General features: G+C 63.5%; 55 protein-coding genes, 1 other RNA gene, 1 pseudogene and 1 riboswitch (1 of these 58 running past the window's edge). Of the genes and pseudogenes, 27 read left to right on the forward strand and 30 right to left on the reverse strand.

Annotated features, from left to right (window positions below):
• Positions 1 to 266: 266 nt before the first annotated feature.
• Positions 267 to 897: pseudogene (locus tag NG698_RS18940) on the forward strand (IS256 family transposase); the annotation flags it as partial.
• 159 nt (positions 898 to 1,056) lie between these two features.
• Here the strand turns inward: NG698_RS18940 and NG698_RS18945 are convergent.
• The 7 genes from NG698_RS18945 to NG698_RS18975 all read right to left on the reverse strand — a co-directional run bounded on the left by NG698_RS18945 (position 1,057) and on the right by NG698_RS18975 (position 9,833).
• Positions 1,057 to 2,721, reverse strand: a complete 1,665-nt coding sequence (locus tag NG698_RS18945) for a DUF2142 domain-containing protein (RefSeq protein ID WP_256471261.1) — start codon at positions 2,719 to 2,721, stop codon at positions 1,057 to 1,059.
• The gene (locus tag NG698_RS18950) at positions 2,718 to 3,788 is read right to left on the reverse strand and encodes a substrate-binding domain-containing protein (protein ID WP_252611642.1); all 1,071 of its coding nucleotides are present in this window, start codon (positions 3,786 to 3,788) and stop codon (positions 2,718 to 2,720) included. Before NG698_RS18950 ends, NG698_RS18945 begins: the two co-directional genes overlap by 4 nt.
• A 68-nt stretch (positions 3,789 to 3,856) precedes the next feature.
• Positions 3,857 to 5,827 carry a DUF6541 family protein gene (locus tag NG698_RS18955; RefSeq protein ID WP_252611644.1) on the reverse strand — a complete coding sequence of 657 codons (1,971 nt, stop codon included), beginning with the start codon at positions 5,825 to 5,827 and terminating at the stop codon, positions 3,857 to 3,859.
• On the reverse strand, positions 5,824 to 6,774 hold the full coding sequence (locus NG698_RS18960) for a hypothetical protein (RefSeq protein WP_252611646.1): 951 nt from the start codon (positions 6,772 to 6,774) through the stop codon (positions 5,824 to 5,826). The genes NG698_RS18955 and NG698_RS18960 overlap by 4 nt, the downstream gene beginning before the upstream one ends.
• 315 nt (positions 6,775 to 7,089) lie before the next feature.
• Entirely contained in the window at positions 7,090 to 8,130 is a 1,041-nt protein-coding gene (locus NG698_RS18965; protein WP_252611648.1) for a hypothetical protein, read from the reverse strand.
• Between the two features lie 39 nt (positions 8,131 to 8,169).
• The gene (locus NG698_RS18970; protein WP_252611650.1) at positions 8,170 to 9,108 is read right to left on the reverse strand and encodes a glycosyltransferase; all 939 of its coding nucleotides are present in this window, start codon (positions 9,106 to 9,108) and stop codon (positions 8,170 to 8,172) included.
• Complete coding sequence (locus tag NG698_RS18975) at positions 9,105 to 9,833, reverse strand: glycosyltransferase (RefSeq protein ID WP_252611651.1); 729 nt, start codon at positions 9,831 to 9,833, stop codon at positions 9,105 to 9,107. The genes NG698_RS18970 and NG698_RS18975 overlap by 4 nt, the downstream gene beginning before the upstream one ends.
• A gap of 200 nt (positions 9,834 to 10,033) precedes the next feature.
• On the opposite strand from NG698_RS18975, the gene NG698_RS18980 reads away from it, so the two are divergent.
• The gene (locus NG698_RS18980) at positions 10,034 to 10,915 is read left to right on the forward strand and encodes a glycosyltransferase family 2 protein (protein ID WP_252611653.1); all 882 of its coding nucleotides are present in this window, start codon (positions 10,034 to 10,036) and stop codon (positions 10,913 to 10,915) included.
• Between the two features lie 74 nt (positions 10,916 to 10,989).
• On the opposite strand, the gene NG698_RS18985 is transcribed toward NG698_RS18980, so the two are convergent.
• Genes NG698_RS18985 through rfbB form a run of 4 tightly spaced genes read right to left on the reverse strand, consistent with a single transcriptional unit; the run spans position 10,990 to position 14,540 of the window.
• Positions 10,990 to 11,379 carry a DUF2304 domain-containing protein gene (locus NG698_RS18985; RefSeq protein ID WP_252611655.1) on the reverse strand — a complete coding sequence of 130 codons (390 nt, stop codon included), beginning with the start codon at positions 11,377 to 11,379 and terminating at the stop codon, positions 10,990 to 10,992.
• Positions 11,380 to 11,388: 9 nt separating this feature from the next.
• Positions 11,389 to 12,120: a glycosyltransferase family 2 protein gene (locus NG698_RS18990; RefSeq protein ID WP_308293055.1), complete on the reverse strand. Its 732-nt coding sequence runs from the start codon at positions 12,118 to 12,120 to the stop codon at positions 11,389 to 11,391.
• A 2-nt stretch (positions 12,121 to 12,122) separates the two neighbouring features.
• A complete protein-coding gene (locus NG698_RS18995; protein WP_252611657.1) occupies positions 12,123 to 13,538 on the reverse strand; it encodes a sugar nucleotide-binding protein in 1,416 nt (471 codons plus the stop codon).
• A gap of 3 nt (positions 13,539 to 13,541) precedes the next feature.
• Entirely contained in the window at positions 13,542 to 14,540 is a 999-nt protein-coding gene (gene rfbB, locus NG698_RS19000) for a dTDP-glucose 4,6-dehydratase (protein WP_252611659.1), read from the reverse strand.
• 56 nt (positions 14,541 to 14,596) lie between these two features.
• Here rfbB and rfbA point away from each other — a divergent pair, with 56 nt between their 5' ends.
• The gene (gene rfbA, locus NG698_RS19005; protein WP_252611661.1) at positions 14,597 to 15,466 is read left to right on the forward strand and encodes a glucose-1-phosphate thymidylyltransferase RfbA; all 870 of its coding nucleotides are present in this window, start codon (positions 14,597 to 14,599) and stop codon (positions 15,464 to 15,466) included.
• A 63-nt stretch (positions 15,467 to 15,529) separates the two neighbouring features.
• Here the strand turns inward: rfbA and NG698_RS19010 are convergent, their stop codons facing one another.
• A complete protein-coding gene (locus tag NG698_RS19010) occupies positions 15,530 to 18,442 on the reverse strand; it encodes a GH25 family lysozyme (RefSeq protein WP_252611663.1) in 2,913 nt (970 codons plus the stop codon).
• Positions 18,443 to 18,713: 271 nt separating this feature from the next.
• Here NG698_RS19010 and NG698_RS19015 point away from each other — a divergent pair, with 271 nt between their 5' ends.
• The 14 genes from NG698_RS19015 (at position 18,714) to NG698_RS19080 (ending at position 30,160) form a co-directional block, all read left to right on the forward strand.
• A complete protein-coding gene (locus NG698_RS19015) occupies positions 18,714 to 19,937 on the forward strand; it encodes a TadA family conjugal transfer-associated ATPase (RefSeq protein WP_056343673.1) in 1,224 nt (407 codons plus the stop codon).
• Positions 19,937 to 20,791, forward strand: a complete 855-nt coding sequence (locus NG698_RS19020; RefSeq protein WP_252611665.1) for a type II secretion system F family protein — start codon at positions 19,937 to 19,939, stop codon at positions 20,789 to 20,791. The genes NG698_RS19015 and NG698_RS19020 overlap by 1 nt, the downstream gene beginning before the upstream one ends.
• Positions 20,788 to 21,729, forward strand: a complete 942-nt coding sequence (locus NG698_RS19025; RefSeq protein ID WP_252611667.1) for a type II secretion system F family protein — start codon at positions 20,788 to 20,790, stop codon at positions 21,727 to 21,729. Before NG698_RS19020 ends, NG698_RS19025 begins: the two co-directional genes overlap by 4 nt.
• 81 nt (positions 21,730 to 21,810) lie before the next feature.
• Complete coding sequence (locus NG698_RS19030) at positions 21,811 to 22,077, forward strand: hypothetical protein (protein ID WP_252611669.1); 267 nt, start codon at positions 21,811 to 21,813, stop codon at positions 22,075 to 22,077.
• A 24-nt stretch (positions 22,078 to 22,101) separates the two neighbouring features.
• Entirely contained in the window at positions 22,102 to 22,524 is a 423-nt protein-coding gene (locus NG698_RS19035; RefSeq protein ID WP_252611720.1) for a TadE family protein, read from the forward strand.
• Positions 22,525 to 22,597: 73 nt separating this feature from the next.
• Positions 22,598 to 22,990: a hypothetical protein gene (locus NG698_RS19040; RefSeq protein WP_252611671.1), complete on the forward strand. Its 393-nt coding sequence runs from the start codon at positions 22,598 to 22,600 to the stop codon at positions 22,988 to 22,990.
• 64 nt (positions 22,991 to 23,054) lie between these two features.
• Positions 23,055 to 23,468, forward strand: coding sequence for a pilus assembly protein TadG-related protein (locus NG698_RS19045; RefSeq protein WP_252600148.1), 414 nt, complete (start codon positions 23,055 to 23,057; stop codon positions 23,466 to 23,468).
• Between the two features lie 63 nt (positions 23,469 to 23,531).
• Positions 23,532 to 24,650, forward strand: coding sequence for a peptide chain release factor 2 (gene prfB, locus NG698_RS19050; protein WP_058931963.1), 1,119 nt, complete (start codon positions 23,532 to 23,534; stop codon positions 24,648 to 24,650).
• 175 nt (positions 24,651 to 24,825) lie between these two features.
• On the forward strand, positions 24,826 to 25,620 hold the full coding sequence (ftsE, locus tag NG698_RS19055; RefSeq protein ID WP_252611673.1) for a cell division ATP-binding protein FtsE: 795 nt from the start codon (positions 24,826 to 24,828) through the stop codon (positions 25,618 to 25,620).
• Positions 25,617 to 26,531 (forward strand): permease-like cell division protein FtsX, encoded by a 915-nt coding sequence (gene ftsX / locus NG698_RS19060; protein WP_252611675.1) that lies wholly within the window; start codon positions 25,617 to 25,619, stop codon positions 26,529 to 26,531. Before ftsE ends, ftsX begins: the two co-directional genes overlap by 4 nt.
• Before the next feature lie 27 nt (positions 26,532 to 26,558).
• Positions 26,559 to 27,965 (forward strand): peptidoglycan DD-metalloendopeptidase family protein, encoded by a 1,407-nt coding sequence (locus tag NG698_RS19065; RefSeq protein ID WP_252611677.1) that lies wholly within the window; start codon positions 26,559 to 26,561, stop codon positions 27,963 to 27,965.
• Between the two features lie 87 nt (positions 27,966 to 28,052).
• Entirely contained in the window at positions 28,053 to 28,523 is a 471-nt protein-coding gene (gene smpB / locus NG698_RS19070; RefSeq protein ID WP_056343258.1) for an SsrA-binding protein SmpB, read from the forward strand.
• An 87-nt stretch (positions 28,524 to 28,610) separates the two neighbouring features.
• Positions 28,611 to 28,979, forward strand: a transfer-messenger RNA (tmRNA) gene (gene ssrA / locus NG698_RS19075).
• 203 nt (positions 28,980 to 29,182) lie between these two features.
• Positions 29,183 to 30,160, forward strand: a complete 978-nt coding sequence (locus NG698_RS19080) for a S1C family serine protease (RefSeq protein WP_252611679.1) — start codon at positions 29,183 to 29,185, stop codon at positions 30,158 to 30,160.
• A gap of 4 nt (positions 30,161 to 30,164) precedes the next feature.
• On the opposite strand, the gene NG698_RS19085 is transcribed toward NG698_RS19080, so the two are convergent.
• The 11 genes from NG698_RS19085 to NG698_RS19135 form a co-directional block, all read right to left on the reverse strand.
• A complete protein-coding gene (locus NG698_RS19085; protein ID WP_185260969.1) occupies positions 30,165 to 30,302 on the reverse strand; it encodes a hypothetical protein in 138 nt (45 codons plus the stop codon).
• Between the two features lie 81 nt (positions 30,303 to 30,383).
• Positions 30,384 to 30,752, reverse strand: coding sequence for a hypothetical protein (locus tag NG698_RS19090; protein WP_056343264.1), 369 nt, complete (start codon positions 30,750 to 30,752; stop codon positions 30,384 to 30,386).
• Between the two features lie 43 nt (positions 30,753 to 30,795).
• The gene (locus NG698_RS19095; protein WP_252600147.1) at positions 30,796 to 31,191 is read right to left on the reverse strand and encodes a fluoride efflux transporter FluC; all 396 of its coding nucleotides are present in this window, start codon (positions 31,189 to 31,191) and stop codon (positions 30,796 to 30,798) included.
• Positions 31,191 to 31,625, reverse strand: coding sequence for a fluoride efflux transporter FluC (locus NG698_RS19100; RefSeq protein WP_252611681.1), 435 nt, complete (start codon positions 31,623 to 31,625; stop codon positions 31,191 to 31,193). The genes NG698_RS19095 and NG698_RS19100 overlap by 1 nt, the downstream gene beginning before the upstream one ends.
• On the reverse strand, positions 31,626 to 32,339 hold the full coding sequence (locus NG698_RS19105) for a metal-dependent transcriptional regulator (RefSeq protein ID WP_252611683.1): 714 nt from the start codon (positions 32,337 to 32,339) through the stop codon (positions 31,626 to 31,628). It abuts the gene before it with no gap.
• Positions 32,340 to 32,370: 31 nt separating this feature from the next.
• Positions 32,371 to 33,129, reverse strand: coding sequence for a class I SAM-dependent methyltransferase (locus NG698_RS19110; protein ID WP_252611685.1), 759 nt, complete (start codon positions 33,127 to 33,129; stop codon positions 32,371 to 32,373).
• 121 nt (positions 33,130 to 33,250) lie between these two features.
• Complete coding sequence (locus tag NG698_RS19115) at positions 33,251 to 34,690, reverse strand: aminotransferase class V-fold PLP-dependent enzyme (RefSeq protein ID WP_252611687.1); 1,440 nt, start codon at positions 34,688 to 34,690, stop codon at positions 33,251 to 33,253.
• A 35-nt stretch (positions 34,691 to 34,725) separates the two neighbouring features.
• A riboswitch (SAM riboswitch) is annotated at positions 34,726 to 34,839 on the reverse strand.
• Between the two features lie 157 nt (positions 34,840 to 34,996).
• Positions 34,997 to 35,809 carry a histidinol-phosphatase gene (gene hisN, locus NG698_RS19120; RefSeq protein WP_104061136.1) on the reverse strand — a complete coding sequence of 271 codons (813 nt, stop codon included), beginning with the start codon at positions 35,807 to 35,809 and terminating at the stop codon, positions 34,997 to 34,999.
• Positions 35,810 to 35,861: 52 nt separating this feature from the next.
• The gene (gene rsgA / locus NG698_RS19125) at positions 35,862 to 36,977 is read right to left on the reverse strand and encodes a ribosome small subunit-dependent GTPase A (RefSeq protein ID WP_058931974.1); all 1,116 of its coding nucleotides are present in this window, start codon (positions 36,975 to 36,977) and stop codon (positions 35,862 to 35,864) included.
• A complete protein-coding gene (aroA, locus tag NG698_RS19130) occupies positions 36,961 to 38,361 on the reverse strand; it encodes a 3-phosphoshikimate 1-carboxyvinyltransferase (RefSeq protein WP_252611689.1) in 1,401 nt (466 codons plus the stop codon). Before aroA ends, rsgA begins: the two co-directional genes overlap by 17 nt.
• 6 nt (positions 38,362 to 38,367) lie before the next feature.
• Complete coding sequence (locus NG698_RS19135) at positions 38,368 to 38,904, reverse strand: DoxX family protein (protein ID WP_252600117.1); 537 nt, start codon at positions 38,902 to 38,904, stop codon at positions 38,368 to 38,370.
• A 316-nt stretch (positions 38,905 to 39,220) separates the two neighbouring features.
• On the opposite strand from NG698_RS19135, the gene NG698_RS19140 reads away from it, so the two are divergent.
• Both NG698_RS19140 and rsrA read left to right on the forward strand, forming a co-directional pair.
• Positions 39,221 to 40,030: a sigma-70 family RNA polymerase sigma factor gene (locus NG698_RS19140; protein ID WP_252611691.1), complete on the forward strand. Its 810-nt coding sequence runs from the start codon at positions 39,221 to 39,223 to the stop codon at positions 40,028 to 40,030.
• On the forward strand, positions 40,027 to 40,287 hold the full coding sequence (gene rsrA, locus NG698_RS19145; protein ID WP_056343299.1) for a mycothiol system anti-sigma-R factor: 261 nt from the start codon (positions 40,027 to 40,029) through the stop codon (positions 40,285 to 40,287). The genes NG698_RS19140 and rsrA overlap by 4 nt, the downstream gene beginning before the upstream one ends.
• Positions 40,288 to 40,483: 196 nt before the next feature.
• On the opposite strand, the gene NG698_RS22000 is transcribed toward rsrA, so the two are convergent.
• From NG698_RS22000 to NG698_RS19165, 5 genes are all read right to left on the reverse strand, one after another.
• The gene (locus tag NG698_RS22000) at positions 40,484 to 40,558 is read right to left on the reverse strand and encodes a 50S ribosomal protein bL37 (RefSeq protein WP_104061284.1); all 75 of its coding nucleotides are present in this window, start codon (positions 40,556 to 40,558) and stop codon (positions 40,484 to 40,486) included.
• 141 nt (positions 40,559 to 40,699) lie between these two features.
• Positions 40,700 to 41,311: a PadR family transcriptional regulator gene (locus NG698_RS19150; RefSeq protein ID WP_104061139.1), complete on the reverse strand. Its 612-nt coding sequence runs from the start codon at positions 41,309 to 41,311 to the stop codon at positions 40,700 to 40,702.
• Entirely contained in the window at positions 41,311 to 42,153 is an 843-nt protein-coding gene (locus tag NG698_RS19155; protein WP_058931978.1) for a DUF4097 family beta strand repeat-containing protein, read from the reverse strand. Before NG698_RS19155 ends, NG698_RS19150 begins: the two co-directional genes overlap by 1 nt.
• A gap of 99 nt (positions 42,154 to 42,252) precedes the next feature.
• A complete protein-coding gene (locus NG698_RS19160; protein WP_099093407.1) occupies positions 42,253 to 42,852 on the reverse strand; it encodes a GDSL-type esterase/lipase family protein in 600 nt (199 codons plus the stop codon).
• 121 nt (positions 42,853 to 42,973) lie between these two features.
• Positions 42,974 to 46,774: a multifunctional oxoglutarate decarboxylase/oxoglutarate dehydrogenase thiamine pyrophosphate-binding subunit/dihydrolipoyllysine-residue succinyltransferase subunit gene (locus NG698_RS19165; protein ID WP_252611693.1), complete on the reverse strand. Its 3,801-nt coding sequence runs from the start codon at positions 46,772 to 46,774 to the stop codon at positions 42,974 to 42,976.
• 500 nt (positions 46,775 to 47,274) lie between these two features.
• Here NG698_RS19165 and NG698_RS19170 point away from each other — a divergent pair, with 500 nt between their 5' ends.
• The 5 genes from NG698_RS19170 (at position 47,275) to NG698_RS19190 (ending at position 52,475) form a co-directional block, all read left to right on the forward strand.
• Positions 47,275 to 48,609 (forward strand): hemolysin family protein, encoded by a 1,335-nt coding sequence (locus tag NG698_RS19170; protein ID WP_252611695.1) that lies wholly within the window; start codon positions 47,275 to 47,277, stop codon positions 48,607 to 48,609.
• Positions 48,606 to 49,676, forward strand: coding sequence for a hemolysin family protein (locus tag NG698_RS19175; RefSeq protein ID WP_252611697.1), 1,071 nt, complete (start codon positions 48,606 to 48,608; stop codon positions 49,674 to 49,676). Before NG698_RS19170 ends, NG698_RS19175 begins: the two co-directional genes overlap by 4 nt.
• Before the next feature lie 113 nt (positions 49,677 to 49,789).
• The gene (locus NG698_RS19180) at positions 49,790 to 50,788 is read left to right on the forward strand and encodes a metal ABC transporter solute-binding protein, Zn/Mn family (RefSeq protein WP_252611699.1); all 999 of its coding nucleotides are present in this window, start codon (positions 49,790 to 49,792) and stop codon (positions 50,786 to 50,788) included.
• Complete coding sequence (locus tag NG698_RS19185) at positions 50,785 to 51,600, forward strand: metal ABC transporter ATP-binding protein (protein ID WP_252600110.1); 816 nt, start codon at positions 50,785 to 50,787, stop codon at positions 51,598 to 51,600. The genes NG698_RS19180 and NG698_RS19185 overlap by 4 nt, the downstream gene beginning before the upstream one ends.
• Positions 51,600 to 52,475 carry a metal ABC transporter permease gene (locus tag NG698_RS19190; protein ID WP_058931985.1) on the forward strand — a complete coding sequence of 292 codons (876 nt, stop codon included), beginning with the start codon at positions 51,600 to 51,602 and terminating at the stop codon, positions 52,473 to 52,475. The genes NG698_RS19185 and NG698_RS19190 overlap by 1 nt, the downstream gene beginning before the upstream one ends.
• Positions 52,476 to 52,519: 44 nt before the next feature.
• Here NG698_RS19190 and NG698_RS19195 read toward each other — a convergent pair whose 3' ends face one another.
• Positions 52,520 to 53,002, reverse strand: coding sequence for a Fur family transcriptional regulator (locus tag NG698_RS19195; RefSeq protein ID WP_252611701.1), 483 nt, complete (start codon positions 53,000 to 53,002; stop codon positions 52,520 to 52,522).
• A gap of 110 nt (positions 53,003 to 53,112) precedes the next feature.
• On the opposite strand from NG698_RS19195, the gene NG698_RS19200 reads away from it, so the two are divergent.
• On the forward strand, positions 53,113 to 53,769 hold the full coding sequence (locus NG698_RS19200; RefSeq protein WP_252611704.1) for an MBL fold metallo-hydrolase: 657 nt from the start codon (positions 53,113 to 53,115) through the stop codon (positions 53,767 to 53,769).
• Positions 53,770 to 53,773: 4 nt separating this feature from the next.
• Here NG698_RS19200 and NG698_RS19205 read toward each other — a convergent pair whose 3' ends face one another.
• A complete protein-coding gene (locus NG698_RS19205; protein ID WP_252611706.1) occupies positions 53,774 to 54,850 on the reverse strand; it encodes a PLP-dependent cysteine synthase family protein in 1,077 nt (358 codons plus the stop codon).
• A gap of 100 nt (positions 54,851 to 54,950) precedes the next feature.
• Here NG698_RS19205 and NG698_RS19210 point away from each other — a divergent pair, with 100 nt between their 5' ends.
• Together NG698_RS19210 and NG698_RS19215 are read left to right on the forward strand one after the other, a co-directional pair.
• Positions 54,951 to 55,838 (forward strand): sulfurtransferase, encoded by an 888-nt coding sequence (locus NG698_RS19210; RefSeq protein WP_252611708.1) that lies wholly within the window; start codon positions 54,951 to 54,953, stop codon positions 55,836 to 55,838.
• Positions 55,835 to 56,540, forward strand: partial view of an NAD(P)-dependent alcohol dehydrogenase gene (locus NG698_RS19215; protein WP_256471263.1) — the 5' portion only. The gene runs 479 nt beyond the window's last position; the window shows 706 of its 1,185 coding nt (coding positions 1-706); its start codon is at positions 55,835 to 55,837; the stop codon falls past the right edge of the window. Before NG698_RS19210 ends, NG698_RS19215 begins: the two co-directional genes overlap by 4 nt.

Raw genomic sequence — 56,540 nt, forward strand, 5'->3', positions numbered from 1 at the left:
TCGAGGGCCAGTGGCTCCCAAGCACACCACCACTGGCTCTCTTCCGCACGATCGGTGGCTCTGAAGCGCAAGATTGGGTGGCTCTCAAGGCATCAAATACTCATCTGGGTGCTCATCACACCCATCTTCCCACCCCCCATCACTCGCGAAATAATCCCACCCGTGTTATCTCACAGCGGGGGCGTAATTAAAAGACTTCAGCGAGCGAAAATCCCCGGAAATTCAATAATTTACCCGCACGACCACCCAGTCATGTCAGGAGCCCTGGTCTCTGGGCCGGGACCGGCGGGGAGGGCGCGAAGTTCTGGATGAGCGTGCTCACCGACATCAAGCACCGCGGCGTGAAGGACACCTTCTGCCTGGTCTGCGACGGGCTCAAAGGCCTGCCCGAAGTCGTCACCAACGTCTGGCCGCTGACAACCGTTCAGACCTGCATTATCCACCTGATCCGGAATACCTTCCGGCTGGCCTCGAAGAAGGACTGGGACGCGCTCAAACGCGACGTGAAGCCCATCTACACCGCCGTGAATGCTGCGGCAGCCAGAGCGGCGTTCGAGGAGCTCACGGAGCGCTGGGGCAAGAAATACGGGGCGATCGTGCGGCTGGGAGAACGCGTGGGAGGAGTTCATCCCGTTCCTGGACTATGACGTGGAAATCCGACGCGTGATCTGCTCGACCAACGCGATCGAATCCCTCAACGCCAGGTACCGGCGCGCCGTCAAGGCCCGGGGTCATTTCCCCACCGAGCAGGCTGCGCTAAAGTGCCTTTATCTGGTCACCCGAGCCCTCGATCCGATGGGTGCCGGCAAGACCCGATGGGCCGTGCGTTGGAAGCCCGCTTTGAACGCCTTCGCCATCACTTTCAGCGACCGATTCCCGGCAGCTGAAAGCTACTAAATGAAAACGCCGGATACACCGTCAATGAGATAGTCCCGGGCCTGGCGGGCCCTGAAGAGTGCATTATGAGCGGTGAAGTCCGCGGAGAAGTGGTTAAGTCAGGTGCTCAACGACCATAAGCCCAAAAATTCAAGAAGGCTGCTTAGTCAGTGTCCGGGTTCAATTATTTGGCAGCCCGCTAGGTAATATTGCACTTACTTCCGAAACGGAGGGCTGCCTATCTGTCTGACGGCCCCTAATGGCGCCTCTTGTGTCCTTCCGGGCACCCTTTGAATTGACCCGTTTGACGAGGCTCTGCCCGGGGTAGAGATACCGGAAGAGGATCTCCATGCCTGCGGCTGACGCGCCTAGGTACAGCACGGTCAGCAACAACCAGCCGAACGGCGGCTGCCAGTCGGGGGACGAGAACAGGGTCTGCCAGTTTGCCAGCTCACTGATTCCTACAACATAGCGCCGAAGGACATACACGAATGCCAGCGTGTGGCATCCACCTACAAGCCAGAAAATGATCCTCGCTGCTTTGACGGCCATGCCTTTGTTTGCGAAACGCAGCCGCCTTAGCCCAAGCCCGACCGTGATGAACAGGACGACCACCAAGGGGAGAGTGTATCGGCCCTGCCAGATGAACCCCATGGAGCGCCACAAGACAGTTTGAAGAAGCGCCGGCACAACATACAGCATGGCAAGGGATACCCAGTATCCCGTCCAGCTCCGCAGGGGCCGGATGCAGAAAGGGGCAACGAGCGCCGCTATCATCAGGGCGCTCCACACGAGCATCACGAGTTCCGGGACGGGCGTATCCAGCCAGCCCATGACCCCGATGTACTGGGGGAAGAAGTCGAACGTCCGGTCCAACATGATCAAGAATCCCCGGTAGAGCGGGGCATCAGGGTGCGGACTGGCGATGCCGTCGGGAGCCACGCCCACATTTGCCGGGCCATTGGAGGCGATCCAGGTCCAGAGGAGGCCCAAAAGCGTTCCCGGTACGGTAAGCCCGACGGCAAAGAGGACACGCTTGTCTGCGAATACCTGGAGGGTGCGACGGAGTTTGAACGAGCAGACTCCAGCCACGAGTGCGCATAGGAGCCACACCAGGGAGATCTGGCGCGCATTGGCTAAAACCACAGTGGACGCGGCAACTGTCGCCAGAGCTGGAATAACGAGCTTGGTATTCCGCCAGTTGTCCAGCACCACTACAAACCCGGAGAAAGAAGCCATGGTGGCGGCAATCTCCATTGAATTCGGGTTGATGCCGCCACCAAGGAACAGGACCATGGGCGTCATGGCGAGCGCAGCCAACAGCACGGCAAACTGGGGCCGTCGCAGCTCTGTCAGGGCCGTGAATCCCGCAGCAAAGAAAACGGCGCAGAACAGGGCGCTGATCAGCCTCATTGCGTAGATTGCTGGCGCGCCGGACATAATCAGGGTGGGAAGCCCCACCAGCCAGTAGTACATGGGGTTGTAGGACGCGGCCGAGGTAACGCCGATGTTCGTGTAGGTGTCGTCTGCGTAGACCAGCGGAGCGCAATCTGCCGCCTGCCCGCGATTGAATTTGTAGCACCCCTGACCGTGGAGGTTGGCGATATAGTCTGGAACCTTGACGTGGACACCGTGGCCGAAGGAAGTTCCTTCCTCAACCAGAACCTGGCCACGCACAACTGCGGCAGCCTTGATAGTGTGCGCCGGCTCATCAGGGAAGCCCATCAGAGGCGTCGCAGCGGACCACAAGCCTAAGAGCACGGCGAACAATCCGGTCAGAACGGCGAACGTCCGCAGTGGTCTTGGAATTGATCGGCCCTTTGTGGGCCGACTGCTGATGCTCATCGCGCGTCTCCGATTGTGCGTACGAGCGCCAGGCCCTCGCTGATGGCCTTCTTGCTCGGTGACATAACAAAGGAATAAGAATTGGCGTCCTTTTGAGCCTTCTCGCCGAGAAGCGCCTCGCCAAAGGACCGGGTGAGGAGGTTGAGGGGTTCCTCGACGTACTGCTGGCAGACATTGACGTAGATCACGGTCGCCAATCCATAGCCTGCGCGGTCGTCCAGGGCTTGGACAACAGAGCGCGGCGTCGTCGTTACCTGGCCTGCGGCGACTGCATTCACCACAGACGCTGCGTCCATCTTCCGTGCCTGGCCGTCAAACACCAGTTGAGTGGCGACGAAGCGGTTACCGATGATGCCTCCATCAAGTACCGCCAGGCCGCCGTCAGTGTCGTCCAGCTTGTTTGCGAGGTCTCGTGGCTGCGAACCGGTGAGTCCCTTCACATCCTTTGGCCAGCGGTCCGGCTGGAGAGGATTCCAAGACACGCCGGGTGAGTTAGCCAGATAGGTGTTGACAGCGCGAGTTGTTTCCGAGGGGCCCTCTTCGGCCATTACTTTGATCTCGACGTCTGGCAGGGGCTGTTCAGCGTTCAATGCAGCGATCTTCGGATCGTTCCAGCGTTCTACGTCTCCCCGCAGAATCGCTGCCAGCGTTGGGGCATCCAGCACAAGGTCGTTGATTCCGTCGACTTTGATGGCGACTCCGACCGGCAGGACACCGGCTGCGATGGAAAGTGCACCCGCCGAGGTGCAAAGTCCGGAAATCGCCGCTTTTTCGGCGTCGGACACAGAGCTTCCGCTCGCCGTAAAATGGGCCTGGCCATCACTGAAGGCCTTCAATCCAGCGCCGGCACCATCGGGGGAGTAGCTGACAGACGCGCCTTTGACCTGGCTGCTCCACGAGACACTCCAGGCGCTGACGGCACCTTGCGCAGATTGGCCACCGATGCCGGTGAGGGCGCCTTGAACCATGCCTTCAGGAGAATGCGAGCACGCTGACAGGGAGAGCATCCCTGTCAAGGTGGCCGCAACGCAGAGCCTGACACTTCGCCTAGAAACAGAAATCACCACTCCAGCCTAGTGGCACAGTGCCGGAACGGCTGACACGTGGCACGCAGCGGTAGCGCGTCCTACTCCAGTTATCCGCACGAGGTAATCCGGTAAAGCTTGGCATCGGGTCCTTCCGAATCCAACAATTCGAAGCCGGCGGCATTGCCAATGTCGGTAACACCGGGGAAATCATTGGATCCCGCCAGATCAAGCATGTAAGCGCTACCGAAGTCCAAAACGAACTCCACCTTCGTGTGACGGAGGGCATCGCACACTTCAGGATCAGCGGGCTCAAACTTCAGCCGTTCGTCGATGAGCTCACGAATTGGGTCGATGCCGGCGAAAAGGTGTGGCGTCAACACTCGACGCCCGGCATAGGCGTAAGCTAGCGAACTCCCGTTCCACGGGTTGTCAGCAATGACGGAGTCAGGCGGAACGTGATCAGCAACACGCGCGAGCAGAGCGCGCTCGTCCTGGGTCAGCATTTCCGATTGCGCGTCGAACCGATAAACCGTCGAGGCCCCGGAAACATAGTGCGATGTAGGGCCCACCAAAGTGGCGAGAACCGTCGCCACCAGGACGACTGATGCCGCTGCCACGAATTGACCTCGTCCACGGACGATGGCAAGGCGTTGTTCAAGTGCGGAAGTGGTCCGGGCCGCCCGGGACCTGCGCCATAGATCCCAAAGGTGAAGCCCGCCCACCACAGCAATTGGGGTGGTGAACAAGGGCAGCAGGGCCGCCAACCGATAAGTGTCTTGGTACCACGTGCCGACGATGGCGTCCCGAATGAAGCCTGTGGGGGCCGCTGCGGCGACTATGTACAGTGCAGCAACGGCACCATAGCAAGCGGCAAGCAAAAGATGTTTGCGGTAGCGGACCACAACATATAGGCCGCTGACGGAAAGAACAGACACGACGACGGCGGGAATCGCCAGCTGCATCGGGCTTACGGTCAGGATTTCCCCTATGGCCGCGCCGGGCTTCACTGTTGGTCCCCAATTGTCGTAGGGTGCCGGCCGAAGTTTCAGCCAGGAAACGGCTGCCAGGCCGAGCACGAAGACCGTGGTCAGCGCGAACAGGCCCTGCCGGAGGTTCGGCGTCCGCCAAGGGGCCAGGCGCCGTGCCCGTTGCCACCACAGGAAGAGCAGTACGGGGGTGGAGATGGCAAGAAGGGTATTGATGGAACTCGTGTGGGCAAATGCAAGTCCTCCTATGGCGAGGGCGAGTGAGGCGGCTCCGGCGCCCCGGCTTCCACTGTGGCTCCGGCCCACACCGCATAGAGCGAACACTGCCGTCATTGCGGCAGGCAACATGCTGACCGCCAACGCGTAAGGAAACAGAGGGCCCCAGACAATCATCAGGTAGGGGAACGCCACCTGGGCGCTGGCGACGATTGACGCCAGGATTAGTGCTGCCGGGCGCCGGGAAATGACAGACGCGACGAGAAACAGGCACGACGCGGGCCAAATGACTGCAGCGGTAACCAGATTCAGGGCATTCTGTGCAGTCGGGATGTCAATGCCTGTTAACTGCACAAGAAGGGCTGCGATGGAATGCCAGGCCGCGGGGTATACAGCATCCAGACCAGAAACTCCCTGGAGCGACGCCAGCGTTAACGACGAAGCGTTCCCGGTATCAAGGATGAAACGGACCGCGTTGAGGTGGAACACGTTGTCGAATACCTGGGCCGGGTTGACCGGGGAACCAACCAACTGCGTGAACCGCCACGTAACACAGGCCACTGCGATGATCACGGCAAGGTACGGCAGCAACCCCCGCCATGAAACCTTTGCCACCGGCCACTCGACTCCGCGTGTCAGGAGGAGGGCTAATCCGGCCAGCACTGCGCAAATGGCGAGGTACGGAACGATGTTCCAAGGCACGCCCAGGACGTCCGCAATCGTTCCGGCGAGGCCGGCGGCTGCCGTCGAGTGCAGCGGCGCCATGCCAATCACAGGACCCAGCCTGAATTTCAGGCACGCGGCTATGGCCGCACCGGGCACATACATCAACAGCACAGCCAGTAGGACAACCGGCAGGAAGCCGAGCCACGTCATGAAGCCGCCTGCTTCGACGCGGTGTTTGTGTCGGGGTCCTTGAGTAGGCGCAGGACGACCAGCATCTGGATAGCGGTGACAACGATTTCACCAAGGGCGAGTCCGAGGGCGCCGCCTGGGCCGCCCATCAAGTCGGCCAGAACGATCATGGCAGGGACGCCCACGACGGCACCGGCAATAGTGCTGGTCAGTACCGTCCGCATGCGTTTTGCAGGGACCAGCCAGTGCGCACCAGTCGAACTGGTTACACAGACCAAGAGAAATGACAGCCCGAACCAGAAGCAGGTCCAGAAATCTGCGACCAGCGCCTCACTGAAAAGCAGCGCCGTTGCCCAAGGACCGGCAAAAGCGAGCAACAGCCAGCCCACCAGTCCAAGTCCGGACAGGGCAACCAGCGAGTATTTCCGGCGGCGGGCATGGTCGCCTGCAAAGTCACTGACCCAGCCCTGCAGGCTGTTTCCGAGCGCTGCCGTAGCCAGCAGCCCGATTCGGTATAGCTTTTCTGCCGAGACAAACGCTGCCAACCCGCCGGATGCAGCCATGAACTGGACGATGATGATAGGCGTTGAAGCATAGGATCCAGCCGCCAGGGTGATGCCTGCGCCGGCACGAAGAGCCCAAATCTCGCGGATAATCCGGCCGAACGAAAGGTCCTGGAAATCGTCTTTGTGTGCATGATGCGCATTGAAGAGCAACGTCCCGGCAAGACCCAACACCAACAAAGCCGCTGGGTAGATGATTGTCTGTCCGGTAGTCAAGAGAATTGGGATTACACCCAAAGTTGCGACCATTCGGGGTATGACGTCGTACTTGGCGATCCTGCCGGGGTGGCCGGTCGCGATGCAGTACCAGGCGGGCGTTAAGCCGGAAGCCGCCTGAGCGCAGGCCATGAGGAAGGCCAGCCAGAAGTTGGCAGGATCCCCGGCGAGGCCCAAGGCAACAAACATGAGGGGGATAGTACCGAGGAACATCAGTGAACGTGTTGCAAAACTCACGGCGTAATGACGGCGCCGGACAGTCTCATCCGCAGAGGATGCGACGGCTGCTGGCCCGGTGAGGGACCAGCCAAGACCGACGACGATCGCGGCGATGGCCCCGATGGCCTGGCCGAGTGCAAGTGCAGTCCATACCGGCGCCCCGCCGACCCTTGCAACTATCGGAAGCAGGATGAAGGATGCCAGCGAAGATAGGAGCGGTAATCCCGCAAACGCGGCAATCCTCTTGATCATGCTGGGAAAACTCCGGGGTGGGCGCGCTGCACACTACATGTAGTCATATGCGTCCTTGCCGAGTCGGTTATCGATGAAAATGTCGGTCACTTCCTTTCGGAAGCGCTCCCGTTCGGCCTTTATCGCAGAACGGTAGGCATCCTGCTTGCGGATCTCCTCCGAGAGGTTGTCCATCAGCCGGGGAAGTGCGGCGGCAGTAGCCGACACTTCGTTGTCGTCCGGCATGATTTTGTGCTCCCACGGAATCGGGACGTCAGCGAAGTATGCTCCCGAGCCGCGTCGCGCGACAACTGCTAAGGCTCCGGACAGTGCGGCTTCGCGGGGCATTCTGTCTTTCCCGGGGTGATGCCCGAGATCCAGGTAGACACCGCATGTTTGCAGGGTGCTGACGACTTCTGAGCGCGTCATGCCCTGAATCGGCAACCATTCAATTCCAGGATCGCAAACCTTCCTGACGGCGTCGATGATGTGGGCACCCTTAGCCGGGTTATAGGTCACCAGCCGCGGGTTGCGTTTTGCTTCATTTGCTGGGCCGAATTCATCCTGGGGAGTGAAATCAGAAAGCAGTGAAGGGACGGTGTTCAGCCGGCTGGCAATAAATGACCACGCATATGAGGACTGCACTAGATGCACGATGTCCCGCCGCTGCCGCATTTGAAAGGGGGTGTCCCCGTGCTTCAGCATGCGCAGGAACGGCACCCATGTTTCGCGGATCTTTGTCGGCAGGCCGCCGGTGGTCCGCTGCCAGAGGCGTTCGCCCATGAAAGTCAGCGCATTGTCTATGCTCAGCCACCAAATCATTTTCTTGGCGTGTTTGTACGCGAACACGTCTTCGATGAACGTCTCGGGCACCACTACGATGTTGCCCGCCATGTCTTCGATCGTGTCGGCTTCCGGCGCGTCATAGATGGAGTACTGGGCGACGCGGGGTGTAGTTGCGGTGGTGTAGTGGGGTACGAGATAGGCGTCCTGCCCCAACTCCCGGAGTGTTGACACCAGCTGATGCAGTGCTTCGGGGCCTCCGGTGCGCAAACCGCGGTGGTAGAGGACAAATATCTTGCGTGCGTTGCTCACGGTATTCTCTCGATCTTCGATAGCTGATCTGGCGCGGTTTTAGCGCAAACGGGCGGCAAGGGCGTCATCGATCTTACCCATGCGGCCCGTCCAGGCATCTTTGGCTCCCGCCATGGCCGCGATGAGATGCTTTCGCCTGTTGGGACCGTATACGAAGCGGACGATATGGCTTTGGACCTCCATGTACAAGCGACGAAGCACCCATGCCGGCTGTTTTCCGGCGAACCTGCGGGCCATGACCAAGGAATTCCGGGTGATGTAGTAAACACGGAACGGAGGGTGGTAATAAACGTTCAGCTTCTTCTGCCCTACGCGGACCCGCCAGCCAAAGATTTTCATGGGCCTGGCATTACCTAGGCTGTGCTCGAGGTCGCAGCCGCGGCCGGAGAGCGAACGGAAGCCGTGGTCGCGAAGCCGGGCGTTGAATTCAGTGTCTACGCAATCGATAAAGAAGTCTTCATCGAAGTAGCCCACGGCATCGAAGACTTCAGAACGGATCACGCTGCCGCTCGTCATGGGGTCGAAGACTTCCGGCTCACGCGTGCCTCCCAGCGTAGGAAGCGGTGCGTGATTGTGGGACTCGGCGCAGACCATGCCCAGAGTGTCAGGGTGATCAGAAGCATAGGCGGTCGCCAAGGCGGCGGTGATGTAATCCCCGGAGAATCGGGAATCCTGGTCCATCGTGACGATCCACTCGGGATTCCAGCGTTTGCGTGCTTCCTGGATCCCGGTGTTGAGGGCCTTCGCGATACCGGAGTTTGTGTTCAGGCGGATGACGACTGCCCCCAGTTGCTCGAAAGCGGACATCGTGTCGGTGACGTCACGAGGGGAGCCGTCGTCGACGATGACAACCCTGCTCACAAAGCGGAATAGCCACTTGATATTCTCGACGTTTTCCGGACCGGGATTGAACGCGGAGACAACAGCGCAGACCTCCGAGTTTTGCCGGACCTTGTCCGACGATTCGCTGCCCGTCATGCTGCCCTTGCTGCCAGGCGTGCGCGCCGGACCGCTTCGACGACATTTCGAACAAAAGCCACACGCGCGCGGACGATTTTCGACGCCGAGCGGATTCCCCGCGGCGTGAGATTCTCACCGTGCAGGCGGTGACGAATAGTGTCTGCTTCGAGGTAGGTGATGGAACGGTTAACGTTGCCGACCATGGCGATCCATTGGTCATGTGACTCCGCCATGTGCTGCGGGAAAGGCAGGATCTGGTTGAGAATCTTGTTGCGGACAGCCATTGCGCACCCCCAGTGCAGGCGGTATCCGACGACGATTCCGATAAGGTTGCGCACGGAATGTTCGGAGTGCTCAGCCCGGAGGCGGATTTCGTGGAATGTTCCAAGTGGGCCGTCGAAGTGCTCGCAGTTGCTCGCGACCATGTCTTTGCCATCCATGGCAGAGATCATGGCCTCAACGCGGCCTGGGATCCATACGTCGTCCTGATCGGAGAGGAACACGAACTCGCCGCGGGCTTCGCCCAACGCCCTTTCGAAAGTGCGGACATACCCCGCATTGACGGCCGCCTGGATGATTCGGATGCGGTCATCCTGGATGCCACGCACGATGTCCGCGGTGTGGTCGGTCGATTTGTCGTCCACCACAATCAGTTCGTCATGGGTATCCAACTCCGAGATGATGGACCTGATCTGTTCTTCGATGTGGGTGGCGCCGTTGTAGGCGGCCAGGCATACGCTCACACGTGGAGTCACGCCGGGGGTGGGGTACATCAGGATTGCTTTCTGTTCAGGCCCCCGTTGTGCGCCGGCGGGGCGGGGCCGGTCCCTCAGCAGTCTAGCAAGGCAGACAAATCGAACTGGACGCCGGGCGGTCAACTATAATCGAGGGGACTCAGCCGCCGAGTGCTTCGGGCGGAAACTACGGAAGGAACCTCAGGTCCATGACCGTTGACGTAATGTTGCCATACTACGGCGATGTCGATCAGATGAAACTCGCCGCGCGCAGCGTGATGAATCAGGAGAACCAGGACTGGCGCCTCGTCGTCATTGATGACGGGTATCCGGACCCGGAACCCGAGCGGTGGTTCTCGACCATCACTGACTCGCGCGTGACGTACTTGAAGAATGAGCAGAACCTCGGCGCCAATGGCAACTACCGCAAGGCGCTGACCATGGTCGAAGCCGATTATGTCGTGATCATGGGCGCCGACGATATTATGCTGCCGAACTATCTCGATATTGTGGTGGGTGCATTCTCGGCTTATCCGAACGCCGATGTCGTACAGCCCGGGGTCCAGGTCATTGACGAGAAGGGTATCGCCTGCAATCCTCTCGTGGACGCAGTCAAGAAGCTGTACGCCCCGAGGACAAGCGAACGTATGGAACTCAAGGGGGAGGCCATGGCCACGAGCCTTGTCCGTGCCGACTGGGCATACTTCCCGTCGCTTGCTTGGCGTTCGGAAACAGTGACCCGCATTGGTTTCACTGAAGGCTTGGATGTTGTACAGGATTTGGCTCTGCTGCTGGACATCGCCGCAGAAGGCGGCTCAATGATCGTTGATCCGACCCTGTCGTTCCTGTACCGTCGCCACTCGGCTTCAGATTCGTCCGTCCGTGCGATGGACGGTCGACGTTTTGATGAGGAACGCAATTTCTTTGAACTCCAAGCCAAGCGCTTCAAGGACTTGGGCTGGAACAAGGCCTCCCTGGCGGCCGCGTTCCATACAACGTCACGGCTGAATGCTGGCTCTCTCGTGCTCAAGGCCATTGCCCGTGGAAGGTTTGATTCCCTGCCGCGACTCGCTAAGCACATCGTCAGCTGACCATCGAATAATGAATGAGGCGGCCGCCCCGATTGGGTATGGCCGCCTCATTCTTTAGTGCACGTTTTGGAACTTCACTTAGTGGCCGCTCCGTTGGTGCCCTCGGAGGTAGTTGAAGCGTCAAGCTGCCGCCGGAGCTCCGTCATGTCCTGTCTTAGGATTGCGACCTCCTCAGCGAGTATACGGACCTCGTCCTCGGCCTGGGACTGCTCCTGGGAGAGGTGCAGACAAACGCCGACCAAAAGAACCAGCGTCATGATGAAGAGAAGATTCGCAGGAACCTGGATCCCCACTAGCCTGCTGGCGAGCTCCAGCAGCCCTGGGAAGGCGGACAGCAAAAGAGTCCCGAGTCCGATGATGATCCACAGAACTGCGTATTTTTCACGCAGCTTTTGCCGCCGAAGCATCTCAAAAACGAAAAAGAGGATCGCCACGACGACGATGGATCCCATGAGTAGCGACATATCAGGTTCCTAGTTGGACGATGGTTCGGATTTTTTGCGTGTCAAGGCGAAGATCAACGCCAGTCCGGAGCGACCGAGGTAGATCGCAGCCTTCAGTGGATCGTGGCTCGGGGCACCCCCCTGCCTTTCACGCATGGAAACGCCAACTTGATGGACAGTGCATCCCGAGCGGATCGCGACGACCAGGGAGTCAATGGTGTCGCCGAGGTATTCGGCCGGGTAGTGGTCAACGTATTGACGGATCGCCTTAGTGTTCCCGGCACGAAATCCCGACGTGACATCGGTCAAACGAGTTCCGGCAATTCGTGAAATAGTCCATGCCAGCACGTTCATGGCCCACTTTCGGGGACCCTTGACAACGTACTCACCTTTGTCAGCGAAACGGGCACCGATTGCGATATCAGCGTGGGCCAAACCATCTAGGACCGCCTGTATGTCTCGGGGATCGTGTTGACCGTCAGCATCAACCTGGATAACACGCTCGTAGCCATGCTTTTTGGCGTACTTGAACCCTGTCCGCATTGCGCCGCCCACCCCCATGTTGAAAGGAAGTTGAATGACGGTGGCCCCGGCTTCGCGGGCCACCATTGCCGTGCTGTCCCGGGAGCCATCGTCAACGACGAGGATGTCGCAGGGCGGCCCGAAGGTGAAAACCTCCTGGACGGTGTTACCAATGGCTTCGGATTCGTTCCAAGCGGGCATGATCACCAGAGTGTCATGTCTGCGGGCTTGCACAACCACTGCTAGATTCCATCCTTCAAGTACGCGGCCAGGCGATCGCGGGACGTGTCAGGCGCGAAACCGGTCGCCTTGATTTTGTCCAGACCCAGGCCGCTGTTACGGGGACGCGGTGAAGCGGACTTGCCGGCGAAGTACACTTCTGTGGACACTCCGGTCACTGAATCCCGCGACGCTCCGGAGAGTTCGTACACGTCAGCTGCTATGTCGGCCCAGGACTGCTCGGGACCGTCATTAGTGAGATTGTAGACGCCGTATGGTGCCCCGGATCCCAACAGATGCTGGATGCCGGCGGCAATGTCCGTGGTGAAGCTCAGCCGGCCGAACTGATCGTCGACCACTGACGGGCTGATCCCGCGGGAAGCCAGCGACGCCATGGTGCGAACAAAGTTGTTGCCATCCCCAATGACCCAGCTCGCGCGCACAATGTAGTGCTTGGGCACGACGCTGACAACAGCGTCTCCTGCGGCCTTGGTCTGGCCGTAAACGCCCAGCGGTGTGGGTGGCTCGTCCTCGCCGTGGGTCTTTTCCGTTCCGTCGAAGACGTAGTCCGACGACACCTGGACGAGGGTAAGGTCGTGGTCGACGGCAATTCGTGCCAGTCGCGTCACTGCTGTCACGTTGACACTCCACGCGGCTGCACGGCCCGCAGGGGTCTCAGCGTTGTCGACTGCAGTGAACGCGGCGGCGTTGATGACCGTCGAATAGTTCTTCCAGTTGACCGTGGCGAGGGAGTCTTCAGCCGTGAGGTCGATTTCTGCGCGACTGGCGAACTCGACTGAGGTATCGCCGTCGTACAGGTCCCGGAGGGCTTTGCCCAGCTGGCCGTTAGCACCCAACACAAGAATCTTCTTGGGCGGCATGGGCGTGACATCGTGCAGGCGCGGGTGGGCCTTGTCCTTGTCGGAAAGCTCTGCCTGCCCCAGGGGGATGGGCCATTGGATGCCTGCCGTTTCGTCGGCAAGGTTCAGGAAGGTGTACCGGCCCTGCGCATCGGCGGACCAGTGGTCGTTGACGAGGTATGTGTACGCGGTGTTGTCCTCGAGCGTCTGAAAGGCATTGCCGACCCCGCGGGGAATGAAAATTGCCTTGCTCGGATCGAGCTCGGCGGTGAAGATGGCACCGAACGATGGGCCTTCGCGCAGATCCACCCAGGCCCCGAAGATCCTGCCCGTCGCGACTGAGATGAACTTGTCCCAAGGCTCGGCGTGGATGCCGCGGGTGGTGCCGGCCTTCTCATTGAATGAGATGTTGTTCTGCACCGGGCGGAAGTCCGGCAGCCCCAGGGCCACCATTTTCTCGCGCTGCCAGTTTTCCTTGAACCAGCCCCGGTTGTCACCGTGTACCGGCAGGTCATAAAGGACGACGCCGGGAATCGGCGTTTCGAGGGCGTTTAGTTTTTTGGCGAACTCGATCGACATCGACTACTGGCCCTGTTCCTTGTATTTGGCTTCGGTCTGGGCCTTCTGCGGCCGCCACCAGTCCTCGTTGTCCCGGTACCAGGCGATCGTGTTCTCGATGCCGGCGTCGAAGTTGGAGAACTGCGGTTCCCAGCCGAGTTCGCCGCGGAGCTTGCTCGAATCGATGGCGTAGCGCAAGTCATGGCCCGCGCGGTCCACGACGTGGTCGTAGGCGTCCGGGGCCTGGCCCATGTGCTTGAGGATGAGTTCCACAACGTCTTTGTTGTTCTTTTCCCCATCGGCGCCGATCAGGTATGTTTCGCCGATCCGGCCCTTGGCGATGATGGCCAGCACCGCCGAGGAGTGGTCGTTCGCGTGGATCCAGTCACGGACGTTCTCGCCCTTGCCGTAGAGCTTGGGGCGGATCCCGTCTATCGCGTTAGTGATCTGGCGCGGGATGAACTTCTCCACGTGCTGGTACGGGCCGTAGTTATTCGAGCAGTTACTGATGGTGGCCTGCAGCCCGAAGGACCGCACCCAAGCCCGGACCAGCATGTCCGAACCAGCCTTCGTGGAGGAATACGGGCTGGACGGGTTGTACGGGGTCTGTTCGGTAAACCGCTCCGGGTCATCGAGCTCCAGGTCGCCGTAGACCTCGTCGGTGGAGATGTGGTGGAAACGCTTGTTGTGCTTCCGGGCCGCCTCGATCAGCGTGTACGTGCCAATGATGTTGGTGTCCAGGAACGGCCGCGGGTCATGCAGCGAATTGTCGTTGTGCGACTCGGCAGCGTAGTGGACCAGCACATCGCAGGCCGCAACGAGACCGTCCACCACGGCGGCGTCAACAATGTCACCCTCAACGAATGTGAAGCGGTCCTCCGGGAGTCCCTTCAGAGACTCGATGTTCCCTGCATACGTCAGTTTGTCCAGCACTGTGACGTGATCGTCAGTGTTTTCAAGAACGTAGTGGACAAAATTCGAACCAATGAACCCGGCACCACCGGTAACAAGAAGTCGCTGCATAGTTCCCAAGACTACCGGATTTGCCGCGGCCATTAGCGAAGGGAAAGATGGGGGGCATGCGCGGAATAATACTTGCCGGCGGTACCGGCTCTCGGCTTCACCCCATCACCCTGGGCGTCAGCAAGCAACTCGTTCCTGTCTACGACAAGCCCATGATCTACTACCCACTTTCGACGTTGATCCTTGCAGGCATTAGGGACATCCTCATCATCACCACTCCTCACGACGCCGAGCAGTTCGAGCGTCTTCTGGGCGATGGCTCCCGTTTTGGCGTCTCCATCAGCTACAAGCAGCAGCCTGCACCGGATGGCCTTGCCCAGGCTTTCGTCCTGGGCAAGGAGCACATCGGCGATGACACCGTGGCCCTGGTGCTGGGTGACAACATCTTCTACGGGCACGGCATGGGCACGCAGCTGCGCCGCTTTGAGAACATCGACGGCGGGGCCGTGTTCGGATACTGGGTCGCGGACCCGAAGGCTTACGGTGTGGTCGAGTTCGACGGCAACGGTAAAGCAATTTCACTCGAGGAAAAGCCGGCAGAGCCCAAAAGCCACTACGCAGTGCCGGGCCTCTACTTCTATGACAACGATGTTGTAGAGATCGCAGAGAACTTGAAGCCTTCTCCCCGGGGCGAGCTTGAGATCACCGACGTGAACCGAACTTATCTTGAGCGCGGCAAGTTGCAGGTCGAAATTCTGCCCCGTGGCACCGCCTGGCTGGATACAGGGACCTTCAATGACCTCAACGACGCGTCGAATTTCGTCCGGACAACGGAGAACCGTCAGGGCCTGAAGATCGGCGCTCCTGAAGAAATCGCCTGGCGTCTCGGGTTCCTGGACGACGACGACCTCCGTCAGCGCGCCGAGCCGTTGGTCAAGAGCGGGTACGGGCAGTATCTCCTGAACCTCCTCGAACACGGCCGTTAGGCCGGACTCGTTAAAGCCGGAAGGCGGGACCCGTAACGGGTCCCGCCTTCCGGCCTTTTGCGTCTATGGCCGGATCTTGGCCCCGCCAAGGGCGGTCCATTCGATCCTGCCACTTTGGAAAGTTTGGGCGCAGCTTTGCCCATCGGTGGTGCACGTCTGCGGCGCCGTGGGGTAGCCGAGGGTGCCGTTCTCGAATCCTTGCCCTGCCCAGGCTTGTTGGATTGGACCCGGAACCATCGGATGGGCGCCGCTGGCAGCGGACCACATGATGGTTCCTTTTTCGAAGTTCTGGAAGCAGCCGCCGTTGCGGAGCCCGCAGACAGATCCGCTGGTCGGGTAGCCCAATGAACCCGATTCAAAACCTGCCTGGGCCCAGCGCGTCTGGATCGCCGCCGATGTAACTGGTTGCGCACCGGTCTGCGGCGACCACATCACAGTGCCCTTTTCGAAGTTCTGGAAGCAGCCGCCGTCGCGCAGTCCGCAAATCTGGGCGCTGGCCGGATAGCCCAGCGAGCCGTTTTCGAAACCTGACTTGACCCAGGCATCCCTGATGGGGCCAAAGTGCAAGGCGTGCGCGTCGGTAGCCTGAGACCACATGACGCTACCGCCGAGATAGTTCTGGAAGCAGCCGCTGTTCCGCAGCCCGCACAGGACGGTCGACGCCGGGTAGCCAAGGCGGCCATTCTCGAAGCCCTCCCGTTGCCAAAGGTCCCGGATCGGCCCGTTGAGGCTGGGATGTGCACCGGTCGACGGGGAATACATCAGGGCGCCTTTGGCGAACATCTGGAAACATCCGTCGTTTGCTAGCCCGCAGTATTTGGGGGAGGTGGGGTAGCCAAGGGAGCCGGTAACGGAATCGTAGGCGTTCCATCCATCACGCATTGCCCCGGCGGTGACCGTTTGGATGGACGTGGCGGCGGAGTAGGTCACGGTGCCGTGCTCGAATGACTGCAGGCATCCGCTGTCGGGAAGGTTGCACACCGCGAAGGACGTGGGATAACCCAGAGAACCGTTCTCGAATCCGGTTTTCTGCCAGTAGTCCAGCGTCCGGCCGGTGACGGGAAACGCGCCTGTTGCCGGTGAGAACAGTAGGGTTCCGCCTTGGAACAGTTGGAAACAGCCGCCGCCGCGGATGCCGCAAACCTCAGTGCCGATCGGGAAGCCGATGGGAACAGACTGCGAACGGGCGGACTTCCAGGAGTCTGCCATGCCCATAAAGATGGGCCAGGCTCCTGAAGCGCCGGTCCACGCCACCACTCCACCCACGAAGCTCTGCGTGCAACTCGTGGCATCGCAGGTGGCATCCGCAGAGGGGTAGCCCAGGAGGCCGTTTTCGAATCCGGCGCGCGACCAAGCGTCAAGGATAGGACCGGATTTCACAAGCTGAGCCCCTGTAGAGCTGCTGGAGAGGACCGAACCTGCCTGGAACAGTTGGAAACAGCCGGAGAGGCGCAGCCCACAGGTGGTGTTGCTGGTCGGATACCCGAGAGGTCCGTTCTCGTAGCCGTTTTTGGCCCAGTAGTCGCGTATCGCTCCGGGCTGAATCAGGGCCGCGCCGGAGGTGGACGAGGAAAGAATGCTCCCGCCTTGGAAATTCTGGAAGCAGCCATTGTCCTTCAGGCCACAGACAATATCGCTTGTTGGATAACCAGCCGGGCCGCCTTCGGCCCCGGTGGCCCGCCAAGCTGCCGCGACAGGACCGGCTATCACCGCGAAAGCACCGGAGGACCCTGACCACATCACGGTTCCGCCCTGGAAGCCCTGGTAGCAGCCACCATTCGCGAGGCCGCATACGATACTAGTGGTCGTGTTGCCCAAGGCGGGATAACTGGACCTGTACGCACCGATCTGCTGAGTGGCCGCAGGCGGAATGCCGCTAGAGGCGAAGGCTTTCAGTCCCGAGTAGTCTCCATTCCAGACATTCGAGTCACCCGCCAATGGCCCGGTGCTGCTGTACTGCCAGATACTGTAAGTGCTCCAGCTTGCGGAAGGAACCGGTCCCGCGTTGTTCGTAGGCGAACTCGGGTAGGCAGCGACCCACAGCGGGTAGTCACCAAAACCTGAGGGATTGCCGAGGCACTGATTCCACCAGCTGGTGTTGGTGTAGATAACGGGAACCCGTCCGGTCAATGACTGCATTGTGTTGCCGAAGTCGCGGACCCAGGAGCCCAGCTGCGCAGGCGACATGCCGTAGCAAGTGTTGCCGAAGTAAAAACCGTTGATGGTACGGCCTTCGTAGGGGTTGAACTCGAAGTCTAGGACAGGCGGCATGGTGTACCCGTCGGCGGTCCAGCCACCACCGTTTTGTACGAAGTACCGTGCTTGGTCTGCTCCGGAGGACCAGTTGGGGATTGCGAAGTGGTAAGCCCCCCGAACCATTCCGACATTGCGCGAACCCTGATACTGCGAACTATAGGACGGGTTCGTATAGTAGTTGCCCTCGCTGGCCTTGACGTACGCGAATCGGGCGCCCATGTTCCACTGGTGCTGCCAATCCACGCTGGGCTGGTGGCCGCTTACGTCCAATCCTTGGATTCCAAACGTCGGCATCCAGGTGCCTTCGGTTCCGAGGGCCTCAGTGCTGAGCCTTTTAAAGCTGGTGCTTGAAGATGTCGCTGCCACTCTGGCGGACCGTTGGCCCATTTCCGCACCGCCGACGCCAACAGCCGCAGCCATGGACTCGTTGATGCTGCCAGATGCCGGATCAGGAGAGGGTGGGGTCGTCGGAGCCGGTGCGACTGATGGCACGGGTGCAGCCGGCGCAGGTGTTGGAGTCGTAGCTGATTCCGGGACCTGCGTCGATACCGCCGATGAGGTCGGCGTCGGCGCGGATGTTGAAGGCGGCGGAGTCGGGTTCGGTTCAACAGCGAAAGCGACCCCCGCCAGTCCGGGGCCCGCGACGAGAGCGGCGGCCAAAACTGCTGTCCCCAAGACTTGCAGGAGGGGACGATGACTGTTGGACTGGTTCCGCTTCATTTTGGCTCCGGAGACAATACGGCGCTGACGTGAGCGCGTCACAAGTGGGTTGCAGTTCAGGAGTCACTGAACTGCAATATCGAGACTTAACGCGCCTACCCTAACACCGCAGTGTCTGCAGTAACCAGAGTTTCCGTTGTTGCCAATGTGAAAGATGCGTCACTGTTATCCACAGCCCGACTCATATGACTTGGCGGCGTGCTGTACGCTCCCTAGGCTGTACCCAGTTGAACTGCCTCCGCCGGGGGCGGCAGTTGTATTGGGGAACTACATGGACGCTGTGCGAATCGTGGAAGACGAAGTCCGCGAGCTGATCCGCCGTCGGGGTCTTGATCCACTGCGGCAGGCGGGCGAGGTCCGTCGTCTCGTAGAGGCGGCTGTCAGCGACTACGACGAACGGGCCCTGATGGGGCCGCTCCCTCCGATTGGTCCGCTGGAGGCCGCCCGCAGGTTTGTCTTTGATGCGGTGGCCGGCTTCGGTGTCCTTCAGCCGCTGCTGGACGATCCGACCATCGAGGAAGTCTGGATCAACGCGCCCAACGAAATCTACGTGGCCAGGAACGGCGAGTCGGAACTGACCTCACTCAGCCTCACGGACCAGCAGGTTCGCGATCTCGTGGAACGCATGTTGAAGAGTTCCGGCCGCCGCCTGGACATGTCATCGCCCTTCGTGGACGCAGCCTTGCCTGATGGTTCGAGACTCCACGTAGTTATTCCAGATGTCACCCGCAGGCACTGGGCCGTGAATATTCGCAAGTTCGTGGTGAAGGCCAGCCGCCTGGAGCACCTGGTCGAGCTTGGAACCCTGACACCACAGTCCGCCCGATTCCTCGGTGCAGCGGTGTCCAGCGGACTGAACATCCTCGTGTCGGGCTCAACCCAGGCGGGCAAGACCACCATGCTCAACTGCCTGGCAGCGAGCATCGGCAGCCGTGAGCGCGTCATTACGGTCGAGGAAATTTTCGAACTCCAGTTCCCGCTCCGGGACGTCGTCGGACTCCAATGCAGGCAGCCCAACCTCGAAGGCGAAGGCGAGATCCCACTGCGCAGGCTTGTAAAGGAAGCCCTCCGGATGCGCCCGGACAGACTAGTGGTGGGAGAGGTACGGGAAGCGGAAAGCCTGGACATGCTCATCGCCTTAAATAGTGGACTTCCGGGGATGTGCACCGTCCATGCAAACTCAGCCCACGACGCTGTGACCAAGATCTGTACCCTTCCGCTACTCGCCGGTGAAAATATCTCGTCTGCCTTCGTCGTCCCCACGGTGGCGTCCTGCATCGACCTCGTGGTCCACTGCAGCCGGCACGCCAACGGCCGCCGCCAAGTAACCGAGATCCTTTCCCTCGGCCGGCGGGTGGAAAACGGCATCATCGAATCCTCCATGGTTTTCGCCATGGAGGACGGCCAGCTGCAGCCGCGGGCCAACTCCATGCCCGCGGCGGAGAAGTTTTCCCGGGCAGGGTACGACGTCGCGGCGCTGCTGGAGCCGCGCTGATGGCGCCTCTGGTAGGGGTGCTTGCGGGCGCCGGGCTCTTCCTGATCTGGTGGTCGTTCTGGGAAAAGCCGGCAGCGCTGAAGCGCCGCCCGCGGGCCAGCCGCCTCGAGGACCTGCTGGCCTCCGCCGGAATCGAAAAGGTCACCGGGACGGGCCTCGTCGCGTCGTGCCTGGGACTGGGCATATTTGTGGCTCTCATCCTCTTTGTCGTCAGCCGGTCATGGCCTATATCCGTCTGCTTCGGACTTTTCGGCGGGTGGCTGCCCGTCAGCATTGTCCGGTGGCGGGCGACCAGGAGAACTGCCGTCCTACGCCAGCTCTGGCCGGACGTGGTGGACCACCTGCGGTCGGCCATCCGCGCCGGGCTTTCACTGCCGGAGGCCCTGATCCAGCTGGGGGAGAAAGGCCCCGAGGAGCTTCGGCATGTTTTCCGGGACTTCGGAGCCGACTACCGCGCGGGCGGGCAATTCGATGCATCTCTTAATAAACTCAAGGACCGGCTGGCGGACCCGGTGGCGGACCGGATCGTCGAGGCACTCAGGCTGACCCGTGAAGTGGGCGGTTCGGACCTGGGGAAACTGTTGGGCACCCTTGCGGAATTTCTCCGGGAAAATGCGCGGACACGCAGCGAGCTCGAGGCCCGGCAGTCCTGGACTGTCAACGCCGCCAGGCTCGCGGTTGCCGCTCCCTGGATCGTTATGCTCCTCCTGGCCACCCGGCCTGAAGCCGTGAACGCCTACAACACGCCCATGGGAGCCGGCGTCCTCCTCGGCGGGCTCGTGGTGTCGCTGGTCTGCTACTCCATCATGCTCCGCATCGGCGCCCTTCCGCAGGACGAACGGGTGCTGCGATGAACGGGATCTCGGCGGCTGCGATTGTGTGCGGCATCGTCCTCGGGACGGGCCTGTGGCTGATCTTCGTCCGGTTGCCCTTTATGCGGCCGCTCACATTCGTCGAGCGCATCGATCCGCAGCTGAAATCGCAAAACCTTGAATCGCGGTTGCTGCGGGCCAGCGGACAGAACGCCACGCCATTCGGACCGTTGGACCGGATCGTGCGTCCCCTGCTCCACGACGGACTCGCAGCCTTGGGGAAGCTGAACCTAGGGTCAAAGGCGCTGACCCGCAGGCTCGCCCAAGCCGGCATCAACAAATCACCCATAGATTTCCGGGCCGAACAGCTCCTCTGGGCCGCTGCTGGATTCGCCGCCGCCATGGCCGCGGTGGTGCTGGGCGCGGTAGCCGGCCGGTTCAGTCCATTCCTCGCGGTTGTCGCCGTCCTCGGAAGCGCGCTCGGCGGCTTTCTCTTCCGTGACTTCTGGTTGGGCGTCCAGATCAGCAGGCGGGAATCCCGGATGATGGCGGAGTTTCCCAGTCTTGCCGAGCTCATGGCCCTGGCTGTCGGTGCCGGTGAAAGTGCCACGGGGGCCCTGGACCGCGTCTGTCGCAGTGCCAGTGGCGAGCTGGCCAAGGAGTTTTCCAAGATTCTTGCTGAGACCAGAGCGGGAAAACCGCTGGTGGAAGCGCTCCAGGAGTTTTCCTCGCGGACAGATCTGGGGCCGCTCGTCAGATTTGTCGACGGAATCATCGTGGCGGTCGAGCGGGGCACACCCTTGGCAGATGTGCTGAGGGCTCAGGCCCAGGACGTCCGGGACACCGCAAAACGGGACCTCATGGAGTCGGCGGGCAAGAAAGAAATTGCCATGATGGTTCCTTTGGTCTTTGGTGTACTGCCCTTAACAGTGGTTTTCGCAGTGTTCCCCGGCATCGCGGCCATCAGCCTTGGACTTTAGCCATGAGCATCGCCAAGCCGTCACAGCCGCTAACCGCCACATGACTTCCACCGCGTCATTTACACAACGAATGGGACCGAAATGAAAAACATGGGAATCTCGGGCAGCCTGCTGCTCCTCGCTTTGCTGGCCGGCCTGTGGGCACGGACCAGTGAAACTGTGTCAGGCCGGAGGTACGCAGCGACGGATCCCGACGTGCCGGCACAAGACCACCCGGAACGTGGCGACGTCCCCGGTTGGGTGATGATCACCTTAATGTCCGCAGTTTTGGTGGCGGGGTTGCTGGCTCTCGCCGGCCCAGCCCTCGAAACGATGTTCAACCAGGCCATGGACAAGGTCGGAAAGTAAGTCATGCTGGGCGCCAGCCAATGCATGCCCAGCCGGGAACCGTGCCAGTCCCGGATCGGCGCTGAGCCGGGCTGGCGCACGGATGAACGCGGTTCTGCCGTCGTGGACTTCGTCCTCGTGGGTGGCCTGCTCACCATGTTTTTTCTGGCGATAATCCAGCTGACCCTGGTCCTGCACGTCCGCAACACACTGATCGACGCGGCAGCCTCAGGGGCACGTTATGGAACCCTCGCAGACCGGGGAGCGTCAGATGCCCAGGAACGGGCGGCGACGCTCATCGAGACTTCCCTAAACGCTGAGTTCGCGCAGGACATCACAACTGCCGAAGCGACGTTCCAGGGCCTGCGGACCCTCGAAGTGACCATCAAGGCTCCGATGCCCGTCATCGGGCTGATCGGCCCCCGGGACCTGCTGGAGGTGAAAGGCCATGCGGCCATCCAGCCCTAACACCTGGCGTTCCCGCCTACGCAAGCGATTCAGCGAGGCGCTCAGCAACGAGCACAGGGAAAAGGGGAGTGCAGTGGTCGAATTCACCTTCCTCGCGCTGCTCCTGATGGTCCCATTGGTCTACTTCATCATCACCGTGGGACAGATCCAGGGTGGGTCCTTCGCCGTGGTCGGCGCCGCCGACCAGGCCGCGAAGGTGTTCGTCGCCCAACCGGATGCAGAGTCTGCCGAGGCTGCTGCCGAACGGGCAGCCCTCATCGCCCTCGCGGACTTCGGCCACGATGCCGAGCAGGCACGCGTATCCACCCGCTGCGACCCTGCCGACTGCCAGTCTGCGGGCACGGCCATCACCGTCACGGTCAACCTCACTGTCCCGCTGCCCTTCGTGCCATTCAACGAGGACTTCAGGCTCAAGGCCAGCGAAGTTGAAGCCTCGTCCACCCAACTGGTGGGCAGGTTCCGGTGACCCAAAAGTGACGCAGAAAGCGATCCCCGAAGCCACGCAGAGCGATCCAGGTGAGGGCGGCCAGATGACCGTCATGATCATCGGCTACGTCGCGCTGGCCCTCTTGGTGGTCACAGTGGTCATCGGCATCTCCAGCGTCTACCTCGAACACAAGCGGCTGTTGTCCCTGGCCGACGGCGCCTCGCTGGCCGCCGCCGACAGCTACACCTTGGGCGAGGTCGGGGGAGAGGGCGGGAGCCCCTCAGCCGTACTGGGCCCTGGACGCGTCCGCAGCGTTGCGGCCGACTTTATCGCGCGGAGCCCGTCGTCGGCCCGGTTCGACGGGTTAGCCGTTTCAGCGGCGACCGGCAGCCCTGACGGGTCCACCGCCGTCGTGGTTCTCAGCGCTGTTGTCCACCCTCCGGTGGTGAACTTCCTGGTGCCTGATGGCATCAGAATTGAAGCGGCCTCCACGGCCCGTTCCCGGCTCACGCGCTGACCGGAAGCGGAGAAGCCAGGAGAAGTCCGGCACTCCGGCCGGATAGCGTAGGCTTAAACGACCATGGCCAATATTGATTTTTCCGCAGAAATCCGCGCTCTTCGCGCCACCTACACCTCCATCGAGCGAGTCAGCGATGTTGAGGCTCTGAAGGAAGACATCGCCGAACTGAGCGAACGCGCCGGCGAGCCTGACCTGTGGGATGACCCCGCCGCGGCGCAGAAGATCACCTCCCGCCTGTCGCACCGCCAGTCCGAGCTGGAGCGGCTGAACCGGCTGGTATCGCGGATCGATGACCTGGAAGTGCTGGTGGAGCTTGGCCAGGACGAGGATGACGCCGATTCCATGGGCGAAGCTGCAACCGAGCTGGAGTCCATCAGGAAATCCCTGAAGGAACTCGAGGTAGTGACGCTGCTTTCGGGAGAGTACGACGAACGTGAAGCCGTGGTGTCCATCAGGGCCGGGGCCGGCGGCGTGGACGCCGCAGACTTCGCCGAAATGCTCATGCGTATGTACCTTCGCTGGGCCGAACGCCACGGGTACCCCACCACCGTCATGGACACCTCCTACGCCGAAGAGGCGGGACTGAAGTCCGCAACGTTCGAAGTCAAGGCACCGTATGCGTTCGGCACGCTCAGCGTCGAAGCCGGGACTCACCGCCTGGTGCGGATCAGCCCGTTCGACAACCAGGGCCGCCGCCAGACGTCCTTCGCCGCCGTCGAGGTCATTCCGCTCATCGAGTCAACGGACTCCATCGACATACCGGACAACGAGATCCGTGTGGACGTGTTCAGGTCCTCCGGTCCCGGCGGGCAGTCGGTTAACACCACCGACTCCGCCGTCCGGTTGACCCACATCCCCACCGGCACCGTGGTGTCGATGCAGAACGAAAAGTCGCAGCTCCAGAACCGGGCAGCAGCCCTGCGCGTTTTGCAGTCCCGGCTCCTTCTCCTGAAGAAGGAGCAGGAGGACGCCGAAAAGAAGGCGTTCGCCGGCGATGTCAAGGCATCCTGGGGCGATCAGATGCGCTCCTACGTCCTGAACCCGTACCAGATGGTCAAGGACCTCAGGACCGAACACGAGGTAGGCAACACCTCCGCCGTGTTCGACGGCGAAATTGACGACTTCATCGACGCCGGGATCCGCTGGCGCACCGACAACCGGAACGCCGAGAAGTCGTAGCTGCTGTGCCTACCCGGTAGGCCTGATCGCGCGACACACCCCCGAAGCCCCCGAAAACCGGCCAAAAGCCTGCGTATAGTCGAGGAGCCGGAGCTCTACTTCCCCCAAACGAATGCCCGTGCTCCGGCTGCAGATCTGGGCTGTATCAGCCGTGCCCTGCAGGGTAATTAGGGCCATGATCCGATTCGAAAATGTCACCAAGGTCTACGACCATACGGCCCGGCCTGCGCTGGACGATGTCAGCCTTGAGATTGACCGTGGTGAATTTGCCTTCCTCGTCGGCGCTTCCGGATCCGGAAAGTCCACGTTCCTGCGGCTGGTGCTGAAGGAAGACCGGGCCTCCTCGGGCGCCGTGTACGTCGCCGGGCAAAACGTCGCCAAGATCTCCAGCTGGCGCGTGCCCAGGCTCCGCCGCGGCATCGGCGTGGTCTTCCAGGACTTCCGGCTCCTTCCGCAGAAGAGCGTGTTCGCCAACGTAGCCTTCGCGATGCAGGTCATCGGCAAGAGCCGCAGCGTCATCCGCGACACCGTCCCCGAAGTCCTGAAGACCGTGGGCCTGGAAGGCAAGGAAAACCGCCTTCCGCATGAGCTTTCCGGCGGCGAGCAGCAGCGTGTGGCCATCGCCCGTGCCGTAGTCAACCGCCCCGGCATCCTCCTCGCCGATGAACCCACCGGCAACCTGGACCCCACCACCTCCATGGGCATCATGGGCGTGCTGGACAAGATCAACCAGAACGGCACCACGGTGGTCATGGCCACGCACGACGACGACATCGTCAACGAGATGCGCAAGCGCGTTGTAGAGCTCAGGAACGGCATCGTCATCCGCGACGAGGCCAAAGCTTTGTATACCTCGATGATCCCCGTGGTGGGCCAGTCCCGCCGGCTCAGGGACGCCAGCGGCCGGGACGAATCCCAGCCGCACGCATTAGGGGAACGCAATCCGGGCGCAGGGGAGGAGCAGCGATGAGGTTGGCTTTTGTCCTCGGTGAGATCGGCAGTGGCCTGCGGCGCAACGTCTCCATGGTGGTCTCGGTCATCCTGGTCACCTTCGTCTCACTGACGTTCGTTGGTGCCGCAGGCATGCTGCAGCTCCAGATCAACCAGATGAAGGGCTACTGGTACGACAAAGTCCAGGTTGCCATCTTCCTCTGCAGTGACGGTTCGACGGCGGCCGGTTGCGCCACCGGGCCGGTCACGCCGGAGCAGCAGGACAACCTGCAGACCCTGCTCGAATCACCCGCCGTGGCCCAGTACGTCAACGATTTCCAGTACGAGTCCAATGAAGAGGCCTACAAGCACTTCAAGGACCAGTTCTCCAATTCTCCCATCGTCGATTCCGTCACGCCGGACCAGCTCCCGTCATCCTTCCGGATCAACATGAAGGATCCGGAAAAATACCAGATCATCAGCGAGACGTTCTCCTCGCAGCCGGGCGTCGAAACCGTCATTGACCAGCGCCAGTTGCTCGAGCGGCTCTTCTCCGCCATGAACGCCGCTTCCCTAGTGGCCGTCAGCATCGCCGGCGTGATGATTGTCTGCGCCATCCTCCTGATCGCCACCACCATCAGGCTCTCGGCCTTCAGCCGCCGCCGCGAGACCGGGATCATGCGGCTGGTGGGCGCTTCCAAGATCGTCATCCAGCTGCCGTTCATCCTCGAGGGCGTGATTGCGGCGGTGATCGGCGCCGCCCTGGCATCCGGCACGCTGTGGGCCGTGGCGCACTTCTTCCTGGGGGAATACCTGTCCAAGCAGTATCCGGACACGGCGTTTATCTCACCGGGCCAGACGCTGATTCTTGCGCCAGCCTTGCTGATCCTTGGCGGATCTTTGGCAGGAATTTCGTCTCTCTTGACCTTGCGCAGATATTTGAAGGTTTAGGCTGTGCAAACCGAACAAGGAATCCTGATGAACGAATTGCACCGAACTGCGCCCCGGCACCGGGCCGAACGCCGACGACCTGCAGGCCGCCGCGCCGGCCTGATCAGTGGCCTCCTGGCCCTGCTCCTCGCCGCCAGCATGGGTGCGTCAGCCCCGGTGGCGCACGCCGATGAGCTCGATGACAAGCGTGCCGCCCTCGAAGCTGAGGCGGCCCGGGTTCAGCAGTCCCTGGAATTCGTGGACTCACGCATCGCGAAGGCCGCCGGCGACCTAGTGATCTACCAAGGCCAGCTGCCGGGCGCCCAGCAGGCACTCCTGGAGGCCCAGGGGCGCGTGGCCAGTGCGGTCAAGGAAGTCGAAGCCCTGACGGCGCGGGTTGACCTTGCACAGCAGAATAAGGCCATAATCACCCAGCAGCTTGAGGCTGACAAGCAGAAGATCGCGGACACCAAGAAGCTGATCGGCCAGATCGCCACCCAGGCCTATAAGTCCGGAGGCGTGCCGTCGAACCTGACCCTCTTCTTCGGGGCAAACAACGGCGGCAGCCTGACCGACACCATGGACCTCGCGGACCAGGCCATGCGCAGCCAGAACGCCGCCATGGACAAGCTGTCCCAGCAAAGCGCCACAAATGTGAACTCGCAGGCCCGGCTCGAAGCCGTTGAGGCAGAAATCAGGGACCTCAAAGCCAAGGCAGACGCCGCCTTGGAACGGGAAAAGGCTGCCCGTGACGAGGCGGCTGCCAAGAAGGCCCAGGTTGACCAGCTGATCGCCGACACAACAAGACTTGACGCTGAACTCCAGGCAGCGAAACCTGGCATTCAGTCCCAAATGGCGGCGGTTGCAGCAAGCCAGAACGCCATAGCCAACGAGATCGCCGAACGTGACCGCAGACTCCGGGAGGCCTGGGAAGCAGAGCAGCGCCGCCTCGCTGAGGCTGCTGCTGCCGCCGCACGGGCGCAGGGCCAGGCCGAGCAGCCGTACGCCCCGGTGACCGGATCGCCGTCGGCCTTTGGCTTGCGGCATCCCTTCTCGGGCGACGTGCCCATCACCTCCGGCTTTGGCTGGCGCTCAACCCCGCCGGGAACCATCGACTTCTACGGCACCGGCGGTTACCTCCACACCGGCATCGACTTCGGCGCCGCCTGCGGCACTCCGGTCTACGCAGGGGCAGCCGGCGAGGTCTTCTCCTCAGGCTGGAACTCCGCCGACGGCGGCGGCTGGCGCGTGAAGCTCTCCCACGGAGTGGTGCAGGGCAACTCGCTGACCACTATTGTTTACCACAACGCCAGCGTCGTGGTCTCCAACGGCCAGCAGGTTTCCGCCGGGCAGCTCATCGCCTACTCGGGCAGCACTGGCAACTCAACGGGCTGCCACGCACACTTTGAAACCTGGCTCAACGGGGCCGCAGTGGACCCGATGCGGCTGCTGTAACGCCGGTCCGCGCCTGCCGTACACTGGTATGACTCCGCGCCGGAACGGCCGGAGCCAACCAGGATCCAAGAACTGAGGAGTTCCACCGTGCCCAAAGAAAGTGGCCGTAAAGTAGTGGCCACCAACCGCAAGGCCCGGCATGACTACCACGTGCTGGATACCTACGAGGCCGGCATCGCCCTGATGGGGACCGAGGTCAAGTCGCTGCGCGAAGGCCACGCCTCCATGGTGGACGGTTTCTGCACGTTCTATAACGACGAGCTGTGGATGGAGGGCATCCATATCCCGGAGTACAACCAGGGGAGCTGGACCAATCACTCCGCACGCCGCCGTCGGAAGCTGTTGCTGCACCGTGAAGAGCTCAACAAGATCTCCGTGAAGATCCGGGAGTCCGGCTTCACAGTGGTGCCGCTGCAGCTGTACTTCCTCGATGGCCGGGCCAAGGTGGAGATCGGCGTCGCACGCGGTAAGCGGGAGTACGACAAGCGCCAGACCCTGCGTGAGCAGCAGGACAACCGCGAAGCCCTTCGCGAGGTCCGGGAACGCAACCGCAGGTAGGAATGATTTCCGCCGGGCATGCGTTATGATAGATAGTCCGGCAGGGATTTGTGCGTGCACAGCCCGGCCGGTTTGAAAACAAAATACGGGGATGATCGGTTTCGACGATGTTAGTCGCGACAGGTGAAGCGGGCCGAGGATGCAGAATTATCTCGTAAACGCTGTCTGCAAACCAATAAGTGCCAAATCAAACCGCACTGACTTCGCTCTCGCTGCCTAAGCAGTAAGACAGTCCGTCAGCCCGAGGTTGCTATTGCCCCGGATCCTGGCGTCATTTAGATAGCCACTGCTGCTTGCCTCCGTCATCGGGGCAAACGGGACTCTTAGATGACTGGGCCCGGATCAGCCACCTGTTTGCAGGAGGGCTGGGGCCGAGAAAGTCCGACGCAAACTGCGCCCGGAGAAGCCCTGTTAACACAACATCGGACGGGGGTTCAATTCCCCCCATCTCCACATTTTGAATGTCGCAAGACATTGCCAGAAGACCCGGACCCGCGTCCGGGTCTTCTGGCATTTAAGCGCGGTGTTGAGTGCCCTGTTCACCCACGGCGTAGCTTTTCCGGGACTACGCGGTGCTACCCCGTGGTTGTCGCCAATAAGCTCCGGCGCAGCAGCAGGTCTGGAAGCCGGGGGCAGCAACGCCAGCCAGGAGGTGTGCCATGGAACAGGCGCAGGAACCCAATGCAGCGGCCGACGACGGTCCGCTGGACTCGTATTCGGAGACCGTCATGCGCGTGGCTGAGACGGTCACCCCGCATGTTGCGGCCATTGAAATGACCGGCAACCGCCGTAACGGCCGGTTCCGCATGGGCGCAGGCTCGGCGGTGCTCTTCACTGAAGACGGCTACCTGCTCACCAATTCGCATGTGGTGGCCGGCACCCATCAAGGCCATGCCGCCTTTGCTGACGGCAGCCGGACCGATCTTGAACTGGTGGGGGCGGATCCTTTGTCCGACCTCGCGGTGCTCCACGGCAGGGCACCGAAAGTGGCCCCGGCGCAGTTCGGCGATGCCGAGACGTTGCGGGTGGGCCAGCTGGTCATTGCGGTGGGGAATCCGCTGGGCCTGGCCGGATCAGTTACAGCGGGTGTGGTCAGCGGCCTGGGCCGTGCCATTCCGGTATGGTCCAGTGGCAACCGGCGCGTGATCGAGGACGTCATCCAGACCGACGCAGCACTCAATGCCGGCAGTTCCGGCGGAGCACTGGCCGATACGCACGGCCGCATCGTGGGAATTAATACCGCAGTGGCCGGAGCGGGGCTGGGCCTGGCCGTGCCCATCAACACCACCACGCGGCGCATCATCTCAGCGCTGCTGAAGGACGGCCGTGTCAGGCGGGCTTATCTCGGCGTGGTCAGCACACCTTTCCGGCTCAATGCCAGCGCAGTGATCAGGACGGGACAAAGGGACGGGCTGCGCGTGGTGGAGGTTCTGGCCGGTTCGCCTGCAGACCGCGGGGGCCTGCGGGCGGGTGACGTCATCCTGACAGCCGGAAGCCGCCCCGTCAGCAACGCCGAGAGCCTGCAGAAGCTGCTGTTCGCCGATGCGATCGGCCAGCCGCTGCCGATTCGAGTGCTGAGGGACGGCCAGGAAGTGGACATTGTGGCAGTGCCCGAAGAGATGGCCGGGAACGGGTAACCCGCTACCGGCGCTTCTTCAGGTGCGCTACCGGGTCCTGCGGGCCTTCAATCGGGCTCTTGGCCTTCTTTTCCGCGCGTTTTTCCTTGATGGTTTTGACCGGCTTCTTGTGCAGCTGCTGGTGTGGTGACTTGTCCGGCATGGCATGCTCCTTACGACGTGGGACGGGCTGCGTCCCACTTCGTAAAATACGCCTGTTCAGCCCCGAATGTAATGCCCGGAATCAGTCCGGAACTGCAACGTCCGCGATGCCCACGAAACGGGTCCCGACGCCGTCGAACTCGCTCCGGATGAGGCCCGGCCTCAGCGGCGGCACCTCGTCCGGGGCATGGTGCTCGCACACCACATACGTGAATTCCGGCCACCATTTTTTGGGCCGGGCCGCTTCCTCGTAGCCGCAGACGGCACATTCCAGATGCACCCAGACCGGACGCTTGCCGGTCCGGTTGGCCCGCGACTGGATCAGCCATGCCGGTGGGTTGTCCAGGATTTCGCCCAACTCCGCCTCGGTCAGTCGTTTCGGGATGCCATGGCGCTGGGCCATTTCCATCGGTACATCAAGGGCAATTGCCGCGTCGCGTCTGCTAATCATCAGAGTCAACGATACGGGACCGGGACAAACCTGAATGAGTCCCTTACGACGCCAGTGCGATGCCGACAGCCGCCGCGGCAAATCCGGCGGCCAGGTTGGCGCCGATGTTCAGGGCGGCGGCACTGAACCGCGACTCGCTCAGGAGCCGCACCGTGGCGGTGGTCCAGGAGCTGAACGTGGTGAGCCCGCCCGCCAGGCCGGTGGCGACAGCGGTCTGCCACTCGGGGGCAAGGCCGAGCCGTCCGGTGATGCCGATGGACAGTCCGATGATCAGGCACCCGGTGACGTTGACGGTGAGCGTGGCCCACGGCCAGTGCCGCAGCCTACCGCTCGGGCTGACGGCCGTGCGGAGCCCCTCGCGGTGGGCGAACCAGCTGTCGACGGCGAAGCGCAGCAGGGCGCCCGCCATGCCGAACACTCCCACCAGGACCGCGCCCATCACGGCGCTGTCCCCGCCCGGTCACCCTGCAGCCGGTCGGTGAGTAGCCGTCCGGTCCGCCAGCCACCGGCCGCGCCGCCCAGTCCCAGCAGCAGGGATAGCCCCAGGTAGGCGATCCACACGGGATGTTCGCCGGCCCTGGACAGCTGGTCACTCGAGAAAACGACTGCTGAGAACGTGGTGAACGAGCCCAGGAATCCGGGCCCCAGGCCGGCGCGGAGCCAGAATGCCGTCTGCGGCCGGGCCATCCAGACCGTAGTGAGGGCAGCCAGCACAAAACTTCCGGTGACGTTGATGGCCAGGGTGGTCCAGGGCATTGCCCCCACGGTTTCCGGAAAGGCGAGTCCCAGCCCGTACCGGAGTTCCGTTCCGGCGAGGCCGCCTGCCGCCACGGCCAGCCAGGCCCGCCAGTGCGGAACGCGGGCGTTCGTCATTCAGCTGCCGCTGAAGGTGCAGCCGGTATGGGGGTGGTCACTGTGGACCCAGAGCGCCGCGGTGACTTCATCCGCGAGATCGTAGTCCCGCTTCCTGCCGGCGTTGCTGATCCGCACCACCAGCGCTCCGCCAAACGGCTTACGGCCCACTACCTCGACCTCGTCGTCGAGGTCGATTTCCTCGGCGGAAAGATACCGCAGCAGATCAGGGTTCTCGTCGCTGATACGGGTGATCCGGCCGGTGTGCCCGGGATCGAGTTCGCCGAGGAGGTGGGCCTCGGGCAGGCGCACGGTGCCGTCCGCGGCGGGGATCGGGTCACCGTGCGGGTCACGTTGCGGGTTGCCCAGTTTTGCCGCCATACGCTCAATAAACGTGTCCGACACCGCGTGCTCCAGCAGTTCGGCTTCGTCGTGGACTTCGTCCCAGCTGTAACCAAGCTCCTGCACCAGGTAGGTCTCAATGAGCCGGTGCCGGCGCACCATGGACAATGCCAGCCGGACCCCGGAGTCTGTAAGGGTGATGGCGCTGTATGGCTTGTGGTCCACCAGGCCCTGGTCCTTGAGCTTGCGGACCATCTCCGAGACCGAGGAATTGGCCACCCCCAGGCGCTGCGCGAGCTGCGAGGACGTGATGGGTTTGTCCTGCCACTCCGTGAAGCCGTAGATGACCTTGACGTAGTCCTCGATCGAGGAGGAGGGCGCGCTGGTCTTCACGTTTCCAAGCCTACCCGGTGGTCAGCGCCCGTCACGCCTTCGTGGCCCGCCACGTCAAAGTCAGGTACGGCAGGCTGATCTCCTCTTCGGCGGCGTGCCCCAGGTGTTCGTGCAGGTACCAGTCGAGGTTGGCGAGGACCTTGCCGCGCGTGGCTTCGCCGGCGCGCAGGTAGTAGCTGCGGGACTTCGTCAGTTCCATGATGTCCGCCGTGCTGAGGCTGTCCTCCCACCGCGTCACATGGCTCTCGAGGCCTTCAAACTCCGGCCCCACCACCGGGCGGAACCCGGGCTTGTAGACGTCGCCCGCGTGCATGATGCGGGACAACCGGTGCACCCACGGAACGGACGTGTCCAGCTGGTTCCAGATCAGCCCCAGAGTTCCGCCGGGCCGCAGGATCCGCGCCAGTTCGGTGCTCGCCTGCAACGGATCGCACCAGTGCCAGGCCTGCGCCACGCTTACGACGTCGAACGAGGAGTCAGCGAGTCCCGTCGCCTCTGCCGTCCCCTGCGTCGCGTCCGCCGCCGCGTAGTGGGCCCGCAGCTGTTCGAGCATGTCCGGCGACGGATCCACGGCGGAAACCGCCAGGCTGCGTTCCAGCAGAAGGGCGGTGAACTTGCCGGTTCCGGCGCCCACGTCCACGGCGTCCGTGGCCCCGGCAGGGATCAGCCAGTCCGCTGAGTCGGCAGGGTAGCCAGGGCGTACGCGCTGGTAATGTTCGCCGCCGTCCTGGAAACTCTGTCCGAGTTCCAGGCGGCGTCCGTGCTCAAGTCTGGGGCCACCCCGTGCCACGTGCGGCCTCCTTCAACTGTGCCCATCGGTATCCTTCGAATTTACCGCATGGGCCGCAGCCGCTGGGGCAGGCGGCAGTCAGGCAGCGGTCAGGTCAGGAACCAGGGGAGGAAAGCGTCAGTCAGTCGTCAAGGCACGGAGCTGCGCCGGCGGTGCCCGGGGTGTTGGGAGCCCAGTGAGGGTACGTGCGGGAGTCGTTGGCCGGAACCCAGCGGCCCGCGTCCACCACGTAGTCCCAGCCCAGGCCGGTCCGGCGGAGTTGCTCCAGGCCGGCAAGGAGGCGCTGGGCATCCTCCAGCCGTGAGCCCACGCCGAAGCTGGCCCGCAGGGAACCGGAGGGAAGGCCGAGGCGCTTGAGCAGCGGGTGCGCGCAGAAGCGGCCGTCCCGGAGGCCAACGCCATGCTCGGCCGACAGGTACGCGGCCACAAGCCCGGCGTCGTACCCTGCCACGGAGAAGTTCACCACGCCGATGGTGCCCGCTTCAGCGTCCGTGTCCGAGAAGATCTGGTGCACGGTGACGCCGTCGATCTTCCCGAGCCCTTCCACCAGGAATGACCTGATGGCTGCCTCGTGGGCGTGCCAGCGGTCGTGGTCCAGGGACGCGATGACCTGGGTGGCGCGGGCCAGGGTGGCCGCGCCGAGGACGTTGGGGGAGCCGCCCTCGTGCCGGGCCGGGCCGGTGGCCCAGCTGACGCCGTCGAGCCTGGCCTCGCGGACGGCGCCGCCGCCGGCCAGGTGGGGCGTGCCGGCGTCGAGCCAGTCGGTGCGGCCCACCAGGACGCCGGAGCCGAACGGCGCGTAGAGCTTGTGCCCGGAGAAGGCGAGGTAGTCGACGTCGTCGGTGCTGATATTGATGCGCCGGTGCGGCGCCAGCTGCGCGGCGTCCACCACGATCCGCGCTCCGTACTCATGGGCGAGGGCGGCCAGGGCCTTGATCGGGAGGATCTCGCCGGTGACGTTGGAGGCGCCCGTGACCGCGAGGAGGCTGACGTTGCCCTGCTCAAGTTCGGCGCGGAGGACCTCGATGGTCCCCACGATGGTGTCCGCGGCGACAACGCTGCGGTGCGGGACTCCCTGCCACGGAAGCAGGTTGGCATGGTGTTCGATGTCCAAGTAGAGGACATCGCCATTGGGCCGTCCGTCCGTCGCCGGCAGGCAACCCGCCAGCAGGTTCAGCGAGTCGGTGGTGTTCCGGGTGAAGATGACGGAGTCGTCCGGGCGCCCGCCCACAAAGTCGCGCACGATGTCCCGGGCGTTCTCGTAGACGGAGGTGCTGATCTGCGACGCGTAGCCGGCGCCGCGATGGACGCTGGCGTAGAACGGCAGGATCTCGTTGAGGTAGGCCGACACGACGGAGAGGGCGGGAGCGGATGCGCCGTAGTCCAGGTTCGCGTACCGGACATGGCCGCCCTGGATCAGCGGTGCCTGGATTTCCGCCCCGGTGACCGCAGAGAGGGGGCGCCCTGCAATAGCGGCGTCATCGTGGATCAGCGCAGTGGCATTGGCGGGGGCGGCGTTGCTGGGAGAAACAGTGTTGGGGGAGACAGTGGCAGTTGTCACGGAGACCTCACTCTAGAAGGACTCCCGGTAACGGGAATCCGCGCTTGCCGTGTCCATTCCGGACCGGCCTGGTCGTCACCCGGGGCACCCCACCGCGAATGGAGGGTTGCCGGCCAGCAAACCGGGGTTTCGCGCTGGCACTCGTGACCTGTTAAGAAGCGTAGAACATCCGCCGCTGCAGAAAGGAAGCTCGGCCCAATGTTAAGGACTTTGTTACGCGTTTGAGGAACAGCCTCATTTGTCGAAGATACGACGGCGGACGCCCCCTTGAGGAGGCGTCCGCCGTCGATAATTCGAAGAAAGTGCCTAGAGGAGATCGTCCAGATCCGGGTTCAGCCGCTTGAGCACCTCTGAGTGCAGGATGGAGTTCGTGGCCAGGGCGTTGCCGCCGAACGGCCCGTCCTGTCCCTCCAAGGAGGTGAAGCGGCCGCCGGCTTCCACTACGATGGGCACCAGGGCAGCCATATCGTACAGGTTCAGTTCGGGCTCGCAGGCGATGTCCACGGAACCTTCGGCCACCATGCAGTAGGACCAGAAATCGCCGTAGGCGCGCGTGCGCCACACGTCCTCGGTCAGGCCCAGGAACTCATCCAGGTTGCCGCGTTCCTTCCAGCCGCCCAGGCTGGAGTAGGACAGGGAGGCATCCGAAAGTTTGGAGACGTCGGAGACGCGGAGCCGCGTTGCGGCGGCGAGGGACTTGCCCATGTACGCGCCGGAACCCTTGGCGGCCCACCAGCGTTTGCCCAGCGCGGGCGCGCTGACCACTCCCACCACGGGTTCGCCTTCGTCCACGAGGGCGATCAGGGTGGCCCAAACCGGGACGCCGCGGACAAAGTTCTTGGTGCCGTCGATGGGATCAATGATCCAGCGGCGGGAGCCATGGCCCGAACTGCCGAATTCCTCGCCCAGCACGGCGTCGCGCGGACGCGAGCGGGACAGCTGGCCGCGGATGGCTTCCTCCGCGGACTTGTCCGCGTCCGTTACCGGCGTCAGGTCCGGCTTGGTCTCGATGCGGAGGTCCAGTGCCTTGAAGCGGCTCATGGTCTGGTCATCCACGGAATCTGCCAGCACATGGGCAAGGCGCAAGTCATCGTTGTAGCTCGAAGCGGGTTGGATCATGGTTCCAAACTACCGTCTCAGGGCCGCAGTGTTGGGGACATCGGCGTCCCGTCTAGCCGATGCTGCCGAGTTCCTTGGTTTCCTGGCCCACCAGGCGGGGATCCGTGCCCAGCAGCCGTCGCAGGGACGCGAGCCGGGCCGGGCCGGTGGGGCCCGCGTGGCCGGCGGACACCCAGGCATCCACGCCGCAGTTGACGGCCGCGGTGTTGTGCTTGCAGCCACGCTCGCAGGCATCCGTACCCGGCTCCAGGTCCGGGAAGGACCGCAGGATCCGGTCCGGGTCCACGTGGGCCAGGCCGAACGAACGGATGCCAGGGGTGTCGATGATCCAGCTTCCGGCGGGAGCTCCGGTCAGCTTCAGGGCTAGGGCCGACGACGACGTGTGGCGGCCGCGGCCGGTCACGGCGTTCACACCACCGGTGGCCCGTTCGGCCCCGGTGAGCGCATTGACCATGGTTGACTTGCCCACGCCGGAATGACCCAGCATCACCGAGACCTTGCCCTCGAGGTACGCGCGGAGCTGCGAAACTGCGTCACTGTCCAGGCGGGCCGAGAGGCCGTCGTCGGAGCGGGCATCGATACCTGAGGCTTCGGAGTCCGACGTGCGGCTGATGATCACCGGGAAGTCCAGGTGCTCGTAGTTGGACAGCAGTTCCGCCGGATCCTTGACGTCCGCCTTGGTGACGAGCAGCAGCGGCTCAATGCCGGCGTCGTAAGCGGCCACCAGGGCGCGGTCGATGAAGCCTGTGCGCGGCTCCGGGTTTGCGGCGGCCACCACCACCACCAACTGATCTGCGTTGGCCACCACCGCACGCTCGATCGGATCAGTGTCATCGGCGCTGCGGCGCAGCAGGGTCCTGCGGTCCTGGATCCGGACCAGGCGGGCCAGCGTGTCGGGTTCCCCGGAGACATCTCCAACGAGGGAGACGAAGTCGCCGGCAACCACGGGGGAGCGGCGGAGTTCGCGGGCCCTGGCTGCGATGATGATCCGCTCGTCGCCCGAGTCTTCGCCGACGACGGCGGTGTACCGGCCGCGGTCCACGGTGATGATGCGGCCCGTGACGGCGTCGTCGTGGCTGGGGCGGTCCTTCGTGCGCGGCCGGGAGCCCTTTTTGCTGGGCCGGATCCGGACGTCGGACTCGTCCCAGGAATCAGTGCTGCGTGCCACCGGGCGAACCTTCCATGCCGTCGGCGGCAGCCGCGCCCTGGGCCAGCATGTCGGCCCACATCTGCGGGAATTCCGGCATGGTCTTGGCAGTGGTAGCGATGTCCTGGACTTCGATGCCCGGCACCGCGAGGCCGAGGATGGCACCGGCGGTGGCCATTCTATGGTCCGCGTAGCTGTGGACGACGCCGGCGTGCAACTTTGCCGGGCGGATCACCAGACCGTCGCTGGTCTCCTCCGCGTCGCCGCCGAGGCGGTTGATTTCGGTGACCAGCGCGGCCAACCGGTCCGTCTCGTGGCCGCGAAGGTGCGCGATGCCGGTCAGCCGTGAAGGTCCGCTGGCCAGGGCGCAGAGGGCCGCCACGGTAGGGGCGAGTTCGCTGGTTTCGTCAAAATCCGCACCCTTGATCTCTGGCCCGGCAGTGACGGTCAGGACGCCGTCAGCCAGGCTGACGTCCGCGCCCATGTCCGCCAGGATGCTGCGCCAGAGGTCTCCCACCTGGGTGGTGCCGGCGGGCCAGTCCGGGATCCGGACGGTGCCGCCGGAGGCCAGCGCGGCGGCCAGGAACGGGCCGGCGTTGGAGAGGTCCTGCTCAATGCGCTGGTCAAAGGCGCGGATGGGGCCTGGTGCCACTACCCAGTGGTTCGGCACGGAATCGTCAATTGATACACCGACGCCCCGGAGTACTGCAACGGTCATGTTGATGTGGTCCAGGCTCGGCACCGGTTTGCCCACGTGCTCCAGGTGGAGTCCGTCGGTAAACCTGGCGCCGACCAGCAAGAGGGCCGAGACGAACTGTGACGACGCACTGGCATCGATCACCAGGTGGCCGCCCCGGACTTCCCCAGTGCCTTCCACGGTGAACGGCAGCGACGAGGGGGTCCCGCCGTCGTCCGCCGTCAGGGCAACCCCGAGAGCTTTCAGGGCCTCGATGATGGTGCCCATGGGACGCTTCCGGGCGTGGGGGTCGCCGTCGAACACGCTCACGCCGTTGCGCAACGCCGCAAGCGGCGGAACAAAACGCATTACTGTTCCGGCGAGGCCGCAGTCAATGTGCGTCCGTGACGACGGCGCCTCCCGGCTCAGGGGCATGACCTCAAGGTCCGGCCCGAACGCGCCGTCGCCGGGCACCTCCGTGATGGTGGCTCCCAACTGGCGGAGGGCGTCGATCATCAACGCAGAGTCCCGGGAATGCAGGGGGGCGCGGAGGCGGGACGGCCCGTCAGCCAGCGCGGCCAGCACCAGGAACCGGTTGGTCAGGGATTTTGAACCCGGCACCGTGACGGTGGCGTTGATGGGCCTGCTGGCGAAGGGGGCCGGCCAGTGCGGAACGGTGCCGGTGGAGCTGTGTGAGTCGGTGGCTGCGGGCGGGGTGGAACCGGTCATCCGTCCTTACGCCCCCGTTGCGTGTTCGACGGCGCGGCGCACGGCCTTGTCTGCCTTGTTAAGCTTTTGGCCGGTGGTCTTGCGGGCGCCGGCGGCGCTCTTCCGGGCGTCCGCGGCGAGGTGCCCGGCACGCCAGGCCAGGCCCGGCTTGCCAGCGGTGTCCACCGAGGCCAGCAGGGCGCCGCCGCTGAGGGAAATGTTCTTGAGCAGCTGGTTCCGGCGGGCCTGGCGGCCTTCCTTGGTGCTGATGTCTGCGCTGCGCCATTCCACAAAGGTGTTCAGGAGCGAGATGACTGTCAGCAGCGTTGCCGAGAGGCGGCTGAACTTGCCCAGGCCGAACAGTACGCCTGCACCCACCTGCGTTCCTCCGATCACCCGTGCCAGCATCTTTTCGTCGGCCTGGAACGGCAGCGACGCGGCTGCCTTCTGCAGGAGCGGCGAGAGCTGGGTGGCGGTGTCATCGGCATTCTTCAGCTTGTCCAGTCCGGCGACTACGAAACTGGAAGCCAGCATGGGGCGGGCGAGAGTGCGGACAAAGGACATGGATTTCCTCCTGGCTGGACGAACCGCACCGAATGCGGCGGAGTCCGTTCTAGTCTTGCACTTTTGAGGAATATTTGCCTGCCGCCAGCGGTTATGGATTGCGGGTCCGCCGAACATCGGACGAATTGACTCATCATGGATTGCCCGGCACGTATTTGCCCGGAACACCATGGCCTGACACAGACTGGAGTTGCCCTTGAGGTTACTGAAGGACGGGACGGAACCCGCCGGACCCGTAGCACTGCAGACTCTGGAATCCAATCCTCCGGAGTACGGAACGCCGCGCGCCAAGGCCGTGACAGTAGACTTGAACGCAATGAGCACCCTGGATCCGGCCCTCGAGGCCATGTATAAGGCCTCCGAACGCGAAGCCAAAACAAGCAGCGAGGCCAATGCCAGCAGCGACGCGCCGGCAGGGAGTGACTCGCAGCCTGCAGACGCGCAGCCTGCAGGGGATGTCCCTCTACCGGCTGAGCCTGCGCCCGCCGAGCAACCTGTGGATGTGGCCACCGAATCAGCGGAAGAACGACGGGTCCGTTTTGAGCGTGATGCCATGCAGTACGTGGATCAGCTCTACTCGGCCGCCATGCGGATGGCCAGGAACCCCGCGGATGCGGAAGACCTGGTCCAGGAGGCCTACACCAAGGCGTTCTCAGCGTTCCACCAGTACAAGCCCGGCACCAACCTCAAGGCCTGGCTGTACCGGATCCTGACCAACACGTACATCAACCTCTACCGCAAGCGGCAGCGCGAACCGCTGCAGTCGAACTCGGACACCATCGAGGACTGGCAGCTGGCCAGGGCCGAGTCGCACACGTCGCGCGGCCTGAGGTCGGCCGAAGCTGAGGCCCTGGACCACCTGCCTGACTCGGACGTCAAGCGGGCCCTCCAGGCAATCCCCGAGGAGTTCCGGCTGGCGGTTTACTTCGCCGACGTCGAGGGCTTCGCGTACAGGGAGATCTCGGACATCATGAACACGCCCATCGGGACTGTGATGTCACGGCTTCACCGCGGCAGGAAAATGTTGCGGGACATGCTGGCGGACTATGCCGCCGAACGAGGATTCAAAGGCGCCGTCGAATCACAGGACACGGCCGCGAACACACAACAGGAGAACAGGAAATGAGCGACTGCCAGGGATTGGGCGACTGCGATGACGCCCGGATGCAACGCATCTACGAATACCTCGACGGGGCATTGACCCGCGAGGACATCACGGAAATCAAGACCCACCTTGATGAGTGCCCTGAGTGCACGGAGGAGTATGACCTGGAGTGTGTGATCCGCACCATGGTGAAGCGCTCGTGCACCGAGGCCGCTCCGGAGAACCTGAAGAACGCCATCCTGGACCGGATCCACGCGATCCGCCCGGTGGACGCCTGACGCAAGCGATACCCGCCAGGAAGGACACGTGGCCGCGTGGACGCCTGACCGCGTGGACGCCTGACGGCGGGAATGCGTAACTGAGGGGATGCCCGCCAGCAGTACTGCAGGCGCAAAGAACAGCGCAAAGACGAAGGACCCCGGAAGCCGTGTGGCTTCCGGGGTCCTTCGCTTAAACCGTTTTCCAAGCTTTAGCTTAGGCGTTGGGGCGCTTCCCGTGGTTCGCGCCGCCACGCTTACGGTCACGACGTTTACGTGCACGCTTGCTCATAGCTGGCCTCCTTAAATGTTGGTACTCAAAAGAGCTGCCCTCAAGTCTCCCACACCATGGGACACGCCGCGAAACCGAAACGGGCTATGACCGGGGGCAACACTGATCCGGCGGCGCAGTCCGTCGGCTCAGCCGGGCAGCTCAGCCGGGCAGTGAGTTGCGGATGGAGATGCGCGCCTGGTCCAGCACGGTCCTGACAGTTTCCAGCGTGACGGCGCTGAGCGGCTGCCGGGTGGCCTGCAGCCGCAGTTCCACGCGCAGGTCGTCCCGGAACGCCTGCAGCAGCATCTCCGCTTCCTTCAGCTCCCGGAACCCTTCCGAAGACTGGCGGCCGGCTTTCCTGAAATCGGCGGCCCGCGCCGTGGAACGGGCTGCCTCTGCGGTGGCTGCCAGGTCTGCCCGCAACCCGCGCATGTTGGCGCGGATATCCGCCCGCAGGTTGTCCGCCAGACGGCGGACGGAAGCGGAAATGTCGTTCTCGACTCCGGCGAGTTCCTCCCGGCGCTTGTTGAGTTCGGCAAGCCCCGCCGCGGTGATGCGGTAGTTGGTGCGGCGGCCAACAGGCTCGGTGGCGACGAGCCCTTCTTCCTCCAGCTTCCCCAGCCGCGGATAGATGGTTCCCGCGCTGGGGGAGTAGGTGCCGCCGAACCGTTCGCTGAGGGCTTTGATCAGTTCATAGCCATGCTTAGGCCCTGATTCCAGCAGTGCGAGCAGGTACAGCCGGAGCGCACCGTGGGCGAACACCGGAGGCATCAGTGCCCCGCTTCCGGGCTACTTGCGTCGTCATTGCGGGCCGGCTGGCCATGGAAGATGGACGTTTTGCCGGACACCGAGTTGGTCCGGACCAGCATCAGCTTCCCGTCCGGTCCGGCAATGGTTTCCACCTTGCCGCCGGGCTGCGAGTACTGCTGGTCATCAATTACCACAACGCCGCTGGCAGACTTCGCCACGATGTCCACCCCGACGTCGTGCGGCAGCCTGATGGTGAGGTCGCCGGAGACTGAATTGGCACCGAAGTCGTGGGTAAAGCCGAGCAGGTCAAAACTCATGTCGCCGCTGACCGTGTGAGCCCGGATGTTGCTGAACCGGCCGGATGCGGTGACCTCGCCGGAGACACTCTTGGCGGTCAGGACGCCGTCGTGGTTTCGCGCGATGACCTCGCCGCTGACGGTGTTGACGTGAAGTTCCCCGGATGTGCCGTCTGCCATCACAGAACCCGAGACGGTATTGAGCCGCGTGCGCCCGCTGATTCCGGACACGAGGCCATCGCCGCTGACCGTGCCGGCCTCCACCTCGACGCCGGCCGGCAGGGCGATGCTGATCACCGCTGAGTTGTTGCTGTTGTGGTTGACCGTGCCCATCAGGTTCTTGAACCAGCCCTGGGGGCCGTGCAGCTGATGGCGGACCTCGAGCCGGCCGTCTGTCAGTGTCACCGACACGGGATCGCCCTGGACGTCGTTGATCTCCACACGGGCCACGGCGTCGGCGTGGGTGACGACGTCGAACCTGCCGCGGACCATGCCCAGCTTCAGCGACCGGACGTGGTCAACGTCGATGGTTTGCGGACCGGTGACGGTCCAGCTGTCCTCTGTCATGAATCCTCCAAAACCGCGATATATCGTGACTGATACCCCAAGATATAACGGACCGCTGGACCTGTCAAGATATATCGCGACTCGAAGGGTTGGCGAAGCCTACTCGGGGGCGTCCATGCCCAGCCACTGGAACCAGCCACGGTGGAGGACCAGCCAGGCCATCAGGCCATAGCCCGCCTGCCCGGGCGTGCCGGTGTTGGCCGCAAGGTCCTGGCGCCACTGTTCGTGGTTCAGCAGCGGGGAGAACGTGTCCACATAGAGGTGCTTGCGCCTGGTGGTGACGTCAGCGAAGGCTGTGTTCAGATCAGCGAGCCGGCGGTTCTGTACCGGGTCCAGCGTGGGCGGCGGGCCCACCACAAACACCTCGATCCGGTTCTGCGTGGCCGTATCCAGGATGTTGGCCAGGTTCAGGCGGCTCCGGGCGGTGGACAGGCCGAACTCGATGTCCCGGCCCGAGAGGCCAATCACCAGGCGGTTCTCGTGCTGGTCACCGAACCGCCGCCCGGCCTCCTCCTGCCAGCGGGCAGCCAGCCCCTCCGTTCCTTCCTGGGGACAGGGGAGGGCATACGCTTCCATGACCATGCCGTCCTGCGGAGTGCGGGCCAACACGCGGCCCAGCCAGCCGAGGGCCCTGGGATCGCCCAGCCCGGCCAGCAGTTCATCTCCAACAGCTGCGATCCGCAGCTTCCTGTCTTCCACAAGTCCCTCTTTACGTCCGTGCCGATTCAGGCCAATCGGCGTGGCTGTGATCCATCTTCATTAAACAGAACTGCCCGGCCGGAGTCTGGTATTTCGACGTCCGGCCGGGCAGCCACTGGGACTACTTCCGTGCAAATGCCTGCTTCAGCAGTGAATCCTGCTCAGCTGCGTGTCGCTTCATGGAGCCGGCCGCCGTGGAGGCCGATGCGGGACGCGACACCAGGCGGACGCGCCGGTCCAGCGCCTCCGGGAGGTTCAGGCCCATAAACGGCCACGGTCCCTGGTTGGCGGGCTCGTCCTGTGCCCAGACAACCTCCGCGTTCGGGTACTTGGCCAGTTCCGCTGCGATTTCTTCGTGCGGCAGCGGGTAGAGCTGCTCCACACGGACAATCGCGGTGGTCTTGTCACCGGTCTTCTGCCGGGTGGACAGGAGATCGTAGTACAGGCGGCCGGAGACCAGCAGTACGCGTTCGACGGCGTCTGCCGCCAGCGGCTCGTGGTCACCGATGACGGGGCGGAAGGAGCCCGTGGTGAAGTCCTCGACGGACGACGCGGCTGCCTTGAGGCGCAGCAGCTGCTTCGGCGTGAAGATGATCAGCGGCTTGCGCGGCCGGCTGTACGCCTGGCGGCGCAGCAGGTGGAAGTGTGATGCCGCCGTGGTGGGATTGGCGACGATCATGTTCTCTTCGGCGCACATCAGCAGGAAGCGTTCGATGCGTGCCGACGAGTGGTCCGGGCCCTGGCCTTCGTAGCCGTGCGGCAGCATCAGGACCAGGGAGGAGCGCTGGCCCCACTTCTGCTCGGCCGAGGAGATGAACTCATCGATGATGGTCTGCGCGCCGTTGACGAAGTCACCGAACTGCGCTTCCCACAGCACCAGGGCATCCGGGCGTTCCACCGAGTAGCCGTATTCGAAGCCCATGGCCGCGTATTCGGACAGCAGGGAGTCGTAGATCCACAGCTTCGCCTGGTCATCCGAGAGGTGGCCCAGGGGCAGCCACTCGCCGCCGTTGGCGCGGTCGTGGAACACTGCGTGGCGCTGCACAAACGTGCCGCGGCGCGAGTCCTGGCCGGCAAGCCGGACGGGAACGCCTTCCATGATCAGCGAACCGAAGGCCGCGATCTCGCCAAAGCCCCAGTCAATGCCGCCTTCGCGGGACATCTGCTCGCGCTTTTCGAGGAGCTGCTTGAGCTTGGCGTGGACGGTGAAGCCCTCGGGGATCTGGACGTGGGCCTTGCCGATGTGTGCCAGGGTCTCCGGAGAAATGGCAGTGGACGCCGGGGCGTTGGTGCCGGAGTCGGCCTGCTGGGCGATGGGACGCTCAATGTCGGAGACGGCGGCGGAGTCCGCGGTGATGATCGGGATGGGCGAGGTCTGGGCCGCGTGCGTTTCGGCGAAGACCCGTTCCAGCCGTTCCTGGTAGTCGCGGAGCAGCTGCTCGGCTTCTTCCTCGGTGATGTCGCCACGGCCGATGAGTGCCTCGGTGTACAGCTTGCGGACGGAGCGCTTGGCTTCGATCAGGTTGTACATCATGGGCTGGGTCATCGAGGGGTCGTCACCCTCGTTGTGGCCACGGCGGCGGTAGCACACCATGTCGATCACAACGTCCTTGTGGAACCGCTGACGGAACTCGTAGGCAAGCTGTGCGATGCGCACCACTGCCTCGGGATCGTCACCGTTTACGTGGAACACCGGTGCCTGGATCATCTTGGCGACGTCCGTGGAGTACGTGGATGAACGCGACGACGATGGAGCAGTGGTGAAGCCCACCTGGTTGTTGACCACCACGTGGATGGTGCCGCCGGTCCGGTAGCCGCGGAGCTGGGACAGGTTCAGTGTCTCGGCAACCACGCCCTGGCCTGCAAATGCAGCGTCGCCGTGGACCATCAGGGGCAGGACCGGGAAGGCCTCGCCCTGGTCCAGGCGGTCCTGCTTGGCGCGGACGATGCCTTCGAGCACCGAGTCGACAGCCTCGAGGTGGGACGGGTTGGCGGCGAGGTAGACCTTGGTCTCGTTGCCGTTTTCCGATGTGAACGTGCCTTCGGTACCGAGGTGGTACTTCACGTCGCCGGAGCCCTGCACGGAGCGGGGATCCTGGGTGCCTTCGAATTCGCGGAACACCTGGGCGTAGGTCTTGCCGGCGATGTTGGTCAGGACGTTCAGTCGGCCGCGGTGGGCCATGCCGATTGCAACCTCGTCCAGTCCGTCGTCGGCGGCATCGGAAATGATGGCGTCGAGCAGCGGAATCAGGGATTCGCCGCCTTCCAGGGAGAAGCGCTTCTGGCCGACGAACTTGGTCTGCAGGAAGGTTTCAAACGCTTCGGCCGCGTTGAGCCGGGACACAATGCGCAGCTGCTCTTCGCGGCTCGGCTTCGAGTAGGGGTGCTCCAGCTGGTCCTGGAACCACTTGCGTTCCTCCGGCTCCTGGATGTGCATGTACTCGATGCCGGTGGTGCGGCAGTAGGCATCACGGAGGACACCGAGGATGTCGCGGAACTTGAGCATGGGCGCGCCGCCGAAACCGCCGGTGGGCCACTCACGGTCCAGGTCCCACAGGGTCAGCCCATAGGTGAGGACGTCAAGGTCCGGGTGCTTGCGCTGGACGTACTCCAGGGGATCGGTGTCTGCCATCAAGTGGCCGCGCACACGGTAGGAGTGGATCAGCTGCTGGATCCGGGCAACCTTGTTGATCTGGTCTGCAGGGTCCACCTGCAGGTCCGGGCTCCAGCGAACGGGCTCGTACGGGATGCGGAGGGACTCGAAGATTTCGTCGTAGAAGTTCTGGGCACCGAGCAGCAGCTGGTGCACAAGCTTCAGGAACTCGCCGCTGCCGGCTCCCTGGATGACGCGGTGGTCATAGGTGGATGTCAGCGTGAGGACCTTGCTGATGGCGTTCTGCGCAATGATCTTTTCGCTGGCGCCCTGGAACTCGGCCGGGTAGTCCAGCGCGCCGACGCCGATGATGGCAGCCTGCCCCTTGGACAGGCGCGGCACGGAGTGAACGGTGCCGATGCCGCCGGGGTTGGTCAGCGACACCGTGGTGCCGGAGTGGTCATCAGCGGTCAGCTTGCCGGCGCGGGCACGCTTGATCAGGTCTTCATAGGTGTGCCAGAACTCGGAGAAGTTGAGGGTCTCCGCCTTCTTGATGTTGGGCACCATAAGCAGGCGGGTGCCGTCCGGCTTGGGCATGTCAATGGCGATGCCGAAGTTGACATGGGCCGGCTGGATAGCACTGGGCTTGCCGTCGATTTCGTCGTAGTAGACGTTCATCGAGGGGAACTGGGCGAGTGCCCGGATCACGGCGTAGCCGATGAGGTGCGTGAAGGAAACCTTGCCGCCGCGTGCACGGGCCAGGTTGGAGTTGATGACCACGCGGTTATCGATCAACAGCTTGGCTGGAATAGCCCGGACGCTGGTGGCCGTGGGGACCTCAAGGCTGGTGACCATGTTGGTGGCGATGGCCTTGGCCGGGCCACGAAGAACGGAGACCACGTCCTCTTCCGGAGCCGTGGGTGCCTTGACGTTCTTGGGAAGCTGGGCGGGAATCGGCTGGGCGCCGGTTCCGGGCTCGGTCTTCTTCGCGCCATCGCGGGCGACCGTAGCGGGAGCTTTCTTTGCCGCCGCGGGGGCGGTGGCTGGCGCTGCGGGCTGTGCGGCCGGCGACGTTGCCGGTGCAGCAGTTGCAGAAGCCGGAGGTGCCGGCGGTACAGCCGGCATTTCGCGGGTTGCTGGGTGGGCCACGGCTACCGCCGTGCTTCCGTTGGAAGAAGAACCGCTGCCTGAATCGAAGGACTCGAAAAGGGGCCACCATTTGGTATCCACCGTGTTCTTGTCTTTCTGATACTGCTCGTACAGTTCGTCAACGAGCCACTCGTTTCCGCCAAATTCCTCTGGTAGACGGTGGCTAGGCTGCTCTGGCACTTGAAATACGCCTCTTCCATGAGTTTGATTTCTCTCTGGCCGCCACGGTGCCGCAGCACAACATTCGAACCAGTCTCTGCGTCCTGAACCCGGACCGTTGCCAGTCTAATGAGCATTCTGTGTTAACTGCCAATAACGGTGACCCAAATCATGGCAATGACGCGGAGATCGCGGATTGTGGCGTCCGGAAACCGTCCCGGCGCGGGTGCGCCGTGACCTCAGTGCGGCCATCCGAAAGGCGCAATCTGCTCCTGTAGACTGAAATTCTTATGGACAGTAAATCTAGGTGCCGGCCTGGGGGCTGTCAGCGGAGCACGACATACAGCACCGCGCAGTCCACCCGCAGAGCCGGCAAACCCCGAACACGCGCCCATCATTCTCCGTCAGCCCACCCCGGCGGAGCCCCTATGGAAACAGCGTCGGCTTCGGCCGATCATCCTCCGCCGGTCCGTTTCCCCCGGCTTCACACAAATTCTCCCGACTTTCGGGCGGGATGCTGAATGGAGTGGTTGCTCCTAGCGGCAGGCCTCCTGCTCATCGCCGGCACCGGCTTTTTCGTCGCCGTCGAATTTTCCCTGATTGCCCTTGACCAGGCCACGGTCCAACGTGCCATCGATAACGGTGACACGGGTGCCGTCCCACTGCTCAAGTGCCTGAAATCCCTCTCAACCCAGCTTTCCAGCTGTCAGCTCGGCATCACCCTGACCACCCTTCTGACCGGTTACGTGATGGAACCGTCTGTAGGACGCCTCCTCGAGGGCCCGTTGGCTGCCGTCGGTATTCCCGAAGTGGCGGCGGCATCCGTTTCCCTGGTCATCGCCATGGCGCTGGCCACGCTGCTGTCCATGCTGCTTGGCGAACTCGTGCCCAAGAACATGGCCATTGCGCTGTCCTTCCAAGTGGGCAAGGCGCTGGCGCGGCCGCAGCTGGTCTTTACGGCCATCTTCAAGCCCGCCATCGTGGTGCTCAACGGCTTTTCCAACAAGGTACTGAACGTCTTTGGCCTGGAGGCCAAGGAAGAGATTTCCGGTGCCCGGACGCCGGCCGAGCTCGCCTCCCTGGTGCGGCGCTCCGCCGCCATGGGAACGCTCGACGCCGGGACGGCCAACTTTGTGGCCCGCACCCTGAACTTCTCGGCCCGGACGGCCGCCGATGTTATGACGCCCCGGATCCGGATGGAAACCATCGACGCAGACCAGCCTGTCTCGGACATCCTGGACGCCGCCCGTCGCACCGGGTACTCCCGTTTCCCCGTCATCGGGGAGTCCTCCGACGACATCAAGGGCCTGGTCCACGTCAAGAAGGCCGTTGCCGTGCCGTGGGACCGGCGGGCCAACCTGGAGGCCGGAGCCATCATGACCGATGTGCTCCGCGTGCCGGAGACCATCCACCTCGATGCCCTCCTGGCCGAGCTGCGCGAGGGAAACCTCCAGCTCGCGATTGTCCTGGATGAATACGGCGGAACCGCAGGCATCGCCACCCTTGAGGACCTGGTGGAGGAAATCGTCGGTGAGGTGTCCGACGAGCACGACAAGGTACGCCCTGGACTGCTCCAGAGCGCCTCCGGGGACTGGTACTTCCCCGGGTTGCTGCGCCCCGACGAGCTTTCCGAACAGATCCCGGGGCTGACCGTTCCGGACGAAGCCGCCTACGAAACCGTGGGCGGGTACGTCATGAGTGAACTGGGCCGGATCGCCGCAGTGGGGGACACCGTCGACGTAGGCGGAGGCACGCTGAGCGTGACCAGGATGGACGGCCGAAGGATCGAGCGGATCTCCTTCCATCCGGCGGCGCCTGAAGCGGAGCCTGCTCCGGAAGACGGGAGTGAACGATGAGTGACTGGGCCGGAATTGCCTGGCTGGTTGTCCTCCTGCTGGGTAACGCGTTTTTTGTCGGCGCCGAGTTCGCCGTGATGTCGGCCAGGCGCAGCCAGATCGAACCCCTCGCCGAGGCCGGTTCCAAGCGGGCACAGACCACGTTGCGCGCCATGGAGAACGTCTCATTGATGCTGGCCTGTGCGCAGTTGGGCATCACTGTGTGCTCGCTGCTGATCCTGCAGGTGGCCGAACCGGCCATCCACCACCTGATGGCGGCTCCCCTGGAAGCTGTCGGGCTGCCGGTGGAAGTTGCCGACGTCGCAGCGTTCGCGATTGCCCTGATGGTGGTGACCTTCCTCCACGTGACGTTCGGCGAGATGGTGCCGAAGAACATCTCGGTATCGGTGGCGGACAAGGCTGCCTTGCTGCTGGCGCCGCCGCTGATGTTTGTTGCGAAGCTGGTCAACCCGGCCATCGTCGCGCTGAACTGGTCCGCCAACCACATCCTCAAGCTGCTGCGGATTGAGCCCAAGGATGAGGTGAACTCGTCCTTTACCCTCGAAGAAGTCCAGTCGATCGTGCAGGAATCCACCCGTCACGGGCTGGTGGATGATGACGCGGGCCTGATCACCGGCGCCCTGGAATTTTCCGAATACGCGGCGTCGGACATCATGGTTCCGCTGGACGACCTGGTCACGCTGAAGGCGGCCACCACTCCGGTGGAGTTTGAAAAAGCCGTCAGCAGGACCGGGTTTTCAAGGTTCCCCATGCTGGACGATGACGGCATGCTGTCCGGCTACCTCCACGTGAAGGATGTGCTGTCCATTCCCGAGTCGGACTACCAGCACCCCATCGCCGAGAGCAGGATCCGTTCGCTGGCCAACCTCGCGCTGGACGACGAAGTTGAAACGGCCATGTCCGTCATGCAGCGCACGGGCTCACACCTGGCCCGCGTGATCGGCACGGACGGGCAGACCAACGGCGTCCTCTTCCTGGAAGACGTGATCGAGCAGTTGGTGGGAGAGATCCGGGACGCCACACAGGCCACCGGCATCAGGAGGCTGGGCGAGCCGAACGGTGACTGAGCGCGCCCGTCCGCTAGGGACCGGCCCGGCTATCCTAAATAGGAATCATTCACATTTAGGGGTAAGCTTTTTCGAGACACAAAAGTCCATCCCTGTACCGAACTGAGGTTTCCGTGCGCCACCCCGCCGCCATCCGAACGTCCCTCGCAGCCCTCGCCGGCGTGAGCCTGCTGCTCACCGCCTGCGGCTCCGGAGGCGGTGCACCGTCGGCGACGTCCGGCACGGAGTCACCCGCCGGCGTCGTCGAGGTGGTGGCGTCCACCAACGTGTACGGCGACATCGCCGCGATCATCGGCGGGGACAACGTCAACGTCACCTCCATCATCACCAAGACCAGCCAGGACCCGCATTCGTACGAGGCCACCGCGCAGGACCGGCTGCTGGTGTCCAAAGCGGAACTGGTGGTCGAGAACGGCGGCGGCTACGACGCCTTCCTCCACAAGATGGCCGACGACAGTAACATCCCGCACAGCAATATCGTTACGGCCGTCGAAGTGGCTGGCCTGGCTCCGGAGGAAGGCCACACCGATTCGCCGTCGGCGGCGAGCGAGTCAGCTGACGGCCACCACCACGAGCACGGTGAGTTCAACGAGCACGCCTGGTACAGCCTGGATGCCATGGGTAAGCTCGCTGATTCACTGGCGGCAAAACTGGGTGAACTCGAACCGGGATCAGCCGCCCTGTTCACGTCCAATGCCGCAACCTTCAAAGCCGGGGTGGACGGCCTGGCCGTCAAGCTCGCCGCGCTGAAGGCCAACGGAACAGGCGCAGCCGTGGCCGTGACCGAACCTGTCCCGCTGTACCTGCTCGAGGCAGCAGGGCTGGAGAACAGGACTCCGGCCGACTACACCGCCGCGATCGAGGAAGGCTCGGACGTTCCGCCAGCCGTGCTGAAGGCCGCCACGGAGCTGGCGGGATCCAAGGACATCAGGTTCCTGGCCTACAACGCGCAGACAGAGGGACCACAGACGCAGGCGCTAAAAAAGGCAGCCGAATCAGCCGGCGTTCCCGTCATTGACTTCAGCGAAACCCTGCCCGAAGGCAAGACGTACCTGCAGTGGATGACGGACAATGTTGACAACGTCAGCAAAGTTTTGGAGAAAAATAGTTGAAACCGGTGGTCAGCCTCCGCGGGGCGTCCCTGCAGTTCGGCAAACGCTTGCTCTGGGAGGATCTCGACCTGGATATCAGGCCCGGTGAGTTCTTCGCCGTCCTGGGTCCGAATGGCAGCGGAAAGACCAGTTTCCTCAAGGTTCTCCTGGGCCTTCAGGAACTGCAGTCCGGCCGGGCCACTTTGGGCGACCGTCCCGTGGAGCGGGGCAGCAAACTGATCGGCTACATTCCGCAGCAGAAATCCTTTGCTCCGGACACCCCCATGCGTGCCCGGGACCTGGTGGGGCTCGGTGTGGATGGCCACCGCTGGGGGCTGCGGCTGGGCAGGTCCGGGGCAAACCGCAGGATCGATGAGCTTCTGGAACTGGTGGGCGCCAGTGACTACGCCAAAGTCCCGGTGGGCCAGCTCTCCGGCGGCGAGCAGCAGCGCCTCCGGGTGGCCCAGGCGCTGGCCACGGACCCCAAGGTCCTCCTCTGCGACGAACCGTTGCTGTCCCTGGACCTGCACCACCAGCAGGCCGTCAGCGCGCTGATCAACAAGCAGTGCCACGCCCAGAACAGCGCGGTGGTTTTTGTCACCCACGAAATCAACCCCATCATCGATTACGTTGACCGGGTGCTGTATCTGGCCGGAGGGCGGTTCCGGGTGGGGACCCCGGAAGAGGTCATGACCACTGAGGTCCTGTCTGAGCTCTATGGCAGCCATGTGGAGGTCATCCACGCGAACGGGCGCATCGTCGTCGTCGGCCTGCCCGACGCGACCACGCACCACCATGCCGATGTCCACGCAACGGCGGGGAAGGTGGCCTGATGGATGCGGACAGCATCATCGGAGCGATCTTCAGCTTCGAGAACTACGGTGAGCTGCTGGTGCTGGTCCAGAACTCGATCTGGGCCGGGGCCGTGTTGGGCCTGCTCGGCGGGCTGGTGGGCACTTTCGTGATGAAACGGGACCTGGCCTTCGCCGTCCACGGCATCTCCGAGCTCTCTTTCGCCGGGGCAGCGTTTGCGCTCCTGATCGGCTCGGACATCGTGTTCGGCTCGCTGATCGGCTCGGTGGCGGCGGCGCTGCTCCTGGGCCTGATGGGGGTCCGGGCACGGGACAAAAACTCCATCATCGGGGTGATCATGCCGTTCGGACTGGGGCTCGGCATCCTGTTCCTGTCGCTCTACGAAGGCCGTGCCGCCAACAAATTCGGCCTGCTCACGGGGCAGATCGTCTCCGTGGACACCGTCCAGCTCCAGGTCCTCGCCGGCGCCGCCGTGCTGGTCATTGCGGCCCTGGCAGCCATCTGGCGCCCGCTGAACTTTGCAAGCGTTGATCCCGAACTGGCAGAGGCCCGCGGGGTGCCCGTGCGGACGCTCGCGCTGATCTTTATGGTGCTGCTGGGAGTCAGCGTAGCGCTGTCCATCCAAGTGGTGGGTGCACTCCTGGTGCTCGCATTGCTGATCACCCCGGCAGCCGCGGCGCTCCGCGTGACGTCCGCTCCCGTGGCCGTGGTGGCGCTCAGCGTTGTTTTCGCCGTCACGGCCACTGTGGGCGGAATCCTGCTGGCCCTGGGCGGGCGGATCCCCATCAGCCCCTATGTCACCACGCTGTCATTCCTGATCTACGTGGTGTGCCGCATCGTCGGCAGTGTCCGGGCCAAGAAGGGCATCAACGGCCGGCTGGTGCACGCCCGCTGATGCGGGCATACGCCGGATGCTTCAGGTTGTGGCGGCGCAGGCCGTCAGAGCTTGCCGGCGGCCCTGAGGGCTGTGCAGTCCGGGCACAGGCCGAAGATCTCCACGGTGTGCGCCACCTCTGTGTAGCCGTGTTCGGTGGCGATCCGGGCGGCCCAGGTTTCCACCGCCGGGGCCTCGACTTCCACGGCCTTCCCGCAGTTGCGGCACAGCAGGTGATGGTGGTGCCCGGTCACGGCACAGCGCCGGTAAACGGCTTCGCCCTCGCCGTTGCGCAGCACGTCCACGAGGCCCTCGTCGGCGAGGGACTGCAGGATCCGGTACGCCGTTGCCAAGGAAACTGAGACGCCCTTGTTCTGCAGGATGCGGTAGAGCTCCTGCGTGCTGACGAAGTCATCCAGCTCGTCCAGGGCAGCGCTGACGGCCACACGCTGCTTGGTGACGCGCTGCTCCTTGCCGGGCACACTAACGGTGCCTGCGCCGGATGCAGCGGTCGACGGCGTGGCGTCAGCTTTGGTGCCGAACGGCATGAAGGTACTCGCTTCCCTGAGGGACGGTGGCAATCATCAAGATTACCAGCCGGGGCTGAACAGCCGGACGCCCCTTGGACAGGCTTGGGGCCGGACCCTAGGCTGGCGCTATGAAGCTGACAAAATACACCCATGCGTGCGTCCGGCTTGAGAAGGACGGCGGGGTGCTGGTGCTGGATCCGGGAACATTCTCCGAGACCGCCGAAGCCCTGGCCGGGGCGCAGGCCGTGCTGATCACGCACGAGCACGCCGACCATGTGGATGTGCCGGCCATGATCAACGCACTGCGCCGCTCTGACGTCCTGGCGGTCTTCGCGCCGGCCGGAGTGGCCGCCCATCTGCGGGAGGAGGCGCCGCAGGCCGCAGTGCGGATCCACACGGTTGAACCCGGTTCCAGTTTTGACGCGGCCGGCTTCAACGTGCGCAGCTTCGGCGGACAGCACGCACTGATCCACCCGCAGGTTCCCATCGTGGCCAACATCGGCTACCTGGTGGACGGCAACGTCTACCACCCGGGGGACTCTTTCATCATCCCGGACGGCCTCAGCGTGCAGACGCTGCTGGTTCCGCTCCACGCGCCGTGGAGCAAGGTCAGCGAGGTGGTGGATTTTGTCATTGCCGTCCGGGCCCCGCGTGCGTTCCAGATCCACGACGGGCTGCTCAACGAAACGGGCCTGAAGGTCGCAGAATCCCATGTTGCCCGGCTGGGCCGGAAATACGGCACCGAGTACACCCGCCTTGCCCCGCGGGAATCAGTGGAGGTCTGACCGGCTACGCGTTCCAGACGCCGGTCTCGAAAAACCGGCGGATGACTTCCTCATACGGCTCGGGGTCCAGGCCCTGCCCTGAAAGCCACGCGGGATTGTAGTAGTTGCCCGCATAGCGGTCGCCGCCGTCGCACATCAACGACACAATGCTGCCGCGCTGTCCCTCGGCCACCATTTCCGCCATAAGCTGCCAGACACCCCACAGGTTGGTGCCCGTGGACGGTCCGGCATGCAGGTCGGCGACCGTGCGCAGGTGCCGCATGGCTGCGACGGAGGCGGCGTCGGGGACCTGGATCATGTGGTCGATGACGGCGGGCACAAAGCTCGGTTCCATCCGCGGCCGGCCGATCCCTTCGATCCGTGACGGCAGTCCGGTGCTGGCCTCACCCGCACCGCTCAGCCAGCCGGGGTAGAACGCGGAATTCTCCGGGTCTACCACCGCAAGGCGCGTGTCGTGGCCGCGGTAGCGCAGGTAGCGGCCAATGGTCGCACTCGTGCCCCCGGTCCCCGCACCCACCACGATCCAGCGGGGGACGGGATGTTCCTCCAGCGCCAGCTGCCCGAAGATGGACTCCGCGATGTTGTTGTTGCCACGCCAGTCTGTGGCCCGCTCCGCGTAGGTGAACTGGTCCATGTAGTGGCCGTTGGATGTGGCAGCGACGTCCGCCGCCGCATAAACCTCTGAGGCGTGGTCAACCAACAGGCACGTGCCGCCGAACTGTTCGATCAGCGCGATCTTCTCCGGGCTCGTCGTGCGGGTCATGACTGCTACGAACGGCAGGCCCAGGAGCTGCGCGAAATATGCCTCCGAAACAGCGGTGCTGCCGCTGGACGCCTCCACGATAGTGGTACCTTCGCGAATCCAGCCGTTGACCAGGCCGAAGAGGAACAGCGACCGGGCCAGCCGGTGCTTGAGGCTCCCCGAACGGTGCGTGGATTCGTCCTTGAGGTAAAGCTGGATGCCCCAGTGCTGCGGGAGCGGTACCGAGTAGAGATGGGTATCGGCGGACCGGTTTTTTTCTGCATTGACTTTTCTGATGGCCTCGTCAGCCCAGGCCCGGTCCGCGCTCGCGTTCTTCACCGGACCAGCCTACCGTCGGCCCTCCGTGCAAGGCGCTCTGCCGCAGCTAGAGTTGGATCAGCGACTGCACACCTCACAAGCACAATTGCCAAGGAGCACGATGGGTCCACTGATGGCTGTCCCGGCTTTGGCGGCGCGTTTCGACGCCGGACAGCGGACCGTGGTGCTGGACGTCCGCTGGGCGCTGGGCGACCCGCACGGCCGCGAACACTACCTTGGGGGCCACCTCCCGGGGGCAGTTTTTGTGGACCTGGCCACCGAGTTGGCGACGCCGGCCACGCCCGCCCGCGGCAGGCACCCGCTGCCCACCCACGCGGAATTCCAGGAAACTGCCAGGCGCTGGGGGATCAACAACGGCGACGTTGTGGTGGCCTATGACAACAGCGGCAATATGGCTGCCGCCCGCCTTTGGTGGATGCTCCGCAACGCCGGGTTCCAGGCCGTGTACCTGCTCGACGGCGGCCTGGCCGCGTGGCGGGACGCCGGACTGCCGCTGGACACCGGACCCGTGGACGCCGCCGTCGGGCGTGTTTCCTTTGATGTTTCCCCTGCCGGAGGCAGGATGCCCAGCATTGACGCGGCCGGAGCGGCGGACTGGCCGGCAACGGGCGTCCTCCTGGACGCCCGGGCGGGCGAAAGGTACCGGGGCGAATTTGAACCCGTTGACCCCCGCGCCGGCCACATTCCGGGCGCCCGGAGCGCACCCACAACGGAGAACGTGGACGGGGCCGGGCATTTCCTGCCCGCGGACCTGCTGCGGCGCCGATTCGAGGACCTCGGCGTCCGCGACGACGTCCCGGTGGCCGTGTACTGCGGCTCGGGCGTGACCGCCGCCCATGAGGTGGCCGCCCTTGAAATCGCAGGATTCCGGGCCGCCCTCTATCCGGGATCCTTCTCGGAATGGTCCAACAATCCCGCGCTGCCGGTGGCGACGGGCGGCCGGCCGAGTGGCCATGCGGCGGCCCGCGGGGGTAGCGTCGAAGCATGACCCCAGGACGCCCCGTACCGCCGCCCCTTGCCCGCCCCGTATTGCCGAACGACGATGCTGTTGCTGCTCATCCTGCTACGCACCTGGACACCGTTCCGGGCACCGGCGTGCTGGCAGCAGCCTATGGCGCGGTTTCCGCCGACAGCGGCCTGGCACCCCTGACGCTGGCCCGGCGTGCCCCCAAAGCAGATGACGTCGAAATTGCCATCGAATTCTGCGGCCTGTGCCACTCGGACGTGCACGCCACGCGAGGCGAATGGGGCAGCCAGAAATATCCGCTGGTCCCTGGCCACGAGATCGTCGGAACTGTTAGCCGCGTCGGCGAGGCCGTGACTGACTTCACCCCGGGGGACCGTGTGGGCGTCGGATGCATGGTTGATTCCTGCCGTGAATGCGAGAGCTGCCTGGACGGTCTGGAACAGTACTGCGAAAACGGGCTGATCGGGACCTACGGCGCCAAGGATCCGCGCAACGGCGATGCCATCACCCAGGGCGGTTACTCGTCCGCCGTGGTGGTGGACCGGCGCTACGTGGTCCGAGTGCCCGGCAACCTGGACCCGGCCGCCGTCGCCCCCTTGCTCTGCGCCGGTGTCACCACGTTCTCTCCCTTGCGGCACTTCGACGTGGAGGAAGGCGACGTGGTGGGCGTGGTGGGGCTCGGTGGGCTCGGACACATGGCCGTGAAGCTGGCCAAGGCCATGG

Origin of the sequence: Pseudarthrobacter raffinosi (assembly GCF_023913735.1) — a bacterium.
GTDB lineage: Bacteria > Actinomycetota > Actinomycetes > Actinomycetales > Micrococcaceae > Arthrobacter > Arthrobacter raffinosi.

Excerpts from the sequence above, each read along its gene's own strand:
- NG698_RS19170 (WP_252611695.1), top strand. The coding sequence starts at position 47,275 with ATGGAGTGGTTGCTCCTAGCGGCAGGCCTCCTGCTCATCGCCGGCACC.
- aroA (WP_252611689.1), bottom strand. The coding sequence starts at position 38,361 with ATGACCGGTTCCACCCCGCCCGCAGCCACCGACTCACACAGCTCCACC.
- NG698_RS19175 (WP_252611697.1), top strand. The coding sequence starts at position 48,606 with ATGAGTGACTGGGCCGGAATTGCCTGGCTGGTTGTCCTCCTGCTGGGT.
- NG698_RS19045 (WP_252600148.1), top strand. The coding sequence starts at position 23,055 with ATGACCGTCATGATCATCGGCTACGTCGCGCTGGCCCTCTTGGTGGTC.
- rfbA (WP_252611661.1), top strand. The coding sequence starts at position 14,597 with ATGCGCGGAATAATACTTGCCGGCGGTACCGGCTCTCGGCTTCACCCC.
- NG698_RS18995 (WP_252611657.1), bottom strand. The coding sequence starts at position 13,538 with ATGTCGATCGAGTTCGCCAAAAAACTAAACGCCCTCGAAACGCCGATT.
- rsrA (WP_056343299.1), top strand. The coding sequence starts at position 40,027 with ATGAGCGACTGCCAGGGATTGGGCGACTGCGATGACGCCCGGATGCAA.
- hisN (WP_104061136.1), bottom strand. The coding sequence starts at position 35,809 with ATGATCCAACCCGCTTCGAGCTACAACGATGACTTGCGCCTTGCCCAT.
- NG698_RS19100 (WP_252611681.1), bottom strand. The coding sequence starts at position 31,625 with ATGACGAACGCCCGCGTTCCGCACTGGCGGGCCTGGCTGGCCGTGGCG.
- NG698_RS19015 (WP_056343673.1), top strand. The coding sequence starts at position 18,714 with ATGGACGCTGTGCGAATCGTGGAAGACGAAGTCCGCGAGCTGATCCGC.
- NG698_RS19030 (WP_252611669.1), top strand. The coding sequence starts at position 21,811 with ATGAAAAACATGGGAATCTCGGGCAGCCTGCTGCTCCTCGCTTTGCTG.
- NG698_RS18970 (WP_252611650.1), bottom strand. The coding sequence starts at position 9,108 with ATGACGGGCAGCGAATCGTCGGACAAGGTCCGGCAAAACTCGGAGGTC.
- NG698_RS19085 (WP_185260969.1), bottom strand. The coding sequence starts at position 30,302 with ATGCCGGACAAGTCACCACACCAGCAGCTGCACAAGAAGCCGGTCAAA.
- NG698_RS18945 (WP_256471261.1), bottom strand. The coding sequence starts at position 2,721 with ATGAGCATCAGCAGTCGGCCCACAAAGGGCCGATCAATTCCAAGACCA.
- NG698_RS19010 (WP_252611663.1), bottom strand. The coding sequence starts at position 18,442 with ATGAAGCGGAACCAGTCCAACAGTCATCGTCCCCTCCTGCAAGTCTTG.
- NG698_RS19135 (WP_252600117.1), bottom strand. The coding sequence starts at position 38,904 with ATGTCCTTTGTCCGCACTCTCGCCCGCCCCATGCTGGCTTCCAGTTTC.
- rfbB (WP_252611659.1), bottom strand. The coding sequence starts at position 14,540 with ATGCAGCGACTTCTTGTTACCGGTGGTGCCGGGTTCATTGGTTCGAAT.
- NG698_RS19035 (WP_252611720.1), top strand. The coding sequence starts at position 22,102 with ATGCCCAGCCGGGAACCGTGCCAGTCCCGGATCGGCGCTGAGCCGGGC.
- NG698_RS19190 (WP_058931985.1), top strand. The coding sequence starts at position 51,600 with ATGGATGCGGACAGCATCATCGGAGCGATCTTCAGCTTCGAGAACTAC.
- NG698_RS18985 (WP_252611655.1), bottom strand. The coding sequence starts at position 11,379 with ATGTCGCTACTCATGGGATCCATCGTCGTCGTGGCGATCCTCTTTTTC.
- ftsX (WP_252611675.1), top strand. The coding sequence starts at position 25,617 with ATGAGGTTGGCTTTTGTCCTCGGTGAGATCGGCAGTGGCCTGCGGCGC.
- NG698_RS19155 (WP_058931978.1), bottom strand. The coding sequence starts at position 42,153 with ATGACAGAGGACAGCTGGACCGTCACCGGTCCGCAAACCATCGACGTT.
- prfB (WP_058931963.1), top strand. The coding sequence starts at position 23,532 with ATGGCCAATATTGATTTTTCCGCAGAAATCCGCGCTCTTCGCGCCACC.
- ftsE (WP_252611673.1), top strand. The coding sequence starts at position 24,826 with ATGATCCGATTCGAAAATGTCACCAAGGTCTACGACCATACGGCCCGG.
- NG698_RS19210 (WP_252611708.1), top strand. The coding sequence starts at position 54,951 with ATGGGTCCACTGATGGCTGTCCCGGCTTTGGCGGCGCGTTTCGACGCC.
- NG698_RS19065 (WP_252611677.1), top strand. The coding sequence starts at position 26,559 with ATGAACGAATTGCACCGAACTGCGCCCCGGCACCGGGCCGAACGCCGA.
- NG698_RS19090 (WP_056343264.1), bottom strand. The coding sequence starts at position 30,752 with ATGATTAGCAGACGCGACGCGGCAATTGCCCTTGATGTACCGATGGAA.
- NG698_RS19140 (WP_252611691.1), top strand. The coding sequence starts at position 39,221 with ATGAGCACCCTGGATCCGGCCCTCGAGGCCATGTATAAGGCCTCCGAA.
- NG698_RS18955 (WP_252611644.1), bottom strand. The coding sequence starts at position 5,827 with ATGACGTGGCTCGGCTTCCTGCCGGTTGTCCTACTGGCTGTGCTGTTG.
- NG698_RS19150 (WP_104061139.1), bottom strand. The coding sequence starts at position 41,311 with ATGCCTCCGGTGTTCGCCCACGGTGCGCTCCGGCTGTACCTGCTCGCA.
- NG698_RS19200 (WP_252611704.1), top strand. The coding sequence starts at position 53,113 with ATGAAGCTGACAAAATACACCCATGCGTGCGTCCGGCTTGAGAAGGAC.
- NG698_RS19080 (WP_252611679.1), top strand. The coding sequence starts at position 29,183 with ATGGAACAGGCGCAGGAACCCAATGCAGCGGCCGACGACGGTCCGCTG.
- NG698_RS19195 (WP_252611701.1), bottom strand. The coding sequence starts at position 53,002 with ATGCCGTTCGGCACCAAAGCTGACGCCACGCCGTCGACCGCTGCATCC.
- NG698_RS19095 (WP_252600147.1), bottom strand. The coding sequence starts at position 31,191 with ATGGGCGCGGTCCTGGTGGGAGTGTTCGGCATGGCGGGCGCCCTGCTG.
- NG698_RS19025 (WP_252611667.1), top strand. The coding sequence starts at position 20,788 with ATGAACGGGATCTCGGCGGCTGCGATTGTGTGCGGCATCGTCCTCGGG.
- NG698_RS19020 (WP_252611665.1), top strand. The coding sequence starts at position 19,937 with ATGGCGCCTCTGGTAGGGGTGCTTGCGGGCGCCGGGCTCTTCCTGATC.
- NG698_RS18960 (WP_252611646.1), bottom strand. The coding sequence starts at position 6,774 with ATGTTTGTTGCCTTGGGCCTCGCCGGGGATCCTGCCAACTTCTGGCTG.
- NG698_RS18980 (WP_252611653.1), top strand. The coding sequence starts at position 10,034 with ATGACCGTTGACGTAATGTTGCCATACTACGGCGATGTCGATCAGATG.